This is a genomic window from Streptomyces sp. NPDC002403 (assembly GCF_053593015.1).
Window position 1 is genome coordinate 1 of sequence record NZ_JBSFBQ010000057.1, and the last position, 43,567, is coordinate 43,567.

Sequence of the window (43,567 nt, forward strand, 5' to 3'; positions counted from 1 at the left end):
CCCGGCACAAGGCCGCGGCGGAGGCCGCCGGCCGGACCGCCATCACCGTCGCCTGGGACGGCCAGGCACGAGCCGTGCTCGAAGTCGCCGACGCGATCAAGGACACCAGCGCCGAGGCCATCGAGCGGCTGCGGGCCCTCGGTCTCCGTCCCGTTCTGCTCACCGGCGACAACCGGGCCGTGGCCGACGCCGTGGCCCGTGCCGTGGGGATCGACGAGGTCCACGCCGAGGTCCTGCCCGAGGAGAAGGTGCACGTCATCGAGCGGTTGCGGGCCGAGGGCCGTTCGGTCGCCATGGTCGGCGACGGGGTCAACGACGCCGCCGCCCTCGCCACCGCAGACCTCGGCCTGGCGATGGGGACCGGCACGGACGCCGCGATCGAGGCGAGCGATCTCACCCTGGTTCGTGGAGATCTCAAGGTGGCCGCCGACGCGATCCGGCTGTCCAGGCGCACCCTGGCCACCATCAGGGGCAACTTGTTCTGGGCATTCGGCTATAACACAGCCGCCCTGCCCCTTGCGGCATTTGGCCTGCTCAACCCTATGATTGCGGGAGCGGCGATGGCGTTCTCATCGGTCTTCGTCGTGACGAACAGCCTGCGGTTGCGCGCCTTCACGTAATTTCCACAAAGAGATCCAGATCACATGGATTTCGGGGTAACCATCCGGCGGGTTCGTGAGTCTAAGAGTGCGATGCCAAGGATGTCTTGGGGGATGTCCGTCGGAGGGTCTTGGGGGACGCTCCGGGCAAGCGTTGGCCGGGGCACGTGCACCGGGGAGCTTTGAGCGGCCCTCCCGTGCGTACGTACCCCGGCAGATCGCACCAGCAGGACAAGTGAAGAGCGCAGTTCAGAGCTAGTCGAGGAACGCAGGAGCTCCGGCTCCCACAGACGCCCGGCCGGATCCCGTGGGGGGAATCCGCTCCGGGACATGGGAAGCGCCTCGCTGTCGGCCCGTGGGGGGATCGATGGCGGGGCGCTTCTCTCTGTCGCCCGACGGTGCGCACGGCACCGGGCACGCAAAATCGCCCCGGACACCGCGCTCTGTGCGAAAGCGCGGTACGCGGGGCGAAGTCGACCGGCCTCGGCGGCCGGGGTCGTGCGGGGGGTTGCTACGAGGCTCAGCGGGCCTCGACCGGGACGAAGTCGCGCAGGACCTCGCCGGTGTAGATCTGGCGCGGGCGGCCGATGCGGGAACCCGGCTCCTTGATCATCTCGTGCCACTGGGCGATCCAGCCCGGGAGACGGCCGAGCGCGAAGAGCACGGTGAACATCTCGGTCGGGAAGCCCATGGCCCGGTAGATCAGACCCGTGTAGAAGTCCACGTTCGGGTAGAGGTTGCGCGAGACGAAGTACTCGTCGGAGAGCGCGTGCTCCTCCAGCTTCAGCGCGATGTCGAGCAGCTCGTCGGACTTGCCGAGCGCGGACAGCACGTCGTGGGCGGCGGCCTTGATGATCTTGGCGCGCGGGTCGAAGGACTTGTAGACGCGGTGGCCGAAGCCCATCAGCCGGACGCCGTCCTCCTTGTTCTTCACCTTGCGGATGAAGGAGTCGACATCGCCGCCGTTGGCCTGGATGCCTTCGAGCATCTCCAGCACCGACTGGTTGGCGCCACCGTGCAGCGGGCCCCACAGCGCCGAGATACCGGCGGAGATCGAGGCGAACATGTTCGCCTGCGAGGAGCCGACCAGACGCACGGTGGAGGTCGAACAGTTCTGCTCGTGGTCCGCGTGCAGGATGAGCAGCTTGTCGAGCGCGGAGACGACGACCGGGTCCAGGTCGTACTCCTGGGCGGGGACCGAGAAGGTCATGCGCAGGAAGTTCTCGACGTACCCGAGGTCGTTGCGCGGGTAGACGAAGGGGTGGCCGATCGACTTCTTGTAGGCGTACGCCGCGATCGTCGGCAGCTTGGCGAGCAGCCGGATCGTCGAGAGGTGGCGCTGCTCCTCGTCGAACGGGTTGTGGCTGTCCTGGTAGAACGTGGACAGCGCGCTGACGACCGAGGACAGCATGGCCATCGGGTGGGCGTCGCGCGGGAAACCGTCGAAGAAGCGCTTGACGTCCTCGTGCAGCAGCGTGTGCTGGGTGATCTCGTTCTTGAAGGTCGACAGCTCGTCGACCTTGGGAAGCTCGCCGTTGATGAGCGTGTACGCGACCTCGAGGAACGTCGAGCGCTCGGCGAGCTGCTCGATGGGGTAGCCGCGGTAGCGCAGGATGCCCTGCTCACCGTCGAGGTAGGTGATGGCGGATTTATAGGCTGCGGTGTTGCCATATCCGCTGTCCAGCGTCACGAGACCGGTATTGGCCCTGAGCTTCCCGATGTCGAAGCCCTTGTCGCCGACGGTGCTGTCGATCACCGGGTAGGTGTACTCGCCGTCGCCGTACCGCAGTACTACAGAGTTGTCGCTCACGTCATCCCTCACCGACGTAGTGCCTCTTCTTCGAGGTTCCCTGACTGTCTCCACCCTCCCCCATTTGGCTCAGGAGAGTGCACTCGGGGTCGTCCATTGGACCTACTCGCGGCACTGAGTGCCGCGAACTTACTCATCCTGCCCCCTCGGTTCCGGTTCCGGAAGGGCTGCGTGATGTTTCCCACCGATTTGATCGATCATTTTTTCCGCCGATCCTCCGCCCGAGCCGCCCGACAGCCGGTAATCCAGCGCCGTACAGCGCCTGCCTGCGGAAACCGTGCGGACCGCCTGGCCGATCGCCTGCCGTGAGCCGACCAGCACGACGAGCTTCTTGGCCCTGGTCACGGCGGTGTACAGCAGGTTCCGCTGGAGCATCATCCAGGCGCTCCTGGTCACCGGGATGACGACGGCCGGGTACTCGCTGCCCTGGGAGCGGTGGATCGTCATGGCGTACGCGTGGGACAGCTCGTCCAGCTCGTCGAAGTCGTAGCCGATCTCCTCGTCCTCGTCGGTGAGGACCGTCAGCCGCTGTTCGTCCGGGTCGAGGGCGGTGACGACGCCGACCGTGCCGTTGAAGACGCCGTTCTCCCCCTTGTCGTAGTTGTTGCGGATCTGGGTCACCTTGTCGCCGACCCGGAAGACCCGGCCGCCGAACCGCTTCTCCGGGAGGTTCGGCCGGCCCGGGGTGATGGCCTGCTGGAGGAGTCCGTTGAGCGTGCCCGCTCCGGCCGGGCCCCGGTGCATCGGGGCGAGGACCTGTACGTCGCGCCGGGCGTCGAGGCCGAACTTGGCGGGAATGCGACGGGCCGCGACGTCCACCGCGAGCACACCGGCGTCCTCCGTCTCGTCCGCCACGAAGAGGAAGAAGTCCTTGAGTCCCTGAGTGAGGGGCGGAATGCCGGAGTTGATCCGGTGGGCGTTGGTGACGACACCGGACTGCTGGGCCTGGCGGAAGATCGTGGTGAGCCGGACGGCGGGAACGGGGCCGCCGTCGGCGAGCAGATCGCGCAGCACTTCCCCCGCGCCGACCGACGGCAGCTGGTCGACGTCCCCGACGAGCAGCAGATGGGCACCGGGTGCCACCGCCTTCAGCAGCTTGTTGGCGAGCAGCAGATCCAGCATCGACGCCTCGTCGACGACGACCAGATCGGCGTCGAGCGGGCGGTCCCGGTCGTACGCGGCGTCGCCGCCCGGCTTCAGTTCGAGCAGCCGGTGCACGGTGGACGCCTCGGCCCCGGTCAGCTCGGAGAGCCGCTTGGCCGCCCGTCCGGTCGGCGCGGCCAGCACCACCTTGGCCTTCTTGGCCCGCGCCAGCTCCACGATCGACCGGACGGTGAACGACTTCCCGCAGCCGGGCCCACCGGTCAGCACCGCGACCTTCCGGCTGAGCGCCAGCCGGACCGCCGCCTCCTGCTCCGGCGCCAACTGCGCCCCCGTACGCGTGGCGAGCCAGGCCAGCGCCTTGTCCCAGTCCACGTCCGCGAAGGCCGGCATCCGCTCCTCGGGCGTCCGCAGCAGCCGCTGCACCTGGGCGGCGAGGGCGACCTCGGCGCGGTGGAAGGGCACCAGGTAGATGGCGGTGACGAGCTCGCCGCCCTCGGGCGAGGGCACCTTCTCCCGTACGACACCCTCCGGGTCCTCGGCCAGTTCGGCGAGGCACTCGATGACCAGCCCCGTGTCGACCTGGAGCAGCTTCACGCCGTCCGCGATCAGCCGTTCCTCGGGGAGGAAGCAGTGCCCCTGGTCGGTGGACTGCGACAGTGCGTACTGGAGCCCGGCCTTGACCCTTTCCGGGCTGTCGTGCGGAATGCCCACCGCCTGGGCGATCTTGTCGGCGGTGAGGAAGCCGATGCCCCAGACGTCGGCGGCCAGCCGGTAGGGCTGGTTCCGCACGACGGAGATCGAGGCGTCCTCGTACTTCTTGTAGATACGGACGGCGATGGAGGTGGAGACGCCGACGCCCTGGAGGAAGACCATCACCTCCTTGATCGCCTTCTGCTCCTCCCAGGCGGCCGCGATCATCTTCGTGCGCTTGGGGCCGAGGCCGGGGACCTCGACGAGCCGCTTCGGTTCGTTCTCGATGATGTCGAGGGTGTCGACGCCGAAGTGGGTGGTGATCCGGTCGGCCATCACCGGGCCGATGCCCTTGATCAGCCCGGAGCCGAGATAGCGGCGGATGCCCTGGATGGTGGCGGGCAGGATCGTCGTGTAGTTCTCGACGGTGAACTGCTTGCCGTACTGCGAGTGCGAACCCCAACGCCCTTCCATCCGCAGCGACTCACCGGGCTGCGCACCGAGCAGCGAACCGACCACGGTCAGCAGATCGCCCGCACCGCGACCGGTGTCGACGCGCGCGACCGTGTATCCGTTCTCCTCGTTGGCGTACGTGATGCGCTCCAGCACACCTTCGAGGACGGCCAGGTTCGGCATGGTGGACATGGACCGACGGTACCGGGTGGCTACGACAGCCCCTGCCGGGAGCGGTCAGGCCGCCACCGCGGTCAGCGAACGGTGGTGCTGCGGGCTCTCGATCTCGTCGATCAGCGCCACCGCCAGGTCCGCGTAGGAGAAGCCGGACGCGCCGTCGGCGGGCGGCAGCACCCGGTGGTCCCCCGTCCGGTACGTGCCTGTCCGGGGCGCGTCCTCGTCGAGGAGGACGGGCGGCGGGGCGACGACGAGCCAGTCGACGTCCGTCTCGGCGGCGCGCAGCACGTCGAGCGCCGCGGCGTGGCCCAGCGAGAAGGCCCGGTGCTCCTCCGGGGTGCCGGGGGCGTCGTGGACCGCCACCCCGGGGGCGGTCTCCAGTGTGGAACCGATCCCGAGGAGGACCAGCCGCCCGACCCCGGCCCTGGCCAGGCCGTCCAGCAGCGCGTGGGCCGCGCCCACGTAGAACTCCTCCGAGGGCATGTCGACCCGGGCCGCCGCGCCGATCGCCGCGTCGTGTCCCGCCGCGACCTCCGCGACACTGTCCGCCCGGGTCATGTCACCGGCCACCACGCTCACGCCGTCACCGGCCAGATCCCGGTACTTGTCCGTGTCCCGCACCACCGCGGTGACCCGGTGCCCACGGGCCACCGCCTCGGCGACCGCGCGCCGTCCGGCCCGCCCGCCGGCCCCGAAGACAACGATCCTGCTGCTCATGGGAGTCCCCTCGCCGAGGCCCGTACTCCGCGGGCCGGTGCGACGGACGCTAGACCCGCGACCCATGGTTTCCGCAACGATAGTTACGTACGCTCGCCGGGTGAGCGAACCTCTCGATCCCGACATGTTCACCGGCTGCGCCCACCCTCCCGCGCTGTTCCGGATCGGCGGCAAGTGGACCCCGAGGATCATCCGGTGCCTGGAGTCCGGACCCCGGCGCTTCAGCGAACTGGAGGTCCCGCTGCGCGGCATCACACCGAAGGTGCTGACGGAGACACTGCGGTCGATGGAGCGGGACGGCCTCGTCACCCGTACCGACCACGGCGGTGTCCCGCCACGGGTGGAGTACGAACTGAGCGCCCTGGGCCGCACCTTGCTCGCCCCGATGGCCGCCTGCTGCGCGTGGGCGGCGGCGCATCTGCCGGAACTGCTGGACGCGAGGGAGGAGTACGAGGGCCTCGTCCTCTCGCCGGCCAAGACGAAACGGGGCCCGGTCGAATGACCGGACCCCCCTCGCTTTCCCCCACTGTCAGGGCTTCCTGATCCCCCCAGATCCCTCCCCGGAAGCACCCGACTCCACATACGACTCGGCTGGGTGCCGAACGGTTGCACGCCTTGACGATCTCTTTGCCTTGGGGGCAAAGCGCTCTGTCAGCAGGCGTGTTCGGCGTACCGGGACGCGACCTCCGCGAGGACTTCGGCGCCGTCGCGGGCCCAGAGGTCCTCGTTGAAGATCTCCACCTCGACCGGGCCGTCGAAGCCGGTGGCCTCGACCAGGGTGCGGAAGGCTCGGAAGTCCACCGATCCGTCGCCGAGTTGACCGCGGCCGACCAGGACTCCGGCCGGGAGCGGGGTGATCCAGTCGGCCAGCTGGAAGGAGTGGATGCGGCCGCCCGCGCCGGCGCGGGCGATCTGTGCGGGCGCCTGGTCGTCCCACCAGATGTGGTACGTGTCGACGACCACCCCGATCCGGTCGGCGGGGAAGCGTTCCGCGATGTCCAGGGCCTGGGAGAGCGTGGAGACGACGCAGCGGTCCGAGGCGAACATCGGGTGCAGCGGTTCGATGGCGAGGCGTACGCCGCGCTCGGCCGCGTAGGGGGCGAGCTGGCCGAGGGCGTCCGCGATGCGTTCACGGGCGCCGTACAGGTCCTTGCTGCCCTCGGGGAGGCCGCCGGAGACCAGGACCAGGGTGTCGGTGGACAGGGCCGCGGCCTCGTCGATCGCGGCGCGGTTGTCGTCCAGGGCGCGGGCCCGTTCCGCCGGGTCCGGGGCGGTGAGGAAGCCGCCCCGGCAGAGGCTGGTGACGGAGAGGCCGGAGTCGGACAGGAGCCGCGCGGTGCGCTCGATGCCGTACGACTGGACGGGGGCCCGCCACAGGCCGACCTTGTCGATGCCCGCCTTGACGCAGCCCTCGGCCAGTTCGGGCAGCGACCACTGCTTGATGGTCTCCTGGTTGATGGAGAGACGGCCGTCGCTCATCGGGTGCCTCCGTTGACCGCGAGCAGGGCCCGCATCCGGGACTCGGCGAGTTCCGGGTCGGGGAACAGGCCCAGGCGGTCGGCGAGTTCGTACGCCTTCGCCAGGTGCGGCAGCGAGCGGGCGGACTGCAGGCCGCCGACCATGGTGAAGTGGTTCTGGTGGCCGGCCAGCCAGGCCAGGAACACCACGCCGGTCTTGTAGAAGCGGGTGGGCGCCTGGAAGAGGTGCCGGGACAGCTCGACCGTGGGGTCGAGGAGGTCGCGGAAGCCCTGGGTGTCGCCCGTGTCGAGGACCCGTACCGCGTGGGCGGCCAGCGGGCCCAGCGGGTCGAAGATGCCGAGCAGGGCGTGGCTGAAGCCCCGTTCGTCGCCCGCGATCAGTTCGGGGTAGTTGAAGTCGTCGCCGGTGTAGCAGCGCACCCCGCCCGGGAGGCGGCGGCGGACGTCGATCTCGCGCTCGGCGTCCAGGAGCGAGATCTTGATGCCGTCGACCTTGTCCGGGTGTTCCGCGATGACCTTCAGGAACGTGTCGGTGGCGGCGTCGAGGTCCGAGGAGCCCCAGTAGCCGTCCAGCGCGGGGTCGAACATCGGGCCCAGCCAGTGCAGGACGACCGGCTCGGACGCCTGGCGCAGCAGGTGGGCGTAGGTCTCCAGGTAGTCCTCGGGCCCCTTCGCCGCCGCGGCGAGTGCGCGGGAGGCCATCAGGATGGCCTGGGCGCCGCTCTCCTCGACGAGGGCGAGCTGCTCCTCGTACGCGGAGCGCACCTCGGCGAGGGTGGCGGGGCCGGTGAGCTGGTCGGTGCCGACGCCGCAGGCGATGCGGCCGCCGACCGCTTTGGCCTCGGCGGCGGAGCGGCGGATCAGTTCGGCCGCTCCGGCCCAGTCCAGGCCCATGCCGCGCTGGGCGGTGTCCATCGCCTCGGCGACGCCCAGGCCGTGCGACCAGAGGTGGCGGCGGAAGGCGAGGGTGGCGTCCCAGTCGACGGCGGCCGGCGAGTCGGGGCTGATGTCTGCGTACGGGTCGGCGACGACATGGGCGGCGGAGAAGACCGTGCGCGAGGCGAGCGGGCCGGTGCCGGGGGCCAGGTCGAGCGGGGTGGTGCGGGGTTCGTACGGACCCTGCGGGAGGTGGATGGTCACTCAGATCAGCTCCGGTGTGCCGTGCTCGGGACGGTTCTTCACAGCGACAGCTCCGGGACGTCGAGGCGGCGGCCCTCGGCGTGGGACTTCAGGCCCAGCTCGGCGAGCTGCACTCCGCGGGCACCGGCCATCAGGTCCCAGGTGTAGGGCTCGTCGAGGACGATGTGGCGCAGGAAGAGCTCCCACTGGGCCTTGAAACCGTTGTCGAAGACCGCGTTGTCGGGGACCTCCTGCCACTGGTCGCGGAACGGCTCGGTGACCGGGAGGTCGGGGTTCCAGACCGGCTTGGGGGTGGCCGAGCGGTGCTGGACGCGGCAGTTGCGCAGGCCCGCGACGGCGGAGCCGTGGGTTCCGTCGACCTGGAACTCGACGAGCTCGTCGCGGTTGACACGGACCGTCCAGGAGGAGTTGATCTGCGCGACCGCGCCGCTCTCCAGCTGGAAGATGCCGTACGCGGAGTCGTCGGCGGTGGCGGCGTACGGCTTGCCCTGCTCGTCCCAGCGCTGCGGGATGTGCGTCTGGACGTGTGCCTGGACGGTGGAGACCCGGCCGAACAGCTCGTGGAGCACGTACTCCCAGTGCGGGAACATGTCGACGACGATGCCGCCGCCGTCCTGCGCGCGGTAGTTCCACGACGGGCGCTGGGCCTCCTGCCAGTCGCCCTCGAAGACCCAGTAGCCGAACTCGCTGCGCACGGAGAGGATCTCGCCGAAGAAGCCGCCGTCGATGAGGCGCTTCAGCTTCAGCAGGCCCGGCAGGAAGATCTTGTCCTGGACGACGCCGTGCTTGATCCCGGCCTCACCTGCCAGGCGGGCCAGCTCCAGTGCGCCCTCGACGTCCGTGGCGGTGGGCTTCTCGGTGTAGATGTGCTTGCCCGCGGCGATCGCCTTCTTGATCGCCTCGACGCGGGCCGAGGTGACCTGGGCGTCGAAGTAGATGTCGATCGTGTCGTCGGCGAGGACCGCGTCGAGGTCGGTCGACCATTCGGTCAGACCGTGCTTCGCGGCCAGCTCCTCCAGGGCGTGGGCGCGGCGGCCGACCAGCACGGGCTCGGGCCACAGCACGTCCCCGTCGCCGAGGTCGAGGCCGCCCTGCTCGCGGATCGCGAGGATCGAGCGCACCAGGTGCTGCCGGTACCCCATGCGACCCGTGACGCCGTTCATGGCGATGCGCACTGTCCTGCGTGTCACGAAACTTCCTCCATACAACCGTAGCAAGCGCTTTCTATCCGGGATGACGCTAGCCTGCCGACAGCGGCCCGGACAAGAGGGCCCGGCCCAAAACCCTCGGAGGAAAGCGATGACAGTCACCCTGGCGGATGTGGCGGCTCGCGCCCGGGTGTCGCCGGCCACCGTCTCCCGCGTGCTGAACGGCAACTACCCGGTGGCCGCGTCCACCCGCGAACGGGTGCTGCGTGCGGTGGACGACCTGGACTACGTGCTCAACGGGCCGGCCAGTTCGCTCGCGGCGGCCACGTCCGACCTGGTCGGCATCCTGGTCAACGACATCGCGGACCCGTTCTTCGGGATCATGGCGGGTGCGGCGCAGACCGAGATCGGCGGGCCCGGGGACGGCTCGGGCCGGGCGGGCGGCGAGAAGCTGGCCGTCGTCTGCAACACCGGCGGCTCCCCCGAGCGCGAACTCACCTATCTCACCCTGCTCCAGCGCCAGCGCGCCGCGGCCGTCGTGCTGACCGGCGGCGCGGTGGAGGACCCGGCGCACCAGGCCGCGGTCTCCGCCAAGCTGGCCAAGCTCGCGGACGCGGGCACCCGGGTGGTGCTGTGCGGGCGGCCCCCGCTGCCGAACGGCGAGGCGGTGGTGGCCGCGCTCGCCTTCGACAACCGGGGCGGCGGGCGCCGGCTCACCGAGCACCTGCTCTCGCTCGGCCACCGGCGGATCGGCTATGTCGCGGGCCCGCTGGAGCGGACGACGACCCGCCACCGGCTGGAGGGCCACCGCGAGGCGATGCGGGCGGCGGGGCTCGTCGGTGACGAGGAGCGCCTCACCGTCCATGGTCCGTACGACCGCCGCTCCGGCTACGACGCCACGCTCGAACTCCTGCGCCGCGAACCGGAGGTGACGGCGGTCGTCGCCGCCAACGACACGGTGGCGCTGGGCGCGAGCGCGGCGGTGCGGGACCGCGGTCTGCGCATCCCCGAGGACATCTCGGTGGCGGGCTTCGACGATCTGCCGTTCTCGGTGGACGCGGTCCCGGCGCTGACGACCGTACGGCTGCCGCTCTTCGAGGCGGGGGCGCGGGCGGGCCGTCTCGCGATGGGCAAGGAGACGCCGCCGCCCGGGGGCATCGCGACGATCGCGGCGGAGCTGATGGTGCGGGGGTCGACGGCGCCGCCGCGGGCGTGAGCCACGACCTGTGACCCGGCCCGCTCCGGGCCCCGGCCGGGCCGCGTTCCGGTTCCCGTTCGGGTCACGGGCAGAAAGATGGGGGTGTTGCCCCCATGCCCCGCGAACGCGCCGCCGGAAGTATGGGGCGTGGCGGACCGGCGGTGCCGGCGCCGGACCGAGGAGGTGCGATGGCGGAGATTCATGCGGGCGGCGGCGAACGGCTGGGCGTCTCTTCCGCGTCACGTCCGGCCGCGGCAGCGGGTTCCTCCGCCGATACGGTCGGCCTGCTGGAGGCCGAGCGGCCGGCGGCGGACGGGGACTCCTGGGCCGACGGCGCGTGGTGGCGGCCGGCGCTGACCGGTGACGTGGTGCCCGGACTCGCCCCGGACTGGGCGGTGTTCGTCCAGGACGCGATGTCCGCCGCGCCCGAGCGGGCGTTGGTCGACGGCCGGGAGCACCTGCCGGGGCTGCGTGGATTCGAGCACGTCCTCGCCCCGTTCACCGCCTGCGCGGCACGGCGGATGCAGGACGGTCTGCCGCCGCGGCTGAACCGGTACGTCGATCTGGACGCCGTACGCGAGGACTTCGAGCGCCATCTGTCCCGGCGGCTGGCGCGGCTCGCCGCCCGGACCCTGGTCCTGGAGCTGCACACGGCGCGGCGGGACGGGCGGCTGGCCGGGCACGGTCCCGAGGACCGGTTCGCCGACTTCCTGCGCAGGACCGGCGCCCGGTCCGGACTGACGGCGCTCTGCACCACGTACCCCGTGCTGGCCCGGATCCTGGCACGTGCCGCGCTCGACGCCGCCGCCGCGCTGGCCGAGATGCTGGTCCGGTTCGCCGCCGACCGGCCGGTGCTGCCGGGCGTCCGCGCCTCCCGGGACGAAGAGGCCGGGAACGGCCGGCTGGCGGCGGTCGAGCCCGGTGCCGGGGACGGCCACCGGGGCGGGCGGACCGTGATGCTGCTCCGGTTCGAGGACGGTACCCGGCTGGTCTACAAGCCGCGTCCGCTCGCCGTGCACCGGCACTTCAACGATCTGGTCCAGTGGTTCAACACGCAGCCCGGCACCCCCGGGCTCCGTACGCTCGCCCTGCTGGACCGGGGCCCGTACGGCTGGGTGGAGTTCGTCGCGGAACGGCCCTGCCGCTCGGCCCGTCAGGTCGAGGCCTTCTACCGTCGCCAGGGCGCGCTGCTGGCGCTGCTGCACACGCTGGACGGCACCGACCTGCACCACGAGAACCTGATCGCGGACGGGGAGTACCCGGTGCTCGTCGACGTCGAGACGCTGTTCCACCCGCCGCTGCCCACCGCGGATTCGGACGATCCGGCGGCCCGCGCCCTGCACGACTCGGTGCACCGGGTGGGGCTGCTGCCGCAGCTGCTCGTCGGGGACGAGACCGCGCTCGACATGTCCGGGATCGGCGGCGGTCAGGCGGCCGACTCCCCGGTGCGCAGCGTCGACTGGGCCGACGCGGGGACCGACCGGATGCGGCTGGTGCGCCGGACGGCCCGGATCGGCGGCTCGGCGAACCGGCCCCGGCTGACCGGAACGCCCGCCGACCCCTCCGCCTTCACCCGCGCGCTGTGCGCCGGGTTCCGCGCCGGATACACCGCGATCAAGGAGGCCCGCGCCGAACTGCTGTGCACCGGTGGGCTGCTGGACCGGTTCGCGCACGACGAGGTACGGGTGGTGGCGCGGCCCACCTGGATCTACGCCTCGCTCCTTGACGAGTCCACGCACCCGGACCTGATGAAGGACGCCGCCGAGCGGCACGAGGTGCTCGCGCTGCTGGGCACCGACACCCTGGGATCCGCCGCGCTGCCCGGCCTCCTGGACGAGGAGATCGCCCAGCTCTGGTCGGGCGACGTGCCCCTGTTCACCGCCCTGCCCGAACGCACCGGTCTGTGGAGCGGGACCGGCCGGCTGCTGCCCGGCACGCTCGCCCGGACGGGGCTGTCCCTGGTCCGGGCGAAGCTGGCGGCCATGGACACGGTCGACCGGCAGGACCAGGAACGCATCATCCGCGCCGCGATGGTGACCACCTCGCGCGAGCCCGCCCACGAGTCCCGGCCCGGCCCGCGCCGGGTCCGTACGGCCGCGACCGCGCCGGAGCCGGAGCAGCTGCTCGCCGCAGCCAGGTCGGTCGGCGACGAGCTGGTGTCCCAGGCCTACTCCGGGCCCACCCGGCTGAACTGGATCGGCCTGGAGCTGCTCGACGAACGCTACTGGCGGCTGGGGCCGATGGCCGCCGACCTGGCGGGCGGCTACACCGGTGCGGCGTGCTTCCTGGCCCAGCTCGCCGCGCTCACCGGGGCGGACCGGTACGCCACGGCCGCCCGGGACGCGCTGGCGCCGCTGGCCGGACTGCTGGACGCGTTGCACGCACGCCCCGACGATCTGGGCCCGGTGGGCTCGGGTGCGTTCGCCGGGCTCGGCGGGATCGCGTACGCACTGGCCCAGGTCGCGGACACGCTGGACGACCCGCGCCTCGGTCAACTGGTGGTGCCGGCCCTGAGGTTGACCGGTGCGGCGGCCGTCGCCGAGAGCGAGTACGGGGTGCGCGGAGGCACGGCGGGCGGGCTGGCCGCGCTGCTCGCCGGGTACCGGGCCACCGGACGGGCCGATGTGTGGCGGGCGGCGGAACGCGCCGCCCGGCTGCTGCGCGCGGCACCGCTGCCGGGCGCAGCAGGTTTCGCCGACGGGTCCGCCGGGATCGGCTGGGCGCTGCTGCGCTTCGCCGAGGCGGGCGGCGGCGAGCCGTACCGTGCCCCGGGGCTCGCCGCGCTGCGGGCCGCGACCGACGCCGTGGACTGCGACATCTCCTGGTGCCGGGGCCGGACGGGCGTGGCGCTGGCCGTGCTGGACAGCCCGGCGGCGCGGGCCGACCCGCTGCTGTCCGCCTGGGCGCGCGAGGCGGCGGCGGACATCGCCGGGGCCGAACCGCCGCCGGACGACAGCCTGTGCCACGGCGAGCTCGGTGTCCTCGAACTGCTGCACCGGGGCGAGCCGCCGAGTGCCCGCGCCCGGTGGCTGGAGCGGGCCGGGGCACTGCTCGCGGCGGCCGGCCGGGCGAAGCCGCGCTGCGGAACACCCGGCCAGGTGCCGCATCCGGGGCTGCTGACCGGGCTCGCGGGCATCGGGCACGGGCTGCTGCGGGCCGGATTCCCCGACCGGGTGCCGTCGGTGCTGCTGCTCGCCGGTCCCACCGTGCCGGTCGCGCCCAACTGAGCCCGCCCCCGCACCACTCACGCGCCACCCGCACCACAGCCCCGTACCACCGCACCGCTCACGCAGCACCGCGTCGTACACGTCCCCTCGCACGGCTCGCGCAACGACAACCTCCCACGAGAAGAGGCAGACCATGCAGACCACCGAAGCTTCCGCCTTCTGCGCCCACGAGTTCGACGATGTCGCCGACGAGCACCCCGCCGGCCGGATCGCCCTGGGTGCGGGCGGCAGACTCGGATTGCGCAGCAGAATCCTCGGTGCCGTGGACGGCAACCCCGACACCTCGGACCTGCCGTGGACCACCATGACCTGGGTCTGAGCCAATTCCGTCTCGTATCAAGCGATTTGACGCCCTGACCGGCGGGCAGTGGCTCAAGTAGCCTGCGTCCATGCGTGCCACTTCGTCGGTGATTGTCGGGCGTGTCGCTGAGACCGGCCTGCTGAGCAACGCCCTGGACACCGCCTCGCGGCGTTCGGGGCGTGCGGTCTTCTTCGTCGGGGACCCGGGCATCGGCAAATCACGGCTGGCCGGTGAGTGCGCCTACCGGGCGTACGAGCGGGGCATGCCGGTGCTGCGCGGCAGGGCCACGTCGACCGGGCTCGTGGTGCCGTTCCGCCCGCTGATCGAGGCGCTGTCCTCACGGTTCCGGGCGGCCGGGACACCCAGCGACCCGGAGCTGGACCCGTACCGTCCGGCGCTGGCCCGGCTGGTGCCGGAGTGGCGTCAGGGTTCCGCCCCCGGCTATCCGGAGACGGTGGTCGAGCTGGCCGAGGCGCTGCTGCGGCTGCTGTCGGTGCTGGGCCAGGAGCACGGCTGCGTGATCCTGCTGGAGGACCTGCACGACTCCGACACCGAGACGATCGCGGTGGTGGAGTACGTCGTCGACAACGTGGCCGACCTGCCGGTGCTGCTGCTGGGGACGTTGCGTCCGGAGCCCGGTGCCGCACTCGACCTGGTGCGCTCGGCGGAACGGCGGCAGGTCGCCACCGTGCGCGAGCTGGCGCCGCTCGGTGACGCGGACGTGCGGGAGATGACCGCCTCGTGCCTGGAGGCCGCCCCGGACGAGGTGCCGCAGGCCACCCACGAACGGCTGGCCGTGCGGGCGGGCGGCAATCCGTACCTGGTCGAGGTGCTGCTCGCCGATCTGCTGGACTCCGGCCAGCTGCGCCGGGCCGGCGACCGGTGGGAGGAGCACGCCAACCCGGACGCGTCGGTGCCGACCGGGGTGGTGCGCAGCTGGTCGCGGCGGCTGGACCGGTTCGACGAACCGGTGCGTGAGCTGCTGCTGTGCGCGGCCACGCTGGGAAGCCGGTTCTCGGTCACCGTGCTCCAGACCGTCACCGGCTTCGACGACCGAACTCTCTTCAGCCATCTGCGCTCCGCCGTGGAGGCGAACATCATCGCCCCCGACGGGGCGGACCCCGACCGCTACACCTTCCGGCACGCGCTGACCGCCGAGGCCCTGGTGGCCTCGCTGGCACCGGCGGAGCGCGCCGCGACGGCCCGCCGCGCGGCGCTCTCCCTCGGAGCCATCGAGCACGAACTCGGTGACGAGCAGCGGCAGTTGATGGCGACGCTGCAACTGGCCGGGGGCGACCGGCACGGCGCTGCCCGCCAGTTCGCCGGCGTCGGCCGGCGGATGCTGGCCGCGGGCGCGTCCGGTTCCGCCGTCATCCTGCTGGAACGGGCCCGCTCGCTCGCCCACGAGAGCGATCTGCGGGGCATCACGGAGTCGCTCGCCGTCGCCCACGCCGAGGCCGGTGAGCTCGACACGGCCCTGGCGCTGACCGCGGAGCTCCCTCCGGTGCCGCCGCGCTCCGACGCCTCCGAGCAGCGCGGCGAGACCCATATCCGGATCGCCTGGGCGGCCGTGATGGCGGAGCGGGTGGACGAGGCGGCCGGGCAGATCCGGACCGCGCGGGGCATGCTCGGCACGGCCGTCGGCCCCGAGCTGGAGGCGGCGCTCGACGTGGTGGACGGCCATCTGGCCCTGCTGCCCGGCCATGCGGACCACGGGCAGCAGGAGCGCGCGCAGGACGCCGCGCGCCGGGCCGCCGCCGTCGCGGAGGAGCGCAGCCTTCCCGTCGTCGCCTGCCAGGCCTGGCAGTTGCTGGCGCTGCTCTCCCGGGAGCGCGGCTTCGACGAGGCCGACGCGTGCCTGGAGCGGATGCTCGCGGTCTCCGAGCAGCACGCCCTGCCGGTGTGGCGGGTGGAGGCGCTGGTCCGGCTCGGCGCCAACACGTTCATGCGCACCGGTGACCCGGCCCGGCTGGAGACGGCCCGGACCGCCGCCCAGTCGCTGGGCGCGCTGGTGCCGACGCAGACCGTGGACGGGCTGCTCGCCATGAACGCGGTGATGCGGGGCGAGTGGGACGGGGCGCACGAGATCATCGAACGGTCGGTGGCCGCCAGCGCCCGGGTGCGCAACCTGGGGGCGCACCGCTACCTGCTGCTGGCCTCGGCGACGCTCGCCGCGCACCGGGGCCGAAGACGGGACCTGGACCGGGCCATGGCCCGGTTCCGCCGGGCGGGCGGCGAGGAGTCCTTGCTCGTCCCGCTGCAACTGGGGCTCTGCCGTGCGTTCGCGGCGCTGCTGGAGGAGGACCGCGCGGGCGCGCTGGCCGACCTGGACGCCTCGCTGGCCTGGGAGCTCGAACACCCCAGTTTCTTCTACCTGAGCGGGCGTTACGGTCTGCGTCCGCTGCTGCGAATACTCGACGGCCGGGGCGGCCGGGCGGAGCTCGAAGCGATCCTGGCGAGTCCCGGCGCGGACCTGGCCTGGAACCAGCTGTTCCTGCGCCTGGCCGATGGCGTACTGCACGGCCGGGCGGGCGACGCGGACCGGGCCGCCCGGGCGGTCGGGGCGGCCGTCGGCGACGCCGCCGCCTTTCCGCTCGCCCGCCATCTGGGGCTGCGGCTGGTCGCCGACGCGGCCCTCGCCGAGGGGTGGGGCGAGCCGGTGGGCTGGCTGCGGGCGTCGGAGGAGTACTTCTACGGGGCGGGCATCCAGCCGGTCGCCGCCGCGTGCCGGGCCGCGCTGCGGCAGGCGGGGGCCAGCGTCGGGCAGCACCGGGGCGGCTGGGACCGCATCCCGGCCCCGCTGCGGACGAGCGGGGTGACACCGCGCGAGTACGAGGTCTTCGTGCTGCTGGCGGAGCGGCCGGGCAACCAGCAGATCGCCCGGCGGCTGTCCATCTCGCCGCGCACGGTGGAGAAACACATGGCGAGCCTGCTGAACAAGACGGGGCGCGCGGACCGCGCGGCGCTCTGCGAGTTCTCCGCCGAGTGCGCGGCCGAACGCGACTGACGCGGGGCGAGCGCTTCGACGCGGGTCCGGATCCTTCCGCGCCGGGCCGGATCCTTCTGCGCGGGGCCGGATCCTTCCGCGCCGAGCCGGATCCTTCCGCGCGGGGCCGGGTGCGGCGGCCGGGAGCCGGGTCCCGAGGGGGCACCCCCGGTCCCGCGCTGTCCCCGCCGGGTACGGATGACGGGTACCCGGGCGCAACATGGGGGCGCTCGGCGGATTTGGTCGGGTGCCGGTACGGAACATGCGGGTCCGGCACCGATGTGGGGGCCACCGCCGCCGACGGACGATCCAGGGGTGCGACCGGCAGCCCGCCACTTCCGTCCCCCGGTTCTTCGGAGGCCCGTCCATGACCCGACCCCCCACCCGCTCCCCTTCGTCCGGTGCGCTGAGCCTCTCGGTCCTCGGCCCGCTCACCGGGCAGCTGGACGGACGGCCGCTGCTCCTCGGGCCGCGCAAGCAGCGGCTGGTCCTGGCCATGCTGCTCAGCCGGCCCAACACACCGGTCCCGGTGGACGTGCTCACCGACGCGGTGTGGCCGGACGCGCCGCCGCGCACGGCGCGCAAGAACCTCCAGGTGTACGTCAGTTCCGCCCGTACGCTGCTCGGCGCACGGTGTCCCGAGGGGCCGGACGGCGGTGGCGGGGAACGGCTGGTGCACTCCTGCGGCGGATATCTGCTGCGGGTCGGCGAGGACGAGCTGGACTCCCTGCGCTTCCGGTCACTGGCCGCGGCCGGCCGCCGGGCCGCCGACGACGGCGATCCACGCGCCGCCGCCGGTCTGCTGCGCCGGGCGCTGGACCTGTGGCAGGGGCCGCCGCTGCACGATCTGCGCGACTCGCCGGAGGTCGCCGCGGAGGCGGAGCGGCTGGAGGCGCGGTGCCTGACCGTGCACGAGGACTGGGCCGAGACGGAGATCGCGCTGGGGCGGGCGCCCGCCGTGGTGGACGGGCTGCGGGACCTCGCCGAACGGCATCCGTCGCGCGAACGCATCCGGGCGGCGTGGATGGACGCCCTGCACCGGACCGGCCGCCGGGCCGAGGCGCTCGCCGTGTACGACGACTACCGCCAGCTGCTGGCACGGGAGTTGGGGCTGGAGCCGGGGGCGGCCATCGCCGCCCGGCACCGCGCGATGCTGACCGGCCGGGACACCGCGGACCGGCCCGGGAACACCGCTCCGGCGCGCCGGGCCCCCGCGTTGCGGGCGGTACTGCCCGCCGAGGTACCCGATTTCACCGGCCGGGGCGAGCAACTGCGCGAACTGCTGGACGTCCTGGGCACGGAGAGCGGCCGGGTCGTGGCGGTCACCGGAGCCGCCGGAACCGGGAAGACGGCACTCGCGGTGCGGGCGGCCCATCTGCTGGCGGACCGGTTCCCGGACGGCCGGATCCGCATCCGGGTCCGCGACGGACAAGGGACGGTGCGCCCCGCCGCGGCGGTCGTCGGCGAGCTGGCACGGCTGACCGGCGGTCCGGATCCGGCGGAACCGATGACGGACACGGAGCACTGGCGGCACTGGCTGGCCGCGCACCGCGCGCTGGTCGTGCTCGACGACGTTCCGGACGAGGCGGCGGTGCGGGCCCTGCTGCCGGGCACCGGGGGCAGTTCGTTCGTCCTGACCGCGCGCGGTCAGCTGGCCGGACTGGCGCCGGTGCACCGGATCGCGCTGCCGCCGCTGGCCCCGGCCGAGGCGCTGGCGCTGCTGGGCCGGCTGATCGGGCCGGGGCGGGTGGGGCTGGACCGGGCCGCCGCGCTGCGCATAGCCGACGCCTGCGGGCTGCTTCCGCTGGCGGTGCGGGTGAGCGGGATGCGACTGGCGGTGCTGCGCCATCTGCCGCTGGCCGAGTACGCGGAACGGCTGGCCGACCCGGCCGGGGCGCTCGACGAGCTGGTGGCCGGTGACATCTCGGTGCGCGCCCGGCTGGCCTCCGGCTGGCAGGACCTGTCGTCCGGAAGCGGTCAGGCGCTGGCCCTGCTGGCCCGCGCGGTCCGGGAGGGACCGTTCACCCTGCCGGAGGCGATGGCGGCCCTCGGCTGCGGTGAGCGCCAGGCGCTGCGGGCGGTGGAGTCGCTGATCGACGCCGGGGCGGTGTCCTCCCCCAGCGGTGAGGTCACCGCGCACTGCGTGCTGTACGAACTCCCGCGCCTGACGGGCCTGTACGCCCGCGAGCGCAAAGCCGTACCCGAGCCTGTCGCGGAGCCGGTTCCGGAGCCGGCGGGAGCCCACCGCCCGTAGCCCGCCGGGCAGGCCGCGGGCGGTGGCCCCCCGTCACCCCAGCGTCAGCACGTCCAGCAGGTCGGGCCGTTCGTCCGGCGTGGCGAACACGGTGTGCAGGCCGAGCAGCACCCCCGCCGCGCCGGTCGCGAGATCGGCGGAGAACCGGCGCAGCCGGGCGCCCGGCACGAGCAGGCGGTCCTGCTCGGCGACCAGATGCCAGGAGAGGTTCCGCACCGAGTCCAGCACCGCCGGTCCCGGCCTGCCGCCGGCGAGCTGGTGGGCGGTGGCGACCAGTCCGCTGCGGCCCCGGAAGAGCCCCGGTTCGCGGATGAACTCCAGGACGCACCCCTGTCCGATGCCGGGCAGCAGCGCGGCGAGCGCCGGGTCCTCCCGGCGGGCCAGATAGCGCTGCGCGACCAGGGCCACACCGCCGCTGCCCTGGTCCAGGTAGAGCAGGTGGCGCTTCCCGTCCTTCACCTGCACGCTGCCGCCCGGCATGGTCACGCAGTGCCCGGCCTCCCGGGCGAGCGCCGCCCCGGCGGCGTGGAGCAGCCACTCCTCGCCGGTGTGCGCGTGCAGTTCGAGGTGGAGCAGCGCGGCCCCGCAGAGCCCGCTCAGCAGACCCGCCGAGTGCGGGGCGGACGGGCCGTCGGCGGTGGCCCCGTCGCGGACCAGCGAGTCGAGTTCCCAGGCGGTCCGCAGGGCCCGATCGAGGAGTTCCCCATCGGGTGCGCCGGGTTCGCCGGCGGCGAACCGCAGGGCCGCCAGCGCCGTTCCCGCCCTACCGGTGAACAGGTCGGCCGACGAGGAGGCGGGCGCCCGCAGAGCCCGGTCGAGGAGTTCGCGCCCCTCCTCGCGGCGGTCGAGCCGGGCCAGGACCAGCGCGACGCCGGGCAGCCCGTCGAAGAGCCCGCCGGGCGTGTCCGGGTCGCGGCGCAGCGCCGTACGCGCCAGCCAGTCGACGTACTCGCCGGGGACCGGGGCGCCGACGCGGTGCAGGGCGTACAGCACGCCGGCGGCTCCGTGCGCGGCGCAGACGCCGCCGGTGGTGAAGCCCGCCGGATCGCCGGGGAAGAGCCGGTCCGTGCGGTCGGGGGCGGCCCCGGCGTGGATGCCCGCGAGGAGCCGTTCGCGGATGCCGGGCCAGTCCGGTTCCGGACCGCGCAGCAGCGCGTCCACCGTCGCCTCGCCGCTGTCCGCCGGCAGCCCGTGGGAGAGCGCGGCGGGGCGGGGCGGGCCCGCGTCGGGGCCCAGACCGTACCGGGTGCGGGCCCAGCGTTCGATGGTGAGGGCCTTGCCCCGGTCGTGGTCGGTGACTTCCATCAGCGGCATCAGGATGTGCAGCCAGATCGCCCGGAGCGCGTAGTCGTCCGCCTCGACGCCCTTGGTGCCGTACGGGGCCTGGAGGCCGGGGGCACCCGCCAGCGGGGTGTCCTGGTCGTCGAGGTCGGTGGCGTACTCGAAATCGATCAGGACCACACGGCCGTCGGGGCGGATGATGACGTTGGCGGGGTGCACGTCCGCGAACCGCAGCCCGCGGGCGTGGATGCGGTCGAGGGCCCGGGCGAGCCTGTCCGTGACGGACTGCGCCCAGCGGGAGTAGGCGTCGAGCTCGGCGGGGGTACGTTCGCCGCGCACCAGCGGGAAGCGCTCCACGATCTCGTCGAACAGGGTGGTGCCCTCGATGTACTCCTCGATCAGGAAGTGGTGTTCCCAGACCGTGCGGACGCCGTACACCTCGGGCACGCAGTCGAGTCCGGCGAGCCGGGTCAGGGCCCGGTGCTCACGGTGCAGCCGGGTGACGGCGTCGTCCCCGGCGGGGTCGAGTCCGCACAGCGGCCGGGCCTCGCGCAGCACCACCCGCTGCTTGGTGGTGCGGTGCTCGGCCAGGTAGATGCCGCCCGCGTTGGAGAACTGGAGCGCCTCGGTGACCACGTACGGGAAGCCGTCGTCGCGGGCGGCGGCACGGGCGGCCAGATGGGGGCGCAGCGGCTCGGGGACGGTGACCCACTCCGGTATCCGGAAGACCACGCCCCGGGTGTCGGGGACGAGTCCGCCGGACGGGTGGCGCATCGCGCGGACCCGTTCCCCGTCGGCGTCCCGGCACCAGAGTTCGACGAACGCGCCGTAGCGGACGTGCACGGGAGAGTTCCCGATCCGCAGGTCGCTGAGGATGTACGGTCCCCTGCGCCCGTCCAGGGCCTCGCCCAGGGCGTCGAGCAGCTTCAGGAGGGCGGGTTCGTCCTCGGGGTAGAGAGTGATGAACTTCCCCGCGCCGGACCGGTTCATGTACTTCGCCGACATCAGCCGCAGGGCGCGGCCGCTGCGCAGGAACTTGAAGGCCACGCCCTGTTCCAGGCAGATCCGGGCGGTGTCGGCGAGGGTGCGCTCGGCCTCCTCCGGGACGGTGGAGACGTGGATCTTCCAGCCCTGTTCGGGCAGCCGGGCGGATTCGGGGTGCAGCGCGCTCCACAGGCCGCCGGTGCCGCGCCGCCAGCCGGCGGGCGGTTCGGCGCGGTCGAGCGGGTAGCGGGTGTCCTCGTCGGGCAGCCGGTCCGGAGTCTCGTAGTAGCGGCGGTCGGCGAGGCAGTACAGCTGGGTCTCCTGGATGCCGGGCACGGCATACCTCCGGTGGCTCGTGGTCGCGCTGGTGGTCAGGGGCGGGGGCTGCCGGCCCCGGTGCGGTCCGCGGGGGTCTCGGCCGTGTCCGGTGCGGGCGGTGCGTCCGGTACGGGGCGTGCGTCCGCGGTCTGCGCCGGCTCCGGGCCGGACGGGGCGTCCGCTGCGGCCGGTTCGGACGGCGCCGGGCCCGGCCGGGCGGACGGCGCGAACGTGACGACGGCGGCGGACACCGCGAGGACCCCGGCGATCGCCCCGAACGTCGTCCGGCTGCCGAAGGCGGTGAGAAGCGCGCCCCCGGCCAGCGGCCCGAACGGCTGGACCAGGGAGGAGAGGAACCCGGCGGCGCTCTGCACCCTGCCGACCCGGTCGCCGGGGGTGACGGCCAGCAGGGTGGAGAGGAAGCCGATGCTGGCCACGGTGGACAGGCACATGCAGGCGGCGCAGAGCAGCCCGGCGAACAACGGGACCCGGACCCAGGCCATCGCGAGGGCGCTCGCCACGCAGAACCAGCAGGTGGCGGCGATCAGCGCCCAGGTGTGGCGTTCGGGACGCAGTCTGGGTGCGAGGAGTGCGCCGCTGAGGGCCCCGACCGAGATGAAGGTGACGACGGTGCCGCCGCCGAGCCCGGACCTTCCGCCGCCCGAGAAGACGGTCAGCGCGGTGAACGTCAGGGCACCGAAGGCGAAGTTCATGCCGAGTCCGAAGACGAGGAGCACGGTCCGCAGATAGGGCAGCCGCCACAGGAACGAGAGCCCGGCGGTCAACTCGGCCTTGCTGAAGGCCGATCCGGCCACGCTCCCGGACCTGGACCGGGTGCGTACCAGCGCCACGCAGACCGTGGACAGCAGGAGCCCGATGGCCTCGGCGAGAAACGGCAGGACCGGGTGCAGGCCGAACAGGGCGCCCCCGACCATCGGCCCCACCAGTCGCGCGGTGGCGGTACGGGCCTGGAGGCGGGCGGTGGCGGTCCCCATGTCCTCGGGGGGCACGACGGTCCTCATCAGCCCGAACGCGGCGGGCCCGTAGAGGCTGCCGATGACGGCGCCCGCGCCCGCGACCAGCAGTACCAGGACCAGCGGGACGTGTCCGGTCCACACGGCCACGACCAGGGCGCCGACGACGCAGAAACTGCCCAGGTCGCACAGGCGCATCAGTCTGCGGCGCTCCACCCGGTCGGCCATCACGCCGCCGGGGAGCATGGTGATCAGGACCGCGGTGACGGACACCGTACCGATCGCACCGGCCTGCACGGCCGATCCGGTCTCGCGGAGCACGAGGAGCGGCAGGGCCAGTGCGGTCATCTGGGTGCCGAGAACGGCGAACAGCCCGCTCATCCACAGCAGTCGGAAGTCCCGGTTGTTTCGTAGCGAGGCGGCCATCGTCGGCTCCCGGTCGGTGATTCGGGGTCAGGGCTCGGGCCAAGGCGACGGCCTGGCAGTGGGGTCGGGGCCCGGTGAACGCGGGGTCCCGGCCCGGAGAATCGAGGCGGGGCGGTCTCCGTGTCACGGAGCCGCCCCGATTCGGCCGGCCGGGGCGCCACTGGGGAAGGTTCCTCCCCCGGGTGGCGCCGCGGCCCGGTCATCAGCCCTTACTGCTCCGACAGGATGAGGCTCACGGTGCTGACGCAGCTGCCGTCGACCTCGCGCTCGTGGAAGCCCGCGGTCTCCTGCAGGTCCAGAACGGAGCTGTGCGCCTCGACCTCGGGGGTCTCGTTGTCGTCGCCGGCGGGCTTGGTGTTCTCGGCCATGGTGGTCTCCATCCACTCGTATGACTCTGCGGTCCCGGTCGTTCCGGGGCGTGCCCCGGTCCTTCCGGTAGCGGCCGGCGGGTGCCTGCCGCTGACCAGAAAACTAGGAGCCCCGGCCTGGCGAACGGCTCGACGGCGGTATGGCGGCGGTATCGCGGCAGTTCACCGGGGATGGACGGGAGCGGGCCGGCGGCCGCCGGGGCCGGGAGCGGGCCGGCGGCCGCCGTCCGGCCTGCGGCCATACCGGCCCCGAACCGGATCCGGACCGCCGGCGAACCGCCCGGCGGGACGCTGTGTCCGCGCACGCGGCCGCGCGCCGCGCCCCTACGCCCGAAGGAGACGGCCGGATGGAACTCGCCGAACTCATCGGACTGCGGCCGGTCCCGGCCGGTGGAGTGCTGGTCACCCTCACCCGCCGCTGTCCGCTGCGCTGCACCCACTGCTCCACCGACTCCGGACCACAGGTGCGGGAGGAGCCGGAGTCGGACGCGCTGGAGCGGTTCGTCTCCTCGTTCACCGCCGCCGACCGGCCCGAGGTGATGATGCTGACCGGGGGCGAACCCCTGCTCCGGCCGGGCCTGGTGGCCTCGCTCGCCCGCTCCGCGCGGGCCGCCGGAACCCGGACCGCGCTGCTCAGCGGCATGTTCTTCGCCCGGTCCGGCGGACTCCCGGACCCGGTGCGGCGGGCGGTGCGCGGGCTCGACCACTTCTCCGCCAGCCTCGACCTGCCGCACGAGCGGGAGGTGCCCCGGGCCGCGGTGTTCCGCGCGGTGCGCGAGATCCGCGAGCTGGGGGTGGCGGTCAGCTTCCATCTCACCGGGACCGGGGAGGACGACGGCTATCTCGCGGACGTCACCGCGGACATCGGCCGGACCTTCGACGGCACGGTGCCGTCCCTGGTCAACGAGGTGCGGCCGTTCGGCCGGGCGGCGTCCTGGGCGCGCCCGGCCCGGACCGTGCCGGACGGCGGGGGCGCGCTGCCGTGCGCGATGGCCGCCTGGCCGGTGGTCGCCTTCGACGGCACGGTCGTGGCCTGCTGCAACCAGGACACCGTGGACCGCCGCCCCGTACCGCCCCATCTGCGGCTCGGCCATGTCGCGGTGGACGACTGGTCCGCGGTACGGGCGCGGACGCTCGGTTCGCCGCTGCTGCGTCTCGTCCGCACGGTCGGCCCGGCCCATCTGCGGCAGCGCTGGTCACCCGGCACACCGGCCGGGTCCTACTGCGGGGACTGCCGACGGCTGGGCGCGCTGCCGGAGGTGGTCGCGGCGGCCGACGCGCTGGCCTCGGGCGCCGCCGGCGCGCTCCTCGATCTGACCGCCGCCCGCCGGCAGCACGAGCAGGGTCCCGTGGCGCTGGTACGGCGTCACGGCTGCGCCGCGTACGCCGGTCTGGTGGCGGCCCCGGGCGACGGGCGGAACCCGCGTCCGGCGACACGGGACGCCGGGTCGTGAACCCGACGGCGGGGGCACCGGGACGTACCGGGGAAGCGACCGGGGCGCCGCGCCCGGCACCGGCCGCCGGACGGCCCGCCCTGGACGCCGCCGTGCGCGGCCCGGGGGCGCGCGGCGGCGGGCGCGGGCTGCCGGCCTCCGAGCGGCTGCGGGTCAAACTCGCCTTCGCCGAACCGGCGTTGCGCGCCTCGACGGCCACGCTGTGGCGGCCCGAGGGGCTGCTGCCCCGCTATCGGGCGTACCTGTGCGCGATGCACACGGTCATCCGGGCCTCCGTACCGCTGATGGAACGTGCCGCCGAACGGGCCGGGCTGCTGGCCCGTCGCGGTGATCCGCTGGGGGCGCCGCTGGCCGCCTACCTGGCCGAGCACATCCGGGAGGAGGCGGAGCACGACACCTGGCTGCTGGAGGACCTGACGGCGGCGGGCAGCGGGCCCCGGGCCGCGCTGGACCCGGTCCCCTCCCCGCTCGTCGCCTCCCTGGCGGGGGCCCAGTACTACTGGATCGAGCACCACCACCCGGTGGCGCTGCTCGGCTACATCGCGGTGCTGGAGGGACACGCCCCGGCCGCCGGACTCGCGCCCCGGCTGGCCCGCGCGACCGGACTGCCCGCCCCCGCCTTCCGCACCGTGCACGAGCACGCGCGGCTCGACGACGGCCACGCCGGCGAACTGTACGCGCTGCTCGACCGGTTGCCGCTGTCGCGGGCCCAGGAGACGGCCGTCGCCGTCAGCGCCCTGCACACCACGGACGCGCTCACCCAGTTGTTCGTCCGGCTCGGGCGCACCGGACCGGCGCCGCCGGTGCGGGGAGCCGGGCGGCCCGTCCCGAGGGAAGGCCCGACATGACCGAACCACCGGACCGGCTCGCCGTGCTGTACGGCGCCGGCTTCGCCGTCGATCTGCTCACCGACGAACAGCGCCAGGTGCTCGACGACCTCGCACCGGAGGAACTGACCGTGCTGCTCGACATCAAGAGCCGGCTCGACGCCGTGGGGCCCGAGGTGCAGGCGCACGGCGAGATCGCGGGCGGCGCCCTCTTCTGAGGACGACCGCCCCGGGTGCCGCCCGGGTCCCGCCCCGTCGGGACCCGCCACCGCGCGGCGGGCCGGTTCCCGTGACCCGGCCCGCCGCTCCGGCCGGGCCAAGCAGAGAGGAAGCCCTGATGAACTGCACCTCGTGCCGGCACGAACTGCCCGCCGCCGCACGGTTCTGCCCGTCCTGCGGCACCCCGTGCCCGTCCCCCGTCGCCGCGGCGCCGGAGGACGAACGCAAGCTGGTCACCGCGGTCTTCTGCGATCTGGTGGGCTCCACGGCGCTGTCCGGGCTGCTGGACCCGGAGACCCTGCGCACCGTGACACTGCGCTACTTCGCGGTGATGAGCGAGCGGATCGAGGCGCACGGCGGTACCCCGGAGAAGTTCATCGGCGATGCCGTGATGGCGGTGTTCGGGGTGCCGGTGATGCGTGAGGACGACGCGCGGCGGGCGCTCGCCGCGGCGCTCGGGATGCGCGAGGCGCTGGCGGAGCTGAACACCGAACTCGAAGCCACCCTGGGCATCCGGCTCGACATCCGGATCGGCGTCAACACCGGTCAGGTGGTGGCGAGTTCCGACGCCAGCACCCGGCAGGCCCTGATCTCGGGCGAGACGGTGAACGTGGCGGCCCGGCTGGAGCAGAACGCGGCGGCCGGCGAGATCCTGATCGGCCCGCAGACCCTGGAGGCCGCCGGCCCGACCGTGGTCGTGCAGGGGACGGGCCCGCTGCGGCTCAAGGGCAAGACCGACAGCGTGCACGCGTACCGTCTGATCGCGCTCGGCGCCGACGACCCGGAACTGCTGCGCCGTTTCGACGTGCCGTTCATCGGCCGCGCCGCGGAACTGGCGGCGCTGGACGAGGCGTTGGAGGGCACCGTGCGCGGGGCGGGCCCGGGGCTGGTCCGCCTCGTCGGTGACGCGGGGACCGGCAAGACCCGGCTGGCGCGCGAGTGGCTGACCGGACTCGGCGGACCCGGGCGGCCGGTCGTCGGCACCGGGCGCTGCCGCAGCTACGGCGACCACGGCACCCTGGCGCCGCTGGCCGACGCGGTACGGGAGGTGCTCGGCTCGCCCGTCGCCCGGGAGGCACTGGACGGGGTGTCCGGGCGGGACGGGGCATCCGTGGCGGACGCGCGGGCGCTGCTGCGCGGCGGTCTGCTGCACGACGGCACGCCCAACGCCCCGTTCGAGGACATGTGCGCCGCGCTGATCACGGTGCTGTCCCGGACCGCGGGGCGGCGGCCGGTCCTGCTGGTCCTCGACGACTGGCACTGGGCCGAGCCGCTGCTGGTGCGGGCGGTGAACCGGCTGGCCGGGCCGCTCGGCCGGGCGGGCGGACTCATCGTGTGTCCGGGCCGCCCGGACGGGCCCCCGGCCGGGGGTGGGGCGCAGATCCTGCCGCTCACCGGACTGCCGCGCGCGGAGGCAGCCCTGCTGGCCCGCGAACTGACCCGGCCCGGCACGGGCACCGCCCCGGACGGCACCGCCCCGGCCGCGCCCGACGCGTACGACCGTGATCTGTACGACCGGGCCGAGGGCAACCCGCTCTACCTGGAGCAGCTCCTCGTCCCCACGGGCCCGGCGCCGCAGGGTGCGCGCCCCGCGCGGGGCGCGGCGCTGCCGCCGACCCTCCAAGCGCTGCTCGGTGCCCGGATCGGCGCGCTGGAGCGGGCCGAACGCACCACCCTGGACCTGGCCGCGGTCGTCGGCCGGGACTTCACCGCACCGGAACTCGTCCGGCTGACCCGGGCGGCACGCGAGACGGAGGGCGCGGCCCGCACCGCCCCGGCCGCCCGCTCCGACGCGTCCGCACCGGACGACGACCGCGGCCGGGTCGCCGGCGCGCTGGCCCGGCTGTGCGGGCGCCGGCTGGTCGAGACCGCGCCCGGCGGCGAACCGGGCGCCGGACGGCACCGGTTCAGCAGCGGTCTGGTCCAGGAGGTGGCGTACGCCTCCCTGTCGAAGCGGGCCAAGGCCGAGCGGCACGCCTGGGCCTCCGAGCTGCCCAGCGTGACGGCGGCGGGCGAGGCGGCGGTCGGCGGGCACCTGGAGCGGGCGTACCGGTACCGCACCGAGCTCGGCCTGGCCGACGACCGGGCCGCCGCGCTGCGGGTCCGGGCCGCCGCCGCGCTCGGCGCGGCCGGTGCGCAGGCCCTGGCCCGTTCCGATCTGCACTGGGCCCAGGGCCTGTTGGAGCGTGCCGCGGATCTGCACCCGGCCGGTGATCCGGCCGCGGCGCCGGTGCTGCGGCGGCTCGGCGAGGTGCGCCTCGCACTCGGCCGTTCCGAGGAGGGGGAGCGGCTGCTGCGGCAGGTGCTGGCCATCGGGACCGCGCCGGTGGAGGCCGCGCACGCCCGGCTCGCGCTGGCGGTGCTGGACCCGGCCTCGGTGAGCGTGTCGGCCACGGCCCGGTCGGTGCTGCCGCTCTTCGAGTCCGCCGGGGACTGGGTCGGGCAGGCGCGGGCCCGGCTGCGGCTCGCACAGCGCCTGCAACTGGCCGGCCGGCACGAGGAGGCCGACCGCGACCTGACCCTGGCCCTGGACCACGCGGTGCGGGCCGAGGCCGAGCCGGAGCGGGCGGCGGCGCTCGGGGCCATCGGGATCTCGCTGTGGCGCGGCCCGGAGCCGGTGCCGGTCGCGGTGACCCGCTGCCGTGACCTGCTCGCCGCGCACGGCGCCGGCCGCCCCGCCGTACGGACCACGCTGAACTGTCCGCTGGCCGTGCTCCACGCGCTGCACGGCCGGGCGGACCGGGCCGGGGAGTGCCTGGCCGAGGCGGAACGGCTGGCCGACGAGCTGGGGTACGCGGAGGCGGAGGTCTTCCTGCCGGTGTTCCGGGCGACGGTCGAGGCGCTGCTCGGGCGCACCGGACCGGCCCTGGAGCTGCTCGTCGGGGCGGACCGTGCGGCGGAGCGCGGCGGGGCCCGGTCCATGCGACCGGCCATCGCGCTGGAGGCGGCGCGGCTGCTGCTCGACGACGGCCGGCCGGACGGCGCCGGTCCGTGGCTCGAAGGGGTCGGCGCGTCGCGCTCGCTGCCGCACGCGGACCGGGTGGACCTGGCGGGACTGCGGGCCCGGCTGGCGGCGGGGGCCGGGGACGCGGAGGGGGCCCTGCGCCACGCGGACCGCGCCGTGCGGGACTCCCTGCTGACCGACTCCCCGCTGGTGCGGGCCACCGCGTCGCTGGACCGGGCACGGACGCTGGCGCTGCTGGGCGACGCGGCGGGCGCGGCGGCGGCGGCGCGGGAGGCCCGGGAAGGGTTCGCGGAGAAGGGACATCTGCCGGGCGAGCGGTGGGCCGCGCGGCTCGCCGCGGGAGCGGCGGCGGCCACGACGGAGATGAGCTGAGGGATGACGATCACGGACACGGCACCGGGGCCGGGACTGACCTGGAGTCTGCGCGGACGCGGACCCGACGACGTGACGGTCCTCGCGGACCCGGGCCCCGGGCACGGTGCCGGGACCGTACCGGGCACCGGGCGGGGCGTGCGGGTCTGCGTGGTGGACTCGGGCGTCGAGCGCGACCATCCGGGCGTCGGCCCGGTCGCGGGGTCATGGGTGGTGGTCAAAGACCCGGAGACGGGCGGGACCGAGGTGCGGCCGACCGGCACCGGGGACTCCTGCGGACACGGCACCGCCTGCGCGGGCATCATCCGGCGGACCGCCCCGGAGTGCGAACTGCACAGCGTGCGGGTGCTGGGCGAGCGGTTCTCCGGCACCGGGGACGTGCTGCTGGCCGGGCTGCGCTGGGCGGTGGAGCAGGGGTTCGACGTGGTGAACCTGTCGTTGTCCACCACCCGCGCACGGTTCGCCGAGGAGCTGCACGCGCTGGCCGACCACGCCTACTTCAACCGCACGGTCGTCGTCGCCTCGGCGCACAACTCCCCGGTGGAGAGCTATCCGTGGCGGTTCGCCTCGGTGATCTCCGTGGGCAGCCACCAGGAGGAGGACCCGGAGCTGCACCTCTACAACCCCGACCCGCCGGTGGAGTTCTTCGCCCCCGGCCAGAACGTGACGGTGCCCTGGCTGGGCGGCACCTCGATCCGTACCACCGGGAACAGCTTCGCCACCCCGTACATCAGCGGGCTGTGCGCGCGGCTGCTCTCGGCCCATCCGAGGATGACGGCCTTCCAGCTCAAGAACGCCCTCTATCTCTCCGCGGCCAACGTGCGGTTCGGTCCGCGGCTTCCCACCCCGGCAGGAGAGGTCTGTGATGACTCCGAGAACTGAATCAGTGTCCGCCGCGGGCACGGTGCCGTCGGCGGATCCGCACCGGCGCGAGCTCCTCCAGTCCGTCGTCGACGTGGCCCGTGCGATCTTCGGCGCGGCGGCCAGCTCGGTCTTCCTGCTGGACGAGGAGGCGGACGAGCTGGTCTTCCAGGCGGTCTCCGGCCGGGGCGAGGAGTTCCTGGTGGGCCGCCGGTTCCCGGCCGGCCGCGGGATCGCGGGCTGGGTGGCGACGTCCGGCGAACCGATGGTGGTGGACGACCTCACCACGGACACCTCGTTCGACCGTGCGCTCGCCGAGTCCACCGAGTTCGTGCCCAGTGCCCTGATGGCGGCCCCGCTGATCAGCGACGGCCGGGTGCTCGGTGTGCTGGAGGTGCTCGACCCGTCGCCCCGCGCCCGCACGGACATCCGGGAACTGGACCTGCTCGCCATGTTCGCCCGGCAGGCCGCCGCGGCGTTGCGGATGGCGGAGTACGCCCCCTCCGGCGCGGGTGGTCCGGAGCCGGGCGGGCGGCTGGGGCCCCGGCAGCGGGCGGACGCGTTGAGGCTGCTGGATAGTCTGGAGCAGCTGCTCCGGGAGCCCTGCTGAGGCCGGGCCGGAAGGGCGGCAGGACGACGACGGAAGGACCACGCACGTGAAGCTCGCTTTCTCGACCCTCGGAGTCCCCGGCATGCCGGTCGCCGATGTCGTCCGGCTCGCAGCCGGACACGGCTACCAGGGGGTGGAGCTGCGCGCCCACCCCGAGGAGCCGGTGCATCCGGGCCTGGACTCGGCCGAACGGGCCGCTGTCGTCGAGGAGTTCGGGAAGGGCGGCGTCGAGATCCTGACCGTCGCCGGGTATGTCCGGGCCGCCGCCGAGGGCGAGGACGCGCCCGTGCTGGAGGAGCTGGCCGGGCTGGTGGACCTGGCGCACGACCTGGGCGCGCAGAACGTCCGGGTCTTCCCGGGCGGCGGCGGCCAGGACCCCGCCGTGGCCGACGCGACCGCCGCCCGGCGGCTGGCCGCCGCCGCCGAGCACGCCACCGACCAGGGCGTACGCATCCTGCTGGAGACCCATGACTCGCACCGGGCCGGTGTCGATGTGGCCCGGGTCGTCGGGACGGTCGGGCACGGGCAGATCGGCGCGCTGTGGGACATCATGCACACCTGGCTGGCGGGCGAGGAGCCGGCCGCGAGCCATGCGGTGCTGGCCCCGCACCTGGGCTACGTACAGGTGAAGGACATCGCGTCGGCGGAGGACACGGAGCCGTTGGCGCTGGGGGCCGGGGTGCTGCCGCTGGGGGCCTGCCTGGACACGCTGGACCCGGACAGCTGGGTCTGCTGGGAGTACGAGAAGCGCTGGCACCCGGGGGCGGCGGAGCTGCCCGGGCTGCTGGACGCCGGGCGGGAGCACCTGTTGCGGCTGGGCGCGCCCAAGCAGTAGGCGGCACGCGGCTGATTCAGGCGGCCCGTGCCACCTCCGGCTCCGGCGTCCTCGGTGCCGGGGTGGGCGGGCGGCGCGTCCCCGCCAGTGAGGTGAGGGCCACCCCGCCGACCAGCAGCGCTGCCGCGCACCACCGCAGCGGGCTCACCGACTCGCCCAGCAGCAGCGCGGCCGAGGACATCCCGAAGACCGGGACGAGCAGGGTGAACGGGGCCACCGAGGAGGCCGGGTGGTGGCGCAGCAGGAAGCCCCAGGCGCCGAAACCGAAGACGGTGGTGATCCAGGCGACGTAGACGATGATCCCGGCGCCGCTCCAGTCCAGCGCGGCCAGCGCCTCCTTGTCGCGGTCCCAGCCCTCGAAGAGGAGAGAGAGGCCGAGCAGCGGGAGGACGGGCACGGTCGAGACCCACACCATGAAGTTGAGCGAGTCGGGCGGGGCGGCCTTGCGGGTCAGTACGTTGGACACGCCCCAGCAGGCCGCCGCCGCGATCACCAGGACGAAGGCGAGCACAGGGCCGCCCGAGCCCTCGTCGACCGCCGCGACCCCGATGCCCGCGAGGGCCACCCCCATCCCCAGCGCCCTCACCTTTCCCGGGCGTTCACCGAGGGCGACGGCGGCGAAGAGGGCCGTGAAGACCGCCTGGACCTGGAGCACGAGGGACGAGAGGCCGGCGGGCATGCCGCGGTCCATGCCGATGAAGAGCAGGCCGAACTTCGCCACCCCGAGGACCAGTCCGACGCCCACGATCCACTTCCACGCGACCTTGGGCCGGCCGACGAGGAACACCGCGGGCAGTGCGGCGACCAGGAAGCGCAGGGCGGAGAAGAGCAGCGGCGGGAAGTGCCCGAGGCCCAGCTCGATGACGACGAAATTGACACCCCAGACGGCGGCCACCAGGGCGGCCAGGGCGATGTGGAGGGGACGCATGGACCGAGGATCACCCGGGCCGACCATGTAGCACCAGCGCGGATTTCTTCATGGTGGAATTGAGCGTTGCTGATGAATCACCATGAATGGCACAGGAGGTCCGGTGCTCGATCTGGCCCGGCTGCGCGCCCTGCACGCCGTCTTCGTCCACGGCTCCGTCGCGGGGGCCGCCGCCGCGCTCGGCTACACCCCGTCGGCGGTCTCGCAGCAGATCACCAAGCTGGAGCGGGAGACCCGTACGACGCTGCTCGAACGGCGCGGGCGCGGGGTCGCGCTGACCGAGGAGGCGCTCCATCTGGCGGCGGCGGCGCAGCAGTTGCTGGCGATCGTGGAGCGTGCCGAGACCTCGCTGGAGGAGCGCAGGGGGCTGCCGACCGGGCGGCTGTCGATCGGCGCGTTCGCCTCCGCGGCGCGCGGGCTGCTGCCCGGGGTGCTGGCGGAGCTGGACCGGGACCACCCGGCCCTGGACGTCCGGATGACCGAGGTCGATCCCCATCTCTCGGTCGACCTGGTGGCCAAGGGCGTGATCGATCTGGCGGTCGCGCACGACTGGGACATCGCCCCGCTGCCCGCCCCCGAGGGTGTGGCGCAGGCGGTGATCGGTGACGACCACTGCGATCTGCTGGTGCCCGAGGGGCACGGCCTGGCCGGGCGGGAGGCGGTGCGGCGCGAGGAGCTGGCGGGCGAGCGGTGGATCTGCCAGCCGCCGGGGACGGTCTGCCACGACTGGCTCGTACGGACGTTGCGGGCGGCGGGCCACGAGCCGGACATCCGCCACCAGGCGGAGGAGAACCACACCCAGCTGGCGCTGCTGGCCGCCGGCCTGGGGGTCGCGCTGATCCCGCGCCTGGGGCGGGGGCAGCTGCCGTCGGGAGTGGTGGCGGTGCCGCTCGATCCCGTGCCGGTGCGGCGGCTGTACGCGCTGTGGCGCACGGAGGCGGCCCGGCGGCCCGCGATCACGGCGGCGGTCTCCGCGCTGCGGGCGCACGGCGCCGCGGTGGGGCTGGGGCAGGACTGAGGCGGGCCGGGGCCGGCTCCGGGACGGTCTCTGCCGCGCCGGACGTGCTCAAAACGGTCCGGACCCTTGACCGGAAGTTATTTTCTGGATATCCGTGCTCCTTGGAAGTTTCTTTCACCACCCCTCGTCCCCGAGTACGGCCGAAGGAGCTCACGTGCACCACCGCACCTCCAGACGCACCCTCCTCACCGCCACCGCCGCGACGGCAGTCGCCGCCGTCACGGGCGCGGGCCTCGCGCCCGGCGCGGTCGCCGCCCAGCGGTCCGCGAGCAGCGGACACAGCGGCGGACAGCAGAACTCAGCCGCCTCCACCAAGCGCCTCAAGCGGATCATCTCCGGGATGACCCTGGAGGAGAAGGTCGGGCAGCTCTTCGTGATGCGGGTGTACGGGCACTCCGCCACCGAACCCGACCAGGCCGACATCGACGCCAACCTGGCCGAGATCGGGGTCCGCACGGCCGCCGAGATGATCGCCAAGTACCACGTCGGCGGGATCATCTACTTCGCCTGGGCGCACAACACCCGTGACCCGCACCAGATCGCCGACCTCTCCAACGGCATCCAGCGCGCCGGTCTCGCCGGTCCCACCCCGCTGCCGCTCCTCGTCTCCACCGACCAGGAGCACGGCATCGTCTGCCGGGTCGGCGAGCCCGCCACCCTGATGCCGGGCGCGATGGCGCTGGGCGCGGGCGGTTCGCGCTCCGACGCCCGTCGGGCCGGACAGATCGCGGGCGCCGAACTGGCCGCGATCGGCATCAACCAGAACTACGCCCCGGACGCCGACGTCAACGTCAACCCGGCCAACCCGGTGATCGGCGTACGTTCCTTCGGCTCCGACCCGCAGTCCGTGGCCGGCATGGTCGCCGCGCAGGTGAAGGGGTATCAGAGCAGCAACATCGCCTCGACGGCCAAACACTTCCCGGGCCACGGCGACACCAGCACCGACAGCCACACCGGTCTGCCCGTCATCAACCACACCCGGGAGCAGTGGGCCGAGCTGGACGAGCCGCCGTTCCGGGCCGCGATCGCCGCGGGCATCGACTCGATCATGACCGCGCACATCGTGGTCCCGGCGCTGGATCCCGCCGGGGACCCGGCGACGCTGTCCCACCCGATCCTCACCGGCATCCTGCGCGAGGAGCTCGGCTACGACGGTGTCGTGGTGACCGACTCGCTCGGCATGGAGGGGGTGCGGACGAAGTACGGCGACGACCGCGTGCCGGTCCTCGCCCTCAAGGCCGGCGTCGACCAGCTGCTCAACCCGCCGAGCCTGGAGGTCTCCTGGAACGCCGTCCTGGAGGCCGTGAAGAGCGGTGAGATCAGCGAGAGCCGGATTGACGAATCGATCCTGCGCATCCTGCGGCTCAAGACGAAGCTCGGGCTGTTCGACAAGCCGTTCGTCAGCCACTCGGGGGTGGACCGCACCGTCGGCACCCGGGCGCATCTCGCCGCCGCCGACCGGATCGCCGAGCGCACCACCACTCTGCTCGCCAACGACGGCGCGGTGCTGCCGCTCTCCCGCCGCTCCCACCGGAAGCTGCTCGTGGTCGGCGCCGATCCCGCCTCCCCGTCCGGCACCACCGGTCCGCCGACCACCACGCTGGCCACCGCCTTCGGCGAACTCGGGTACGTGGCGACCGCGCTGTCCACCGGCACCGCCCCCGCCAAGGCGAAGATCGACGAGGCGGTGGCGGCCGCGCAGGGCAAGGACGCGGTGGTCGTGGCGACGTACAACGTCTCGGCGACCAGCTCGCAGCGCACCCTGGTGAGCGCGCTGGCGGCCACCGGCATCCCGGTGATCACGGTGGCGATCCGCAATCCGTACGACGTCGCCCAGCTGGCCGGGACCGGGTTCGCGGCGAACCTGGCCACGTACTCCTGGACCGATGTCGAACTGCGGGCCGCCGCCCGGGTGATCGCGGGCCGCGCCGAGCCGCGGGGCACCCTGCCGGTCCCGGTGCAGCGCGCGGACGATCCGGCCCGGGTGCTGCACCCGGTCGGCTACGGGCTGACGTACTAGACAGCGAGCACGGAGGGGCCGGGCGCGCGGCGCCCGGCCCCTCCGCGTGCGGAACGGCTACGGGCGCGGCCCGCGCTCGTCGCGCACGTCCCGCTCGTCGAGCCGTGCGTCGAACTTCGCGAGCGGCTTCGCCTTCGCCGGGTCGTCCCGCACGGCGGCCGGGGCGACGCCCGCCCAGCGCAGGATGGCCGCGGTGGCCTTCGCCCTGTTCTCCTCGGCGAGCCCGGCCACGCTCGCCCCGTGGTTGCCGCCGGGCACGGTCATGACGTAGCTGTCACGGGAGCCCGCGCCGGGCCGGAAGCGCTCCGCGCCCCACGGGTCGTTCTGCCCGTACACGTACAGCATCCGGTCGGCGTGGTGCTTCACCCATGTGTCGACGTCGCGCATCACCGACGGCTGGAACTTCATCGGGATGGAGCGCGGCACGAAGGTGCGTGGCGGCTGGTATCCGTACCGGCTGAGTCCGCCGAGCCACGGCTGGCGGATGTTCGGCGAACCGAGCTGGGTGCCCGCCTGGTAGTAGTACGGGGTGTACCGCTCCAGACCCTGGTCGGTGTAGGTGGAGAACCCGGAGACCGAGTCGACGGAGTCCCAGATCGCCTGGTCGGTGGCAGAGGCGGCGTCGGCCGGGATCGCCTCGCAGTCGGAGACCAGGCTGTACTGCCAGAACGCCCAGACGTAGTCCATGACGACGGCCTCGTACGCCTTGTCGAGCGAGCCGGTGGTGGCGAAGGTGTAGCCGCCCTCGGCCGCGTACTCCCGGTACTTCTTCTCCAGCGGCTCACGGCGCACCAGTGCCTCGCGCTGGACGGCGTTCACCCGGTCGCGGCACTCCTTGGTGCCCACGTTCTCGAAGAACCGGTCGTAGGCCGAATCCTCCTTGTCGACCACGTCGTTGGGCGCGACGTACGCGACGACGCCGTCCATGTCCTCGGGGTAGTAGCGCTCGTAGTACGTGGCCGTCATGCCGCCCTTGGAGACGCCGGTGGTCAGCCAGTTCTCGGTGTAGATCCGCTTCAGCGCGGTGAAGACGCGGTGCTGGTCGCTCGCGGCCTGCCGGATGTCGAGCTTGGACCAGTCGGCGGGCGCGGGGCGGGAGGGGGTGAAGTAGCGGTACTCCAGGGAGACCTGGTTGCCGTCGACGATCCGGGTCGGCTCGGCGCGGCCGGGGTTCGTGGAGACGTTGTATCCGCTGGTGGAGAAGACCGTCGGGCGGGACGTGTCCTTATGCAGCAGGGTGATGCGCTGCTGGAAGGTGCCCTTGGACGGGTGCCGGTGATCGACCGGCTGGGTGTAGTTGAGGACGAAGAAGCGGTAGCCCGCGTAGGGCTTCTCCTCGATGAGGCTCATCCCGGGGATGGCCAGGATGCGGTCCTTGATGTCCGTGCTCGCGCCGCTCTCCGCGGCCGTGCTCAGGTACGCGGCCGGGTCCGCGGCGGTGGCCGCCCCGGCCGAGGCGCCCGTCGCGCCCACTGTGCCGATGAGCACCGCGAGCGACAGGAACCCTCTGAACGCCTTGCGCATACGCCCTCCCCAGGAGTCACAACAGTCGTCGTGAACCTAGCGGGACGACACCTGTGCCGCCAGACCCGGCCGCCACGGCAGAACCGCGTGTCCGGGCCCGTGGGTCAGCAGAGAATCCAGCCCGTGGAGCCCGACTTCCCCGAGATGCTGGCCGAGGCCCTGACGCACCGGTTGAGCGCGTGGACCGTCACCGGACCGGCCTGCTGGGTGTATGTGCCGCTGTCGACGACGGGGTTGCCGCCGCGTGCCTGGATCGTCACGGACATCGGCCGGCGCGAACCCGGCTTCTTGGCGACCGCTGTCGCGCAGGCGTAGGAACGGTTCTTGTAGACGCGCAGCTCGCCGGTCTTGAACGGGACCGTCTTCGCGGGGCGCCCGGCGCAGGCCGTCGCGGCGTCGGCCCGGCCGGCCGCGGGGCCGCCGAGCACCAGGCCGAGGGCGGCCACCAGCGGCAGGACGACCGAGCACATCAGCATCCGGCGGCCGCTTCCGTTTCCCCCTCCACCACCCCCCGAATCGGCCGATTCGACCTTTCCGGGTTTTTCCGGACCTTTGATCACCAGCAACCCCATCACCAGTCGAACGCTTACACCCTTGCTCGGCGCATACGCATACATGCGTACGACGCAGGAGGCCATCCGGAGGTTGCATCCGGCGCGCTCCGCACCCGGCGCAACCGAACCGCCACAGCATGACTCCCACTGGACAGAGCCACACGAAAGGCAGGAACTGTCATGCTCCGACTCCGCAACGCACAGGACCCCCGCGGCCGACGCCTCATCGGCCGGACGCTGCTCGCCTCCGCTCTCCTCACCGCCGTCGCCACGGTTCCCGCGGTCGCGGCGGCGACCCCGCAGGAACCGCGGAGCCCGGCGGCCGCGTCGGCGCGCAATGACCTCGGCGTCTCCGCCCACCAGCAGGTCGCCCACTTCTACGGCGCCTACATCGACGCCGTCTCCGCCGAGGACGGCGCCCGGCTCGCCACCGCCCTGAAGGCCTTCTACCTGACCCCTCGTCTGCGCTCCGAACTGAGCACCTGGGAGCGGCGCAACCACGCGGACGGGGTGCTCCGTGCCCAGAACACCCCGATCGCCTTCCGGGTCACCCCGGACGACAGCGCCGCCGGCCACACCTGGTCGACGGTGCGGCTCACCTGGAGCGGCGGCAAGCACCCCACGTACTCGTACCTGACCGTGCGTTCGGACCTGCGGACCGGGAAGATCTCCGAAATCGGCCGGTGACCCGGCGGGCGGGCCCGCCGCTCACACCCCGGCGGGCTCGTCCTCCCCGATGAAGGTGCGCCACAGCACGGCGTAGTGGCCGTCCCTGGCCAGGAGTTCGTCGTGCGTGCCGTCCTCGACGACCCGGCCGTGGTCCATCACCACGACCCGGTCGGCGCGGGCGGCCGTGGTCAGCCGGTGGGCGACGACCAGGGTGGTGCGGCGGCCGGTGAGCCGGTCGGTCGCCTGGTTGACCAGGGCCTCGGAGGCCAGGTCCAGGGAGGCGGTCGCCTCGTCGAGCAGCAGGATGTCCGGATCGACGAGTTCGGCGCGGGCCAGCGCGATCAGCTGGCGCTGACCGGCCGAGAGGTTGCGGCCCCGCTCGGCGACCTCGTGCAGATAGCCGCCGTCCAGGGTGGCGATCATGTCGTGGGCGCCGACCGCCCGCGCCGCCGCCTCCACCTCGGCGTCACCGGCCTCGGGACGCCCGTAGGCGATGGCGTCGCGGACCGTGCCCGCGAAGAGGTACGCCTCCTGCGGCACGACTCCGAGCCGGTGCCGGTACGCGGTGAGGTCCAGGCGGCGCAGATCGGTGCCGTCCGCCGTGACCCGGCCGCCCGTCGGGTCGTAGAACCGGGCGACGAGCTTGACGAGGGTGGACTTCCCCGCGCCGGTCTCGCCGACGAACGCGACCGTCTGGCCGGCCGGTATCCGCAGGTCGACGCCGGTGAGGGCCTCCTCGGCGTCGTCGCCGGAGCCGTACGCGAAGGTCACGTCCTCGAAGGCGATCTCGCCGCGCAGCGACAGCACGTCCAGCGGTTCGTCCGCGGCGTCGGTGGAGGTCGGCTCGCGCAGCAGCTCCTGGATGCGGCCGAGGGAGACGGTGGCCTGCTGGTAGCCGTCGAAGACCTGGGAGAGCTGCTGCACCGGGGCGAAGAACAGGTCGATGTAGAGGAGGTAGGCGACCAGCGCACCGGTGGTGAGCGTGCCGTTGTCGACCCGGCCGGCGCCGACGATCAGGACGGCGGCCGCGGCCACCGAGGACAGCAGCTGCACGAACGGGAAGTAGACCGAGATCAGCCACTGGCCGCGGACCCGGGCCTCGCGGTAGTGGTCGCTGCGCTCCGCGAACCGGCCGGCGCCGTCGGCCTCGCGGCGGAAGGCCTGCACGATCCGCAGCCCGGAGACGGACTCCTGGAGGTCGGCGTTGACCACGCTGATGCGTTCACGGGCCAGCTCGTACGCCTTCACGCTCTTGCGGCGGAAGAAGAACGTTCCGACGACCAGCACCGGCAGCGTCGCGAAGACGACGAGGGCCAGCTGCACGTCGAGGACCAGCAGCGCGACCATGATGCCGAAGAAGGTGACGACGGAGACGAAGGCCGTGACCAGTCCGGTCTGCAGGAACGTCGACAGCGCGTCCACGTCCGTCGTCATCCGGGTCATGATCCGGCCGGTCAGCTCGCGCTCGTAGTAGTCCAGGCCGAGCCGCTGGAGCTGCGCGAAGATCTTCAGCCGCAGTGAGTACAGCACCCGTTCACCCGTGCGGCCCGTCATCCGGGTCTCGCCGATCTGGGCGGCCCACTGCACGAGGACGACCACGAGGGCCAGCGCGGAGGCCGCCCAGACGGCACCGAGTGCCAGCTGCGAGACGCCCTGGTCGATGCCGTGCCGGATCAGCACCGGCAGCAGCAGACCGGCGCCCGCGTCGATCGCGACCAGTACCAGGCTCACCAGCAGCGGCAGCCCGAAGCCGCGCAGCAGCCTGCGCAGCCCGTAGGAGTCCTCGGCGCCGACGGCCCGTGCCTCGTCGATGCCGGGGGTGTCGGTGGCGGGCGGCAGCGCCTCGACCTGGGCGAGCAGCTCGGGGGTGGCGGGCATGCCTGCCGCGCCGGTGTCGCGCGGCTCCTCCTTGCGGACCCACAGGTGGGGGCTGATGCCGCGCTCGGCGTCGAACTCGGCGTCCAGCTCCTCCTGGAGCGCGCGCTCGTCCTCGGGGGTCGTGTCGGCTGCGGGCGTGAGCCGGTGGTGTCCGGGCGAGGTGCCGCCCAGCTCGTCGGGGTCGGTGAGCAGCCGCCGGTAGAGCGGGGAGCGGCGCTCCAGCTCCTCGTGGGTGCCGATGTCGGCGAGCCGGCCGTTCTCCAGGACGGCGATCCGGTCGGCGAGGCCGAGGGTGGAGCGGCGGTGGGCGATCAGCAGGGTGGTCCGCCCGGCCATCACCTGGCGCAGCGCCTCGTGGATCTCGTGCTCGACGCGGGCGTCGACGGCGGAGGTGGCGTCGTCGAGGAGGAGCAGCCGGGGGTCGGTGAGGATGGCGCGGGCGAGCGCGACGCGCTGGCGCTGGCCTCCGGAGAGGGTGAGTCCGTGCTCGCCGACCTTGGTGTCGTAGCCCTCGGGAAGGTCCGCGATGAACCGGTCGGCCTGGGCGGCGCGGGCGGCCTCCTCGATCTGCTCCTGGGTGGCGTCGGGGAAGCCGTAGGCGATGTTGGCGCGGACGGTGTCGGAGAACAGGAAGCTGTCCTCCGGTACGAGGCCGATGGCGGCGCGCAGGGACGCGTGGGTCAGCTCGCGGACGTCGTGGCCGCCTACCAGGACGGCGCCGTGCGTCACGTCGTAGAAGCGGGGCAGCAGCAGCGAGACGGTGGACTTCCCGCTGCCGGAGGCGCCGACGACGGCGACGGTCTCGCCGGGCTCGATGGTCAGCGAGAAGCCGTCGAGGACGGGGCGCTCCTCGTCATAGCCGAACCGTACGTCGTCGAACTCGACGCTCGCGGGGGCGTCGGCCGGGAGTTCCCTGGTGCCGTCCTTCATGGTCGGCTCGGTGTCGATGAGTTCCAGTACGCGCTCGACGCCGGCCCTGGCCTGCTGTCCGACGGTGAGGACCATGGCGAGCATCCGGACCGGGCCGACGAGCTGGGCGAGGTAGGTGGAGAACGCCACGAACGTACCGAGGGTGATCTCGCCCCGGGTGGCGAGCCAGCCGCCGAGGGCCAGCATCGCGACCTGGCCGAGCGCGGGGACGGCCTGGAGGGCGGGGGTGTAGCGGGAGTTCAGCCGTATCGTCCGCAGCCGCCCGGCGAACAGCTTCCGCCCGACCTCGCGCAGCTTGCCGGTCTCCTGCTCCTCCTGCCCGAACCCCTTGACGACCCGGACCCCGGAGACGGCCCCGTCGACGACTCCGGCGACGGCGGCGGCCTGCCCCTGGGCGTACCAGGTGGCGGGGAAGAGCCGGGAGCGGGAGCGGCGGGCGATGAACCAGAGGGCGGGGGCCACGGCTATCGCGACCAGGGTGAGCAGCGGCGAGAGCCACGCCATGATCACCAGGGAGATGATGAAGAGCAGGACGTTCCCGATCGTCATCGGGAGCATGAACAGGAGTCCCTGGATCAGCTGGAGGTCGCTGGTGGCGCGCCCGACGACCTGCCCGGTGGACAGCTCGTCCTGCCGCTTCCCGTCGAGGCGGGTGATCGTTCCGTACATCTCGGTACGGAGGTCGTGCTGCACGTCGAGGGCGAGCCGGCCGCCGTAGTACCGGCGGATGTACGTGGACACGTACACCAGCGCGGCGGCGACCACGAGGAGCCCGGTCCAGACGGCGAGGGACCGCGTGTGGCCGACGACGACGTCGTCGATGATCACCTTGGTGATCAGCGGGACGAGCGCCATCACCGCCATGCCCGCGAGCGAGGAGCCGAGCGCCAGCAGCACGTTGCGCCGGTAGCGCCATGCGTAGCCGCACAGCCGCCGGGCCCATCCCGGGGCCTGCGTCACGCTCTGTACGTCCCCTGCGTCCGTCACCGGTGCCTCCCGTCAGACATGCTCTACCGGAAGGCACCAACGCGGTGGGCAGCGGATTTCATCCCGCTGTCACAAAAGACGGGCCCCCGGTCGTAGGCCGGTGCGACGTCCTGCCTACGACCTGCGTACGCCGTCCGCGGCCGGGCTACGACCGCGGCGTCGCGGTGAGCATCCGTACCGCCGGGGCCTCCGGTACCGCGGGCACCGCTTCCTGCGGGGCGGCGGGCGGGGCGATGGTGGAGGTCGTCTTCGCGGCGACGGCCGGGTTGAGGTCCTTGTGCACGGCGCGGGCGACGGCCTGGATGGTGTTGATGCCGTCGTTCATCGTCTTGTTGTCCTGCGTGAGCACGGTGATCCCGTAGTCGTGCCCCTTGCCGGTGAAGGCGCCGATGCTGTGCACCCGCCAGCCGTGGGTGGCACGCGGCAGCCAGCCGTTCTTGACCTGGACGGTCACCCCGGACGGGGCTCCGGCGGGCGTGCCCCAGCGCTGCGAGGAGACGACCTTCTTCATCAGCCCCAGCTCGTAGGAGCGCGCGTTGTCGCTCAGCACGGAGTTCTTGGCGGTCAGCAGCGTCAGCAGCCGCAGCTCGTCCTGGGCGGTGATCCGGGTCAGCCCCCAGTAGCCACCGGAGCCGGGCACCGTGTGCGTCATCCCGGCGGCCTTGAGGAACGCCTTGACCTTGGTCACCCCGAGCTGCTTCCACAGGCTGGTGGTCGCGTTGTTGTCGGACTTGGTGATCATGGCGGTGGCGAGGTCGATCTCGCGCTGGGTGAGATAGCGGTTGTGCTTCTTGTTGTCCCAGAGCAGCGTCGCCAGCACGGTCGCCTTCACGACGCTGGCGGAGTCGTACGTGCTGGTCGCCCGCAGGGAGCAGCTGGTCCTGGTCGTGCGGTCGTAGAGCGCCACGGCCGTCGTCGACTTCCGGCCCTTGAGCGCGGCGGTGATGTCCTTCGACAGCTTGGCGGCGAGCCCCGCCTTCCCGGACGTGCAGCTCACCGTCGGCGTCGCCGCGGCGGCGGGCGCGGCGCCGAGCGCCACCGGTGCGAGCACGCCCGCGGCGAGCACGACGGATATCGCGCCGCGCGCACGGCGCGATATGTGGGATCCAGGCATGAGGCTTTCCCCGTTTTCTGAGTCATGTGTGCGGGCGCGCCCCCTGCACGCCCGAAAGGAATGACTCCCTGGCGTACGAAAAGTTGTACGAGGCACGAGTCATGTGACGGGGTTGTGACGCCCGGGGCGCGGACGGCACCGCCCCGGCGCCTGCCCCAGCAGAGTTCGG

31 protein-coding genes are annotated in these 43,567 nt (G+C 73.4%); 17 read left to right on the top strand and 14 right to left on the bottom strand.

What is annotated here, in order from left to right:
* The coding region (locus ACWCPY_RS36190; RefSeq protein WP_451272324.1) for an HAD-IC family P-type ATPase at positions 1-620 on the top strand (620 nt) is incomplete at its 5' end.
* 499 nt (positions 621-1,119) lie between these two features.
* Here ACWCPY_RS36190 and ACWCPY_RS36195 read toward each other — a convergent pair.
* The 3 genes from ACWCPY_RS36195 to ACWCPY_RS36205 form a co-directional block, all read right to left on the bottom strand.
* The gene (locus tag ACWCPY_RS36195) at positions 1,120-2,409 is read right to left on the bottom strand and encodes a citrate synthase (RefSeq protein ID WP_072489174.1); all 1,290 of its coding nucleotides are present in this window, start codon (positions 2,407-2,409) and stop codon (positions 1,120-1,122) included.
* A gap of 129 nt (positions 2,410-2,538) precedes the next feature.
* On the bottom strand, positions 2,539-4,839 hold the full coding sequence (gene recD2 / locus ACWCPY_RS36200; RefSeq protein WP_451272375.1) for an SF1B family DNA helicase RecD2: 2,301 nt from the start codon (positions 4,837-4,839) through the stop codon (positions 2,539-2,541).
* Positions 4,840-4,893: 54 nt separating this feature from the next.
* Positions 4,894-5,550, bottom strand: coding sequence for an NAD(P)-dependent oxidoreductase (locus tag ACWCPY_RS36205; protein WP_451272327.1), 657 nt, complete (start codon positions 5,548-5,550; stop codon positions 4,894-4,896).
* Between the two features lie 124 nt (positions 5,551-5,674).
* Between ACWCPY_RS36205 and ACWCPY_RS36210 the strand changes: the two genes are divergently transcribed.
* Entirely contained in the window at positions 5,675-6,052 is a 378-nt protein-coding gene (locus ACWCPY_RS36210; protein WP_451272377.1) for a winged helix-turn-helix transcriptional regulator, read from the top strand.
* Between the two features lie 149 nt (positions 6,053-6,201).
* Here the strand turns inward: ACWCPY_RS36210 and ACWCPY_RS36215 are convergent, their stop codons facing one another.
* Genes ACWCPY_RS36215 through ACWCPY_RS36225 form a run of 3 tightly spaced genes read right to left on the bottom strand, consistent with a single transcriptional unit; the run spans position 6,202 to position 9,358 of the window.
* Positions 6,202-7,029 carry a sugar phosphate isomerase/epimerase family protein gene (locus tag ACWCPY_RS36215; protein ID WP_451272329.1) on the bottom strand — a complete coding sequence of 276 codons (828 nt, stop codon included), beginning with the start codon at positions 7,027-7,029 and terminating at the stop codon, positions 6,202-6,204.
* Positions 7,026-8,168 carry a dihydrodipicolinate synthase family protein gene (locus ACWCPY_RS36220; protein WP_451272331.1) on the bottom strand — a complete coding sequence of 381 codons (1,143 nt, stop codon included), beginning with the start codon at positions 8,166-8,168 and terminating at the stop codon, positions 7,026-7,028. Before ACWCPY_RS36220 ends, ACWCPY_RS36215 begins: the two co-directional genes overlap by 4 nt.
* Positions 8,169-8,206: 38 nt before the next feature.
* Entirely contained in the window at positions 8,207-9,358 is a 1,152-nt protein-coding gene (locus tag ACWCPY_RS36225) for a Gfo/Idh/MocA family protein (RefSeq protein ID WP_451272333.1), read from the bottom strand.
* 109 nt (positions 9,359-9,467) lie between these two features.
* Between ACWCPY_RS36225 and ACWCPY_RS36230 the strand changes: the two genes are divergently transcribed.
* The 5 genes from ACWCPY_RS36230 to ACWCPY_RS36250 all read left to right on the top strand — a co-directional run bounded on the left by ACWCPY_RS36230 (position 9,468) and on the right by ACWCPY_RS36250 (position 19,282).
* Positions 9,468-10,532 (top strand): LacI family DNA-binding transcriptional regulator, encoded by a 1,065-nt coding sequence (locus tag ACWCPY_RS36230; RefSeq protein WP_451272335.1) that lies wholly within the window; start codon positions 9,468-9,470, stop codon positions 10,530-10,532.
* A gap of 170 nt (positions 10,533-10,702) precedes the next feature.
* On the top strand, positions 10,703-13,741 hold the full coding sequence (locus tag ACWCPY_RS36235; protein ID WP_451272337.1) for a type 2 lanthipeptide synthetase LanM family protein: 3,039 nt from the start codon (positions 10,703-10,705) through the stop codon (positions 13,739-13,741).
* A 133-nt stretch (positions 13,742-13,874) separates the two neighbouring features.
* Positions 13,875-14,060 (top strand): hypothetical protein, encoded by a 186-nt coding sequence (locus ACWCPY_RS36240; RefSeq protein ID WP_451272339.1) that lies wholly within the window; start codon positions 13,875-13,877, stop codon positions 14,058-14,060.
* Between the two features lie 70 nt (positions 14,061-14,130).
* On the top strand, positions 14,131-17,049 hold the full coding sequence (locus tag ACWCPY_RS36245) for an AAA family ATPase (RefSeq protein ID WP_451272341.1): 2,919 nt from the start codon (positions 14,131-14,133) through the stop codon (positions 17,047-17,049).
* Between the two features lie 346 nt (positions 17,050-17,395).
* Complete coding sequence (locus tag ACWCPY_RS36250; protein WP_451272343.1) at positions 17,396-19,282, top strand: BTAD domain-containing putative transcriptional regulator; 1,887 nt, start codon at positions 17,396-17,398, stop codon at positions 19,280-19,282.
* A gap of 33 nt (positions 19,283-19,315) precedes the next feature.
* Here the strand turns inward: ACWCPY_RS36250 and lanKC are convergent, their stop codons facing one another.
* The 3 genes from lanKC to ACWCPY_RS36265 all read right to left on the bottom strand — a co-directional run bounded on the left by lanKC (position 19,316) and on the right by ACWCPY_RS36265 (position 23,633).
* Entirely contained in the window at positions 19,316-21,883 is a 2,568-nt protein-coding gene (gene lanKC, locus ACWCPY_RS36255; protein WP_451272345.1) for a class III lanthionine synthetase LanKC, read from the bottom strand.
* A 35-nt stretch (positions 21,884-21,918) separates the two neighbouring features.
* The gene (locus ACWCPY_RS36260; RefSeq protein WP_451272347.1) at positions 21,919-23,265 is read right to left on the bottom strand and encodes an MFS transporter; all 1,347 of its coding nucleotides are present in this window, start codon (positions 23,263-23,265) and stop codon (positions 21,919-21,921) included.
* A gap of 209 nt (positions 23,266-23,474) precedes the next feature.
* On the bottom strand, positions 23,475-23,633 hold the full coding sequence (locus ACWCPY_RS36265; RefSeq protein ID WP_451272349.1) for a hypothetical protein: 159 nt from the start codon (positions 23,631-23,633) through the stop codon (positions 23,475-23,477).
* Positions 23,634-23,980: 347 nt separating this feature from the next.
* Here ACWCPY_RS36265 and ACWCPY_RS36270 point away from each other — a divergent pair, with 347 nt between their 5' ends.
* The 7 genes from ACWCPY_RS36270 (at position 23,981) to ACWCPY_RS36300 (ending at position 31,776) form a co-directional block, all read left to right on the top strand.
* Positions 23,981-25,087 (top strand): radical SAM protein, encoded by a 1,107-nt coding sequence (locus tag ACWCPY_RS36270; RefSeq protein WP_451272351.1) that lies wholly within the window; start codon positions 23,981-23,983, stop codon positions 25,085-25,087.
* A 128-nt stretch (positions 25,088-25,215) separates the two neighbouring features.
* Complete coding sequence (locus ACWCPY_RS36275) at positions 25,216-25,935, top strand: iron-containing redox enzyme family protein (protein ID WP_451272379.1); 720 nt, start codon at positions 25,216-25,218, stop codon at positions 25,933-25,935.
* Positions 25,932-26,132, top strand: a complete 201-nt coding sequence (locus ACWCPY_RS36280; RefSeq protein ID WP_376629841.1) for an aroma-sacti cluster domain-containing protein — start codon at positions 25,932-25,934, stop codon at positions 26,130-26,132. Before ACWCPY_RS36275 ends, ACWCPY_RS36280 begins: the two co-directional genes overlap by 4 nt.
* 119 nt (positions 26,133-26,251) lie before the next feature.
* Positions 26,252-29,470, top strand: coding sequence for an adenylate/guanylate cyclase domain-containing protein (locus ACWCPY_RS36285; RefSeq protein ID WP_451272353.1), 3,219 nt, complete (start codon positions 26,252-26,254; stop codon positions 29,468-29,470).
* A gap of 3 nt (positions 29,471-29,473) precedes the next feature.
* The gene (locus tag ACWCPY_RS36290) at positions 29,474-30,352 is read left to right on the top strand and encodes a S8 family peptidase (protein ID WP_451272355.1); all 879 of its coding nucleotides are present in this window, start codon (positions 29,474-29,476) and stop codon (positions 30,350-30,352) included.
* On the top strand, positions 30,336-30,941 hold the full coding sequence (locus tag ACWCPY_RS36295) for a GAF domain-containing protein (RefSeq protein WP_451272357.1): 606 nt from the start codon (positions 30,336-30,338) through the stop codon (positions 30,939-30,941). The genes ACWCPY_RS36290 and ACWCPY_RS36295 overlap by 17 nt, the downstream gene beginning before the upstream one ends.
* 46 nt (positions 30,942-30,987) lie before the next feature.
* Positions 30,988-31,776 carry a sugar phosphate isomerase/epimerase family protein gene (locus ACWCPY_RS36300; RefSeq protein ID WP_451272359.1) on the top strand — a complete coding sequence of 263 codons (789 nt, stop codon included), beginning with the start codon at positions 30,988-30,990 and terminating at the stop codon, positions 31,774-31,776.
* Between the two features lie 16 nt (positions 31,777-31,792).
* Here the strand turns inward: ACWCPY_RS36300 and ACWCPY_RS36305 are convergent, their stop codons facing one another.
* Positions 31,793-32,704: an EamA family transporter gene (locus ACWCPY_RS36305; protein ID WP_451272361.1), complete on the bottom strand. Its 912-nt coding sequence runs from the start codon at positions 32,702-32,704 to the stop codon at positions 31,793-31,795.
* A gap of 103 nt (positions 32,705-32,807) precedes the next feature.
* Here ACWCPY_RS36305 and ACWCPY_RS36310 point away from each other — a divergent pair, with 103 nt between their 5' ends.
* Positions 32,808-33,722 carry a LysR family transcriptional regulator gene (locus ACWCPY_RS36310; protein ID WP_451272381.1) on the top strand — a complete coding sequence of 305 codons (915 nt, stop codon included), beginning with the start codon at positions 32,808-32,810 and terminating at the stop codon, positions 33,720-33,722.
* 154 nt (positions 33,723-33,876) lie between these two features.
* Positions 33,877-35,742, top strand: coding sequence for a glycoside hydrolase family 3 protein (locus tag ACWCPY_RS36315; RefSeq protein WP_451272363.1), 1,866 nt, complete (start codon positions 33,877-33,879; stop codon positions 35,740-35,742).
* A 57-nt stretch (positions 35,743-35,799) separates the two neighbouring features.
* Here the strand turns inward: ACWCPY_RS36315 and ACWCPY_RS36320 are convergent, their stop codons facing one another.
* Together ACWCPY_RS36320 and ACWCPY_RS36325 are read right to left on the bottom strand one after the other, a co-directional pair.
* On the bottom strand, positions 35,800-37,266 hold the full coding sequence (locus ACWCPY_RS36320) for a S28 family serine protease (RefSeq protein ID WP_451272365.1): 1,467 nt from the start codon (positions 37,264-37,266) through the stop codon (positions 35,800-35,802).
* 104 nt (positions 37,267-37,370) lie between these two features.
* A complete protein-coding gene (locus ACWCPY_RS36325) occupies positions 37,371-37,742 on the bottom strand; it encodes a hypothetical protein (protein ID WP_451272367.1) in 372 nt (123 codons plus the stop codon).
* Positions 37,743-38,000: 258 nt separating this feature from the next.
* Here ACWCPY_RS36325 and ACWCPY_RS36330 point away from each other — a divergent pair, with 258 nt between their 5' ends.
* On the top strand, positions 38,001-38,507 hold the full coding sequence (locus tag ACWCPY_RS36330; RefSeq protein ID WP_451272369.1) for a hypothetical protein: 507 nt from the start codon (positions 38,001-38,003) through the stop codon (positions 38,505-38,507).
* 21 nt (positions 38,508-38,528) lie between these two features.
* On the opposite strand, the gene ACWCPY_RS36335 is transcribed toward ACWCPY_RS36330, so the two are convergent.
* Both ACWCPY_RS36335 and ACWCPY_RS36340 read right to left on the bottom strand, forming a co-directional pair.
* A complete protein-coding gene (locus ACWCPY_RS36335) occupies positions 38,529-42,284 on the bottom strand; it encodes an ABC transporter ATP-binding protein (protein ID WP_451272371.1) in 3,756 nt (1,251 codons plus the stop codon).
* 145 nt (positions 42,285-42,429) lie between these two features.
* Entirely contained in the window at positions 42,430-43,398 is a 969-nt protein-coding gene (locus ACWCPY_RS36340; protein ID WP_451272373.1) for a serine hydrolase, read from the bottom strand.
* Positions 43,399-43,567 lie beyond the last annotated feature (169 nt).

What these genes read in the sequence shown, in the direction of transcription:
- ACWCPY_RS36295 (WP_451272357.1), top strand. Translation starts at nt 30,336, where the DNA reads ATGACTCCGAGAACTGAATCAGTGTCCGCCGCGGGCACGGTGCCGTCG.
- ACWCPY_RS36265 (WP_451272349.1), bottom strand. Translation starts at nt 23,633, where the DNA reads ATGGCCGAGAACACCAAGCCCGCCGGCGACGACAACGAGACCCCCGAG.
- ACWCPY_RS36325 (WP_451272367.1), bottom strand. Translation starts at nt 37,742, where the DNA reads ATGCTGATGTGCTCGGTCGTCCTGCCGCTGGTGGCCGCCCTCGGCCTG.
- ACWCPY_RS36330 (WP_451272369.1), top strand. Translation starts at nt 38,001, where the DNA reads ATGCTCCGACTCCGCAACGCACAGGACCCCCGCGGCCGACGCCTCATC.
- ACWCPY_RS36235 (WP_451272337.1), top strand. Translation starts at nt 10,703, where the DNA reads ATGGCGGAGATTCATGCGGGCGGCGGCGAACGGCTGGGCGTCTCTTCC.
- ACWCPY_RS36205 (WP_451272327.1), bottom strand. Translation starts at nt 5,550, where the DNA reads ATGAGCAGCAGGATCGTTGTCTTCGGGGCCGGCGGGCGGGCCGGACGG.
- ACWCPY_RS36270 (WP_451272351.1), top strand. Translation starts at nt 23,981, where the DNA reads ATGGAACTCGCCGAACTCATCGGACTGCGGCCGGTCCCGGCCGGTGGA.
- ACWCPY_RS36280 (WP_376629841.1), top strand. Translation starts at nt 25,932, where the DNA reads ATGACCGAACCACCGGACCGGCTCGCCGTGCTGTACGGCGCCGGCTTC.
- ACWCPY_RS36230 (WP_451272335.1), top strand. Translation starts at nt 9,468, where the DNA reads ATGACAGTCACCCTGGCGGATGTGGCGGCTCGCGCCCGGGTGTCGCCG.
- ACWCPY_RS36305 (WP_451272361.1), bottom strand. Translation starts at nt 32,704, where the DNA reads ATGCGTCCCCTCCACATCGCCCTGGCCGCCCTGGTGGCCGCCGTCTGG.
- ACWCPY_RS36340 (WP_451272373.1), bottom strand. Translation starts at nt 43,398, where the DNA reads ATGCCTGGATCCCACATATCGCGCCGTGCGCGCGGCGCGATATCCGTC.
- ACWCPY_RS36290 (WP_451272355.1), top strand. Translation starts at nt 29,474, where the DNA reads ATGACGATCACGGACACGGCACCGGGGCCGGGACTGACCTGGAGTCTG.
- ACWCPY_RS36285 (WP_451272353.1), top strand. Translation starts at nt 26,252, where the DNA reads ATGAACTGCACCTCGTGCCGGCACGAACTGCCCGCCGCCGCACGGTTC.
- ACWCPY_RS36240 (WP_451272339.1), top strand. Translation starts at nt 13,875, where the DNA reads ATGCAGACCACCGAAGCTTCCGCCTTCTGCGCCCACGAGTTCGACGAT.
- ACWCPY_RS36250 (WP_451272343.1), top strand. Translation starts at nt 17,396, where the DNA reads ATGACCCGACCCCCCACCCGCTCCCCTTCGTCCGGTGCGCTGAGCCTC.
- ACWCPY_RS36215 (WP_451272329.1), bottom strand. Translation starts at nt 7,029, where the DNA reads ATGAGCGACGGCCGTCTCTCCATCAACCAGGAGACCATCAAGCAGTGG.
- ACWCPY_RS36320 (WP_451272365.1), bottom strand. Translation starts at nt 37,266, where the DNA reads ATGCGCAAGGCGTTCAGAGGGTTCCTGTCGCTCGCGGTGCTCATCGGC.
- ACWCPY_RS36210 (WP_451272377.1), top strand. Translation starts at nt 5,675, where the DNA reads ATGTTCACCGGCTGCGCCCACCCTCCCGCGCTGTTCCGGATCGGCGGC.
- ACWCPY_RS36245 (WP_451272341.1), top strand. Translation starts at nt 14,131, where the DNA reads ATGCGTGCCACTTCGTCGGTGATTGTCGGGCGTGTCGCTGAGACCGGC.
- recD2 (WP_451272375.1), bottom strand. Translation starts at nt 4,839, where the DNA reads ATGCCGAACCTGGCCGTCCTCGAAGGTGTGCTGGAGCGCATCACGTAC.
- ACWCPY_RS36260 (WP_451272347.1), bottom strand. Translation starts at nt 23,265, where the DNA reads ATGGCCGCCTCGCTACGAAACAACCGGGACTTCCGACTGCTGTGGATG.